This window comes from Pannus brasiliensis CCIBt3594 (assembly GCF_036688125.1).
Classification (GTDB): domain Bacteria; phylum Cyanobacteriota; class Cyanobacteriia; order Cyanobacteriales; family Microcystaceae; genus Pannus; species Pannus brasiliensis.
Window position 1 is genome coordinate 1 of sequence record NZ_JBAFSM010000024.1, and the last position, 56,517, is coordinate 56,517.

At 51.9% G+C, this 56,517-nt stretch carries 58 protein-coding genes and 1 pseudogene; 20 read left to right on the forward strand and 39 right to left on the reverse strand.

The features are described from left to right. The 3 genes from V0288_RS13345 to V0288_RS13355 form a co-directional block, all read left to right on the forward strand. Nucleotides 1-964, forward strand: a 964-nt coding sequence (locus tag V0288_RS13345; RefSeq protein ID WP_332865604.1) for a dihydrolipoamide acetyltransferase family protein, incomplete at its 5' end; no start/stop codon positions are given. Nucleotides 965-1,371: 407 nt separating this feature from the next. Next, a complete protein-coding gene (locus V0288_RS13350) occupies nt 1,372-2,310 on the forward strand; it encodes a PRC-barrel domain-containing protein (RefSeq protein WP_332865605.1) in 939 nt (312 codons plus the stop codon). Between the two features lie 233 nt (nt 2,311-2,543). Then, the gene (locus V0288_RS13355; RefSeq protein ID WP_332865606.1) at nt 2,544-3,395 is read left to right on the forward strand and encodes a hypothetical protein; all 852 of its coding nucleotides are present in this window, start codon (nt 2,544-2,546) and stop codon (nt 3,393-3,395) included. 517 nt (nt 3,396-3,912) lie between these two features. Here V0288_RS13355 and guaA read toward each other — a convergent pair. From guaA to V0288_RS13390, 7 genes are all read right to left on the reverse strand, one after another. Beyond that, complete coding sequence (gene guaA / locus V0288_RS13360) at nt 3,913-5,538, reverse strand: glutamine-hydrolyzing GMP synthase (RefSeq protein WP_422661971.1); 1,626 nt, start codon at nt 5,536-5,538, stop codon at nt 3,913-3,915. Nucleotides 5,539-5,698: 160 nt separating this feature from the next. Further along, entirely contained in the window at nt 5,699-6,826 is a 1,128-nt protein-coding gene (gene cbiD, locus V0288_RS13365; protein WP_332865608.1) for a cobalt-precorrin-5B (C(1))-methyltransferase CbiD, read from the reverse strand. Nucleotides 6,827-6,903: 77 nt separating this feature from the next. Continuing rightward, complete coding sequence (locus V0288_RS13370) at nt 6,904-7,281, reverse strand: hypothetical protein (RefSeq protein ID WP_332865609.1); 378 nt, start codon at nt 7,279-7,281, stop codon at nt 6,904-6,906. A 103-nt stretch (nt 7,282-7,384) separates the two neighbouring features. Beyond that, complete coding sequence (gene cofH, locus V0288_RS13375) at nt 7,385-8,536, reverse strand: 7,8-didemethyl-8-hydroxy-5-deazariboflavin synthase subunit CofH (RefSeq protein ID WP_332865610.1); 1,152 nt, start codon at nt 8,534-8,536, stop codon at nt 7,385-7,387. A gap of 120 nt (nt 8,537-8,656) precedes the next feature. Beyond that, on the reverse strand, nt 8,657-9,271 hold the full coding sequence (locus V0288_RS13380; protein WP_332865611.1) for a DUF3318 domain-containing protein: 615 nt from the start codon (nt 9,269-9,271) through the stop codon (nt 8,657-8,659). A 24-nt stretch (nt 9,272-9,295) separates the two neighbouring features. Further along, the gene (locus tag V0288_RS13385; protein WP_332865612.1) at nt 9,296-9,475 is read right to left on the reverse strand and encodes a hypothetical protein; all 180 of its coding nucleotides are present in this window, start codon (nt 9,473-9,475) and stop codon (nt 9,296-9,298) included. A 774-nt stretch (nt 9,476-10,249) separates the two neighbouring features. After that, a complete protein-coding gene (locus tag V0288_RS13390; protein ID WP_332865613.1) occupies nt 10,250-11,407 on the reverse strand; it encodes a histidine kinase in 1,158 nt (385 codons plus the stop codon). A gap of 112 nt (nt 11,408-11,519) precedes the next feature. Between V0288_RS13390 and V0288_RS13395 the strand changes: the two genes are divergently transcribed. Both V0288_RS13395 and V0288_RS13400 read left to right on the forward strand, forming a co-directional pair. Further along, nucleotides 11,520-11,669: a hypothetical protein gene (locus V0288_RS13395; RefSeq protein ID WP_332865614.1), complete on the forward strand. Its 150-nt coding sequence runs from the start codon at nt 11,520-11,522 to the stop codon at nt 11,667-11,669. A 186-nt stretch (nt 11,670-11,855) separates the two neighbouring features. Then, nucleotides 11,856-12,743, forward strand: a complete 888-nt coding sequence (locus V0288_RS13400) for a tetratricopeptide repeat protein (protein ID WP_332865615.1) — start codon at nt 11,856-11,858, stop codon at nt 12,741-12,743. Here the strand turns inward: V0288_RS13400 and V0288_RS13405 are convergent. The 9 genes and pseudogenes from V0288_RS13405 to V0288_RS13445 all read right to left on the reverse strand — a co-directional run bounded on the left by V0288_RS13405 (nt 12,740) and on the right by V0288_RS13445 (nt 17,142). Next, a complete protein-coding gene (locus tag V0288_RS13405) occupies nt 12,740-13,837 on the reverse strand; it encodes a patatin-like phospholipase family protein (protein ID WP_332865616.1) in 1,098 nt (365 codons plus the stop codon). The genes V0288_RS13400 and V0288_RS13405 overlap by 4 nt on opposite strands. 64 nt (nt 13,838-13,901) lie before the next feature. Then, nucleotides 13,902-14,201, reverse strand: coding sequence for a hypothetical protein (locus V0288_RS13410; RefSeq protein WP_332865617.1), 300 nt, complete (start codon nt 14,199-14,201; stop codon nt 13,902-13,904). Further along, nucleotides 14,194-14,445: a hypothetical protein gene (locus V0288_RS13415; RefSeq protein WP_332865618.1), complete on the reverse strand. Its 252-nt coding sequence runs from the start codon at nt 14,443-14,445 to the stop codon at nt 14,194-14,196. Before V0288_RS13415 ends, V0288_RS13410 begins: the two co-directional genes overlap by 8 nt. A 182-nt stretch (nt 14,446-14,627) precedes the next feature. Beyond that, nucleotides 14,628-14,834, reverse strand: a complete 207-nt coding sequence (locus V0288_RS13420) for a type II toxin-antitoxin system HicB family antitoxin (RefSeq protein WP_422661972.1) — start codon at nt 14,832-14,834, stop codon at nt 14,628-14,630. Nucleotides 14,835-14,839: 5 nt separating this feature from the next. Next, a complete protein-coding gene (locus V0288_RS13425; RefSeq protein WP_332865620.1) occupies nt 14,840-15,028 on the reverse strand; it encodes a DUF6887 family protein in 189 nt (62 codons plus the stop codon). Further along, a complete protein-coding gene (locus tag V0288_RS25130) occupies nt 15,021-15,281 on the reverse strand; it encodes a DUF4926 domain-containing protein (RefSeq protein WP_422661973.1) in 261 nt (86 codons plus the stop codon). Before V0288_RS25130 ends, V0288_RS13425 begins: the two co-directional genes overlap by 8 nt. A 6-nt stretch (nt 15,282-15,287) precedes the next feature. Beyond that, the gene (locus V0288_RS13430; RefSeq protein ID WP_332865621.1) at nt 15,288-15,494 is read right to left on the reverse strand and encodes a type II toxin-antitoxin system HicB family antitoxin; all 207 of its coding nucleotides are present in this window, start codon (nt 15,492-15,494) and stop codon (nt 15,288-15,290) included. Then, entirely contained in the window at nt 15,494-15,700 is a 207-nt protein-coding gene (locus V0288_RS13435; RefSeq protein ID WP_332865622.1) for a type II toxin-antitoxin system HicA family toxin, read from the reverse strand. The genes V0288_RS13430 and V0288_RS13435 overlap by 1 nt, the downstream gene beginning before the upstream one ends. Before the next feature lie 34 nt (nt 15,701-15,734). Further along, a pseudogene (locus tag V0288_RS13445) lies at nt 15,735-17,142 on the reverse strand (protein kinase domain-containing protein). A gap of 103 nt (nt 17,143-17,245) precedes the next feature. Between V0288_RS13445 and V0288_RS13450 the strand changes: the two are divergent. Beyond that, nucleotides 17,246-18,109 (forward strand): Rpn family recombination-promoting nuclease/putative transposase, encoded by an 864-nt coding sequence (locus V0288_RS13450; RefSeq protein WP_332865625.1) that lies wholly within the window; start codon nt 17,246-17,248, stop codon nt 18,107-18,109. A gap of 33 nt (nt 18,110-18,142) precedes the next feature. Here the strand turns inward: V0288_RS13450 and pta are convergent, their stop codons facing one another. Then, on the reverse strand, nt 18,143-20,242 hold the full coding sequence (pta, locus tag V0288_RS13455; protein ID WP_332865626.1) for a phosphate acetyltransferase: 2,100 nt from the start codon (nt 20,240-20,242) through the stop codon (nt 18,143-18,145). A gap of 47 nt (nt 20,243-20,289) precedes the next feature. Continuing rightward, entirely contained in the window at nt 20,290-20,631 is a 342-nt protein-coding gene (locus V0288_RS13460) for a hypothetical protein (protein WP_332865627.1), read from the reverse strand. Between the two features lie 207 nt (nt 20,632-20,838). Here V0288_RS13460 and pyk point away from each other — a divergent pair, with 207 nt between their 5' ends. Continuing rightward, nucleotides 20,839-22,260, forward strand: a complete 1,422-nt coding sequence (gene pyk, locus V0288_RS13465) for a pyruvate kinase (RefSeq protein ID WP_332865628.1) — start codon at nt 20,839-20,841, stop codon at nt 22,258-22,260. Nucleotides 22,261-22,385: 125 nt separating this feature from the next. On the opposite strand, the gene V0288_RS13470 is transcribed toward pyk, so the two are convergent. From V0288_RS13470 to V0288_RS13480, 3 genes are all read right to left on the reverse strand, one after another. Next, complete coding sequence (locus V0288_RS13470; RefSeq protein WP_332865629.1) at nt 22,386-22,595, reverse strand: type II toxin-antitoxin system HicA family toxin; 210 nt, start codon at nt 22,593-22,595, stop codon at nt 22,386-22,388. Then, nucleotides 22,592-22,795 (reverse strand): type II toxin-antitoxin system HicB family antitoxin, encoded by a 204-nt coding sequence (locus V0288_RS13475; RefSeq protein WP_332865630.1) that lies wholly within the window; start codon nt 22,793-22,795, stop codon nt 22,592-22,594. The genes V0288_RS13470 and V0288_RS13475 overlap by 4 nt, the downstream gene beginning before the upstream one ends. Nucleotides 22,796-23,017: 222 nt before the next feature. Then, complete coding sequence (locus V0288_RS13480; protein WP_332865631.1) at nt 23,018-23,512, reverse strand: tetratricopeptide repeat protein; 495 nt, start codon at nt 23,510-23,512, stop codon at nt 23,018-23,020. Nucleotides 23,513-24,189: 677 nt separating this feature from the next. Here V0288_RS13480 and V0288_RS13485 point away from each other — a divergent pair. Both V0288_RS13485 and V0288_RS13490 read left to right on the forward strand, forming a co-directional pair. Then, the gene (locus V0288_RS13485) at nt 24,190-25,494 is read left to right on the forward strand and encodes a cytochrome P450 (protein WP_332865632.1); all 1,305 of its coding nucleotides are present in this window, start codon (nt 24,190-24,192) and stop codon (nt 25,492-25,494) included. Then, nucleotides 25,491-26,771 carry a recombinase family protein gene (locus V0288_RS13490; protein WP_332865633.1) on the forward strand — a complete coding sequence of 427 codons (1,281 nt, stop codon included), beginning with the start codon at nt 25,491-25,493 and terminating at the stop codon, nt 26,769-26,771. Before V0288_RS13485 ends, V0288_RS13490 begins: the two co-directional genes overlap by 4 nt. A 100-nt stretch (nt 26,772-26,871) precedes the next feature. On the opposite strand, the gene V0288_RS13495 is transcribed toward V0288_RS13490, so the two are convergent. Beyond that, entirely contained in the window at nt 26,872-27,390 is a 519-nt protein-coding gene (locus V0288_RS13495) for a DUF1269 domain-containing protein (RefSeq protein ID WP_332865634.1), read from the reverse strand. Nucleotides 27,391-27,483: 93 nt separating this feature from the next. Then, nucleotides 27,484-28,095 carry a CP12 domain-containing protein gene (locus tag V0288_RS13500; protein ID WP_422661974.1) on the reverse strand — a complete coding sequence of 204 codons (612 nt, stop codon included), beginning with the start codon at nt 28,093-28,095 and terminating at the stop codon, nt 27,484-27,486. Between the two features lie 112 nt (nt 28,096-28,207). On the opposite strand from V0288_RS13500, the gene V0288_RS13505 reads away from it, so the two are divergent. Next, complete coding sequence (locus tag V0288_RS13505; RefSeq protein WP_332865636.1) at nt 28,208-29,446, forward strand: glycosyltransferase family 61 protein; 1,239 nt, start codon at nt 28,208-28,210, stop codon at nt 29,444-29,446. A 114-nt stretch (nt 29,447-29,560) separates the two neighbouring features. On the opposite strand, the gene V0288_RS13510 is transcribed toward V0288_RS13505, so the two are convergent. The 10 genes from V0288_RS13510 to V0288_RS13555 form a co-directional block, all read right to left on the reverse strand. Further along, nucleotides 29,561-30,445 carry a tetratricopeptide repeat protein gene (locus V0288_RS13510; RefSeq protein ID WP_332865637.1) on the reverse strand — a complete coding sequence of 295 codons (885 nt, stop codon included), beginning with the start codon at nt 30,443-30,445 and terminating at the stop codon, nt 29,561-29,563. 35 nt (nt 30,446-30,480) lie between these two features. Then, nucleotides 30,481-30,798, reverse strand: a complete 318-nt coding sequence (locus tag V0288_RS13515) for a 2Fe-2S iron-sulfur cluster-binding protein (RefSeq protein WP_332865638.1) — start codon at nt 30,796-30,798, stop codon at nt 30,481-30,483. 15 nt (nt 30,799-30,813) lie between these two features. Next, nucleotides 30,814-31,284, reverse strand: a complete 471-nt coding sequence (locus V0288_RS13520; RefSeq protein WP_332865639.1) for a globin family protein — start codon at nt 31,282-31,284, stop codon at nt 30,814-30,816. A gap of 15 nt (nt 31,285-31,299) precedes the next feature. Beyond that, complete coding sequence (locus V0288_RS13525; RefSeq protein ID WP_332865640.1) at nt 31,300-31,782, reverse strand: 2Fe-2S iron-sulfur cluster-binding protein; 483 nt, start codon at nt 31,780-31,782, stop codon at nt 31,300-31,302. 25 nt (nt 31,783-31,807) lie between these two features. Beyond that, entirely contained in the window at nt 31,808-32,470 is a 663-nt protein-coding gene (locus V0288_RS13530) for a V4R domain-containing protein (RefSeq protein ID WP_332865641.1), read from the reverse strand. Between the two features lie 10 nt (nt 32,471-32,480). Further along, nucleotides 32,481-32,966 (reverse strand): globin family protein, encoded by a 486-nt coding sequence (locus V0288_RS13535; RefSeq protein WP_332865642.1) that lies wholly within the window; start codon nt 32,964-32,966, stop codon nt 32,481-32,483. A gap of 15 nt (nt 32,967-32,981) precedes the next feature. Then, nucleotides 32,982-33,356 (reverse strand): hypothetical protein, encoded by a 375-nt coding sequence (locus V0288_RS13540; protein ID WP_332865643.1) that lies wholly within the window; start codon nt 33,354-33,356, stop codon nt 32,982-32,984. Continuing rightward, entirely contained in the window at nt 33,353-34,078 is a 726-nt protein-coding gene (locus V0288_RS13545; protein WP_332865644.1) for a V4R domain-containing protein, read from the reverse strand. Before V0288_RS13545 ends, V0288_RS13540 begins: the two co-directional genes overlap by 4 nt. Nucleotides 34,079-34,397: 319 nt before the next feature. Further along, a complete protein-coding gene (locus tag V0288_RS13550) occupies nt 34,398-34,886 on the reverse strand; it encodes a hypothetical protein (protein WP_332865645.1) in 489 nt (162 codons plus the stop codon). A 20-nt stretch (nt 34,887-34,906) separates the two neighbouring features. Beyond that, on the reverse strand, nt 34,907-37,624 hold the full coding sequence (locus V0288_RS13555; RefSeq protein ID WP_332865686.1) for a valine--tRNA ligase: 2,718 nt from the start codon (nt 37,622-37,624) through the stop codon (nt 34,907-34,909). 481 nt (nt 37,625-38,105) lie between these two features. Here V0288_RS13555 and V0288_RS13560 point away from each other — a divergent pair, with 481 nt between their 5' ends. The 5 genes from V0288_RS13560 (at nt 38,106) to V0288_RS13580 (ending at nt 45,024) form a co-directional block, all read left to right on the forward strand. Next, nucleotides 38,106-39,623 carry a hypothetical protein gene (locus V0288_RS13560; RefSeq protein WP_332865646.1) on the forward strand — a complete coding sequence of 506 codons (1,518 nt, stop codon included), beginning with the start codon at nt 38,106-38,108 and terminating at the stop codon, nt 39,621-39,623. A 210-nt stretch (nt 39,624-39,833) separates the two neighbouring features. Continuing rightward, the gene (locus V0288_RS13565) at nt 39,834-41,414 is read left to right on the forward strand and encodes a hypothetical protein (protein ID WP_332865647.1); all 1,581 of its coding nucleotides are present in this window, start codon (nt 39,834-39,836) and stop codon (nt 41,412-41,414) included. 226 nt (nt 41,415-41,640) lie between these two features. Next, on the forward strand, nt 41,641-42,465 hold the full coding sequence (pheA, locus tag V0288_RS13570) for a prephenate dehydratase (protein ID WP_332865648.1): 825 nt from the start codon (nt 41,641-41,643) through the stop codon (nt 42,463-42,465). A gap of 93 nt (nt 42,466-42,558) precedes the next feature. Beyond that, nucleotides 42,559-44,448 (forward strand): ATP-dependent zinc metalloprotease FtsH, encoded by a 1,890-nt coding sequence (gene ftsH, locus V0288_RS13575; RefSeq protein WP_422661975.1) that lies wholly within the window; start codon nt 42,559-42,561, stop codon nt 44,446-44,448. 99 nt (nt 44,449-44,547) lie between these two features. Then, nucleotides 44,548-45,024: a DUF29 domain-containing protein gene (locus V0288_RS13580; RefSeq protein ID WP_332865649.1), complete on the forward strand. Its 477-nt coding sequence runs from the start codon at nt 44,548-44,550 to the stop codon at nt 45,022-45,024. 1 nt (nt 45,025) lies between these two features. Here V0288_RS13580 and V0288_RS13585 read toward each other — a convergent pair whose 3' ends face one another. Next, nucleotides 45,026-46,582: an RluA family pseudouridine synthase gene (locus tag V0288_RS13585; protein WP_332865650.1), complete on the reverse strand. Its 1,557-nt coding sequence runs from the start codon at nt 46,580-46,582 to the stop codon at nt 45,026-45,028. A gap of 131 nt (nt 46,583-46,713) precedes the next feature. On the opposite strand from V0288_RS13585, the gene V0288_RS13590 reads away from it, so the two are divergent. Both V0288_RS13590 and V0288_RS13595 read left to right on the forward strand, forming a co-directional pair. Then, complete coding sequence (locus V0288_RS13590) at nt 46,714-48,126, forward strand: tetratricopeptide repeat protein (protein ID WP_332865651.1); 1,413 nt, start codon at nt 46,714-46,716, stop codon at nt 48,124-48,126. Continuing rightward, the gene (locus tag V0288_RS13595; protein WP_332865652.1) at nt 48,104-49,360 is read left to right on the forward strand and encodes an ATP-binding protein; all 1,257 of its coding nucleotides are present in this window, start codon (nt 48,104-48,106) and stop codon (nt 49,358-49,360) included. Before V0288_RS13590 ends, V0288_RS13595 begins: the two co-directional genes overlap by 23 nt. Nucleotides 49,361-49,427: 67 nt before the next feature. Here the strand turns inward: V0288_RS13595 and pdxH are convergent, their stop codons facing one another. Together pdxH and V0288_RS13605 are read right to left on the reverse strand one after the other, a co-directional pair. Further along, nucleotides 49,428-50,072 (reverse strand): pyridoxamine 5'-phosphate oxidase, encoded by a 645-nt coding sequence (gene pdxH, locus V0288_RS13600; protein WP_332865653.1) that lies wholly within the window; start codon nt 50,070-50,072, stop codon nt 49,428-49,430. 137 nt (nt 50,073-50,209) lie between these two features. Beyond that, nucleotides 50,210-50,344 (reverse strand): hypothetical protein, encoded by a 135-nt coding sequence (locus V0288_RS13605; RefSeq protein WP_332865654.1) that lies wholly within the window; start codon nt 50,342-50,344, stop codon nt 50,210-50,212. Between V0288_RS13605 and V0288_RS13610 the strand changes: the two genes are divergently transcribed. The 3 genes from V0288_RS13610 (at nt 50,343) to V0288_RS13620 (ending at nt 53,697) form a co-directional block, all read left to right on the forward strand. Then, nucleotides 50,343-51,131 carry a segregation/condensation protein A gene (locus V0288_RS13610; protein ID WP_332865655.1) on the forward strand — a complete coding sequence of 263 codons (789 nt, stop codon included), beginning with the start codon at nt 50,343-50,345 and terminating at the stop codon, nt 51,129-51,131. The two genes, V0288_RS13605 and V0288_RS13610, sit on opposite strands and share 2 nt — an antisense overlap. Nucleotides 51,132-51,284: 153 nt before the next feature. Further along, the gene (locus V0288_RS13615; RefSeq protein WP_332865656.1) at nt 51,285-52,451 is read left to right on the forward strand and encodes a nucleotidyltransferase family protein; all 1,167 of its coding nucleotides are present in this window, start codon (nt 51,285-51,287) and stop codon (nt 52,449-52,451) included. After that, nucleotides 52,444-53,697, forward strand: coding sequence for a glycosyltransferase family protein (locus tag V0288_RS13620; RefSeq protein WP_332865657.1), 1,254 nt, complete (start codon nt 52,444-52,446; stop codon nt 53,695-53,697). Before V0288_RS13615 ends, V0288_RS13620 begins: the two co-directional genes overlap by 8 nt. A gap of 141 nt (nt 53,698-53,838) precedes the next feature. Here V0288_RS13620 and V0288_RS13625 read toward each other — a convergent pair whose 3' ends face one another. The 3 genes from V0288_RS13625 to V0288_RS13635 form a co-directional block, all read right to left on the reverse strand. Further along, on the reverse strand, nt 53,839-54,438 hold the full coding sequence (locus V0288_RS13625) for a manganese efflux pump (protein ID WP_332865658.1): 600 nt from the start codon (nt 54,436-54,438) through the stop codon (nt 53,839-53,841). A gap of 236 nt (nt 54,439-54,674) precedes the next feature. After that, nucleotides 54,675-54,848 (reverse strand): hypothetical protein, encoded by a 174-nt coding sequence (locus V0288_RS13630; protein ID WP_332865659.1) that lies wholly within the window; start codon nt 54,846-54,848, stop codon nt 54,675-54,677. Nucleotides 54,849-55,036: 188 nt separating this feature from the next. After that, nucleotides 55,037-56,464, reverse strand: a complete 1,428-nt coding sequence (locus V0288_RS13635) for an MFS transporter (protein WP_332865660.1) — start codon at nt 56,462-56,464, stop codon at nt 55,037-55,039. Nucleotides 56,465-56,517: the final 53 nt, after the last annotated feature.

A 56,517-nucleotide genomic window follows, 5' to 3' on the forward strand; every position in this document is an offset into this window, starting at 1 on the left:
CGCCCCCGAACCCGTCGCGCCGGCTCCCGTTCCCGTGGCCGCTTCCGCCCCTACCGCCAAGGCTAACGGTCGCCTCGTCGCCTCCCCTAGAGCCAAAAAACTGGCCAAAGAATTAAAAGTCGATTTAACCACTCTCGTCGGTAGCGGACCCCACGGCAGAATTACCGCCGAGGACGTGGAAAGAGCCACCGGGAAAGTTACCGCGCCCCCCGCGCCGGTCGTAACGCCGGCCGCCACTCCCGCGCCGGCGAAACCCGCGGCCCCGGCCCCCGCGCCCGCGAGCGTCCCCGTCGGTCAAACCGTCCCCCTGACCACCCTACAGAAAGCGGTGGTACAGAATATGATGGTCAGCCTACAGGTTCCCACTTTCCACGTCGGCTACACCATCACCACCGACGGCCTCGATAAGCTCTACCAACAACTGAAATCGAAAGGCGTGACGATGACGGCGCTGTTAGCCAAAGCGATCGCCAACACCCTCGCCAAACACCCGATCGTTAACGCCAGTTACACCGACGCGGGCATTCAATATCACGGTTCGATTAATGTGGCCGTGGCCGTCGCCATGCCCGACGGGGGATTAATCACGCCGGTTCTGCGAAATGCCGACAAAACCGATATTTATTCCCTGTCGCGGAACTGGAAAGATCTGGTCGATCGATCCCGCGCCAAGCAACTGCAACCGGAAGAATACAATAGCGGCACCTTCACCGTCTCCAATCTCGGGATGTTCGGGGTCGATCGATTCGATGCCATCTTACCCCCCGGCCAGGGCGCGATCCTCGCCGTCGGAGCCTCCCGTCCCCAGGTCGCCGTCACTCCCGAAGGTTTATTCGGCATCCAACGTCAGATGAGCGTGAATATCACCTGCGATCACCGCGTTATCTACGGTGCCGACGCGGCCGCCTTCCTACAGGATCTCGCCAAATTGATCGAAACTGACGTTCAATCCCTAACGCTGTAATCGAGGGGAAGGCGGGAGTCAGGAGTCAGGAGGCAGGAGTCAGGAGTCAGGAGGCAGGAGATTAGTAATATTTATAATCTCCCCCATCTCCCCACCTCCCTCACCTTCCCCATCTCCCTATCTCCCTAGTCCCCCATCTCCTTACCTCCCCGCTCCCCAATTCTTCATGACGATTCCTTACAAAGAGGAAACGATTCGCTAAAATGGGTGTAATCGGGTTCCAAGCCCGAGGCCGTCAGGGTCACAACTGCCTCGATCGAGCGACACCGGGGAAAGCTTATCGAAAAATGTTACTCGGGAAACTTTAAAATCTAAGCGATTGTCGGTAGCTTAAAACTCGCTCTCGAAGTATATAGAATCCTAAACGTATTTCTAGCCGGAGCCTCCAGCTTCCACCATAGGACAAAATGATCACAGAACACAGTCGATTACGTTCCGAGTTTTTAAACACGCAGGTTATCACGCGAAATACCGGTAAGAAACTGGGCGTTGTCAAGGAGATCCTTGTCGATATCGACCAGCGCGAGGTTGTCGCTTTAGGATTGCGGGACAATATTCTGTCTCTCTCGGGAATGCCCCAATATATGTACCTGTCGAGCGTTAGCCAAACGGGAGACGTGATCCTCGTGGAAGATGATAACGTCATCGAGTCCGTGGATATCGACGCGTATACCCCGGTAATCGGCGCGGAAGTGATCACGGAAACCGGGGAACCGCTCGGCAAGGTTCGCGACTATCAATTCGACGCGCTCAGTGGCAAACTGGCCTCGATTATTATCGCCTCGATCGGTCTACCGCAGATTCCCGAACAACTGATCAGTACCTACGAACTGTCGATCGAGGAAGTGGTTAGCAGTGGCCCCAACCGTCTGATCGTTTTTGAAGGGGCCGAGGAAAGACTCACTCAGATGAGTGTCGGTGTTCTCGAACGCTTGGGCATCGGTCGTCCCCCGTGGGAAAGAGAGGAAGAAGAAGCTTACTATCCTCCCACCGCGCGCCCGGAAAATCAATTGGGAACCGGTATCCCCATCCGTACCCCCGTCGAGGCCGCGAAACCGGTCGAGGAACGCTGGAGCGAGGACGAGTGGGAAAGGGAACCCATTCGCGCCACCCCTTCCCCGCAACGTCGCGCGGAAGCCCTCCGCTACGAGGACGACTACGAGGAAGAGGATAACTGGGGAGAGTCCCGCGCCGAACGTACCGAAAGCCCCCGACGCGAGCGCGATTACGATTACGAGGAAAGCGCCCGCGAGGATGTCTGGGATGATGACGTGGAACCGGATTACAATCCCCCGCGGATTAATATCACCGAGAAGAAACGGATTCCCGAATACGAGGAAGGATAATTTTAGAAAATCCCTTGTAGTAACCTTACAAGGGATTTTTATTTTGTTTTCTTGCTGATGGCGACCCCTGCCCCGAAACCACCAAGAGCCGAAATAGCGGCAATAATTAACCCGAGTTCGGGATAAGCCGGAACCCTGATTCTGACGTGGGCTGAAACCCTGATTCTCTCGTCGGAGTCCTGACGAAATCCCCTTAACCCGAACTGACGTTACTTTAGTCTTTAGAAACCGCCATGTCGCGAAACGTTTTTCTTTCCCCCGTCTTTCTAGCCCTCGTCGCTTTTACCTTCCCCGCGCCCGCGGACGGAACGGAAACGACCCTCGCCCTCTGCCGAACACCGAGTCACGAGATCCGGATCTACCGTTCCGAAGGACAAACCGACCTTCGCGCCCTGAATCGTCGTGACGGGATCGTGTGGATGAACCAAACCCCGGTGAAAACCGAATCTACCCCCGATCGAACACGGTACACGAACCTACGGGGAGAGAAAACGGTGATCCTGGTCGTGAATCGGAAAGGAGGTGATTGCACGGTACAGATCGGCAAAGATCGCCCCGAATCGGGCGAACTTTTGAAAAATGATGCGGGGGAAACCCTCGATCGCTCGCGGGAACTGTATCCGGAACCAACGGCGAAAATAGAGGAAAACTGCCCACCTCCCGCCACCCTAGACGTTCAATCCTTTGAAAGCGATCGACAACCTCCCCGCGCGGGTTTTTTATGTTGGTCGGCCCCCGATCAGGAGGGAAGTCGATGGGGCCATTGGCTAGGCAATTTACCCTTAACCCGGAACGACCCGACTTTTATTAGACCTTTTACCTGCGCCCCCGGCGATTCCCTCTGCGCGACGCGTTTGGAACTTCTACGGGTTCGTTACCCGGATCGATTACAGAAAGCGGAATTTCAATGCTCGACGCTCAACGGAGACCTCTCTTTCTCGGCGACGGCCACAGAGATCAATATTCGTTGCGAGTTTTTCGATACCACTTTTCTCGATACAGATAACGATGGAAATCCCGATAATGAAGACCCAGTCGGCGTGGATATATCCGTGGGTTCGCTACCGGTAACGGAAGAAAAATGATCGATCAATCTTCAGACAAAATTCATTGATTAGTCGAAATAGGCAAGAGGGTTAAGCTGTTCGTAATCTAATTCGCGTTAACAGCATTACCCGATACGATAGTAGCGAAAATTTCCTTAAGCTCTCGTTCCCTTGTCGCGGCTGATTCTTGTTCGAGGTCTTTATTTTCTTCCTCGAACTCAATTTCGTCAAATTCGACGGTCGATCGATTGTCTAAAGCTTCTACGAGACATTTCCAAGAATTATAATCCAGTCTTTACAAGGCTTTGAGGTTTTTTAGAAAAGCAGACTCAAAAGCTAAAAACAGTTTATTTCCTTCGTAATCCAATTTCAACAAAAAACTACGCGATATCTAAAAGCAATTTTATTTCTCTATAATCTTTATAAATTAAGGGTGATAGGCTTTAGATTCTATTATGGAGATGTCTACGGGGAACCTAGCGATTACAACCCTATAAATAGTTGACTTTGAAGAAATCCCGCCCCTCTTCAGGACGGGATTCAGCTTACTTTAATTCTACTCCCACTCTATGGTTCCTGGCGGTTTCGAGGTGATATCGTAGACCACGCGGTTAACTCCCTTGACCTCGTTCACGATGCGGTTAGAAATCGTTTCTAAGAGGTCGTAGGGAACCCGCGACCAGTCCGCGGTCATGCCGTCCTCGCTACTCACTAAACGTAGTACGATCGGGTAGGCGTAGGTTCGTTGATCGCCCATTACCCCGACACTCCGGACGGGTAAAAGAACGGCGAACGCTTGCCAGAAATCATGATACATTCCCTGTTTACTGATCTCGTCGCGCACTACCCAATCGGCATCGCGGAGGATATTTAATTTATCCGCGGTGACTTCGCCGAGAATCCGGATGGCGAGACCGGGGCCGGGGAAGGGATGACGACGGACGATTTCCTCGGGAAGACCGATCGATCGACCCAATTTCCGCACCTCGTCTTTAAACAATTTCCGCAGGGGTTCGACTAATTTAAACCGTAAATTCTTCGGCAGTCCCCCGACGTTGTGATGGCTTTTAATTTTCACCGCCACCCGTTCCCCGGTTTTCGGATCGACGTTGCTATCCGCGGACTCGATCACGTCGGGATAAAGGGTTCCCTGCGCGAGATAATCGAAGGGGCCGAGTCGGTTCGATTCTTCCTCGAACACCTGGATAAATTCGTGGCCGATGCGACGGCGTTTTTCTTCCGGATCGGTAATTCCCTCGATCTGTTTTAAAAATCTCTCTCGGGCGTTGACGTACTCGACCCCGATATGGAATTGATCCTTGAAGATCTGCATCAATCGTTCGGGTTCGCCTTTTCGCATGAAACCCTGATCGATAAACATACAGGTGAGTCGATCTCCGATCGCCCGGTGGAGTAAAAAGGCGAGGGTAGAAGAATCTACACCCCCGGATAACGCCAGTAATACCCGTTTATCGCCCACTCTCGCCCGAATCTCGCGGATAGATTCCTCTACGAACGCCTCGGTCGTCCAGGTGGGTTCGCACCGGCAGATATGATAGACAAAATTGCGGATCAGCGCGATACCGCCGACGGAATGGACGACTTCCGGGTGAAACTGTACCCCGAAGAGTTTTTTCTCGTGGTGGGCGATCGCCGCGTGGGAGGTATTATCGGTGTGGGCGAGGATTTCAAAGCCCTCGGGCAGTTCGATACAGGAATCGGCGTGACTCATCCACGCGGTCGATCCGTCCTCGACGTTGGTAAGTAAATCGGTGGGATCGGTGATGCGTAAAGCCGCTTTCCCGTACTCGGCGCGTTTGGCGCGTTCTACCTTGCCGCCTAACTGCTGTACCATCAACTGCATCCCGTAGCAAACGCCTAACACGGGGATACCTAGTTTCCAGATGCCGGGATCGCAGTGGGGCGCGCCCTCGTCGTAGACGGAGTTGGGGCCGCCGGAGAGGATGATCCCTTTCGGGTTGAGGCTTTCTAGCTGTTCGGCGCTGGTGCGGTAGGAGAGAACTTCGGAGTAAACGTTCGTCTCGCGAATGCGGCGGGCGATTAACTCGGAATACTGGGAACCGAAGTCCAAAATCAGGATCATTTGGCGGTTGAGGTTTTCGGTAACGGACTCTGGCGGCAAAGTCTCGGAAGGGGTTGGGATTTGGGTCTGTGTGGTCACGGGTAAAAGACGATCGAAGGAAAATAGATTTCGACGGTCAAAGCTGAATCGGTTACGATTTGTAAATTAACTTTGTCCGTTACACGCTCGATACGCTAGAATTTAATAGGCTTACTAGCGTTTTTCTGTAGAATTAAATATTCCTATTATCATAACACGGTTATCGGGAAGTCTCTTGTAATTTTCGCGAAATTTTAATGCCGTTTTCGCTTCCGAATAGATTGGTTCGGGATCGATCGAAGAGAATCGAACCGACGGTAATCTCGCGTCCCGCGTGTTGGAAAATGTATTCTTGACAACGGCGATCGATGGTTTCGGCGATCGACTCCAGCACCCTTTCCCCGCGATTATCGCCCGTTTCTCGATCGAGGCTCTGTAAATATTGCCAACTTTTTTCGACGGTTTCCCCCGCGAGAATCGTTTGCAGGTGTTCCGTCGCGAGTCCCACCTTAGCGGCGTGAGCGGTGAGAATTTCCATCCGTCCGTCGGCGAGGTGATGGTGGGTGTGAAAGATGCCGCCGGCGAGTTTGAGTAGTTTACCGTGATAGCCGAAGAGAAGCAATTCGGAAACGCCCTGTAATGCCGCCTCTACCAGTAACGGGCCGATCCAATTGGCGGTTTTCACGGTTCTATCTCCCGGAATACCGATTTTTCGGGCGAGATCTAATCCGTTCTCACCGATGCAGAAAACCACGCTCTCGAAGCGGCCGGATATTCGCGCGAGTTCCTCGCGAAAGATTTCTAGTTGTCCCGGCGCGCTGAGGGGTTGTGAGATTCCGCTCGATCCCAGGAGCGATAAGCCCTCCACGACTCCAAACGCGGCGTTAGAGGTTCTTTCGGCGAGTTTCCGTCCTTCGGGGAGGATAATCGTCACGGTAACGCTCTCGTTCGGTTGGAGGAGCGATCGCAGGTTCTCCCGGAGCAGTCGATCTGCGTAGGCGTAAATCGCGGGTTTTCCGTCGTGATTAACCTGTATGCCGATTCCCTCGCCGCCTTTGATTACTATCTCCCCGTTTCCCGCTTTCGTTTCGACTAACGCCCAGATCGGTGTATTTCGGGTGAGATCGAGATTATCGCCGGGATCGCTACGGGTGATGGCGAGGGCGGAATCGGCGGAAATTCGGGCGAGTTGTTCAATTTCGATGTCTACCTGTCTCCTGGGTTCTAAAAGGTCTAGGGAGACGGTTTCTCTCACCGTTTCGCCGTGAAGGTAGCGGAGAGCGGCGATCGCGCTGGCACAGGCAAAAACGGGGAGGACGTATCCTTCACGGGGTTGGGAAAGAGTCATGGATCGATCGAATTGGGGGGATCTTTACTTTAGTCGATCGATTCCTTCCGGGAGTGGCAAAGCGATCGATCTTGAGGTTAAGGATTACCGATAAAACCGAATAGTTTGGCCGCGCCTCCTAAAATCGCCACCACCAACGCGATCAAGATCCCCCGATTCGTGAACTCCTGATACTTTACCCGATCGTTTAATCCTTCGATCTTGGTCGATAATCTTTCGTCTAACGTTTTAATCTCTCCCGATAGCCTTCCATCTAAAGCTTTAATCTCTCCCGATAGCCTTTCATCTAACGCTCTGATCTCTCCCGATAGCTTCTCGTCTAACGCTCTCATCTCTCCTTTGAGTTCGGTCTGCCCGATTTTTAAGTCGGTAACGTCTTTCTGTAGGGTATCGATTTTTCCCTCGATCCGCATCAGAATGGCTTCTAGGGAATAGGTAACGGTTTCTCCGGACATTTTCGCTATACTCCTGGTATGGTTTGAATTTTCTGGCTCTACCGATGTCCGTCGGCCGGGGGACTCTTTTTATTATGGAGCGGTCTAATATCGAGAGTTTTTTCTAGCTTTCCACCGTCGAATATAAAGTATCTCGCTGTCGCGCGGGTCGATCGATCGATCCGATAGCCGATCGCAATTCTTCCACCGTTAAACAGGTTCCCCCGCGCGCGCCGGCCATGGTCGTGATATGTTCTTCCATGAGGGTTCCCCCGATGTCGTTACAGCCCCATTTCAACGCTTCCGTCGCGCCGTCTAAACCCAATTTCACCCAACTCGGTTGATGGTTGGGAATCGAATTTCCCAGATAAATCCGGGCTACCGCGGTTAAGCGCAAAGTATCGGCTAAAACCGGCTGATCTCGTCCCACGCGATGACGGAGGGGTTTCGGCGCTTCCTGGCCGACGAAAGGTAGGAGGATAAATTCGGTGATCCGCGCGGGATAATCGTTTTCTAGGGCGATCGATTGCAATTGCCGAATTCGTTCTAAATGTTGGATCTGTTGCCACGGGGTCTCGATGTGACCGCATAACATCGTACTGGTGGTGGGCAATCCCAGACGGTGGGCGGTACTAACGATCTCCAACCAGGTCGCGGTATCGATTTTCTCCGGACAGATTACCCGTCGCACCTCATCGACTAACACCTCCGCGGCCGTCCCCGGTAATGAACCGACCCCGGCTTGCTGTAATTCGGCGATCGTTTTCTCGTAACTTAACCCGTCCTCGCGCGCGATAAATTGCACTTCCTGGGGCGAGAACGCGTGTAGATGAAGATTCGGAAACGCTTGTTTAATGTTCCGGACGATTTCTAAGTAATAATACAGGGAAGTCCCGTTTACCTTCGCGGCCGGGTTCAATCCTCCCTGCATACAGATTTCCGTCGCGCCCCGGTTCACCGCGTCGGCGACTTTTTCGAGAATTTTCGAGATATCTAGCCAGAATGCGCCTTCCTCGTTTCCGTCCCGTCGGAAAGCGCAAAAGCTACAATGTTGCTCGCAAATGTTAGTAAAATTAACATTGCGATTGACCACGTAGGTAACGGGTTCTCCCGCCTGTCGTTGACGGAGGGTGTCGGCGGTTTGCCGGAGATTTTCGAGTTCGATCGCCTCGTTTTCCTGTAATAACGGTAAAGCCTCCGCGGGGGAGAGATCCGCCCCGTCTATCGCTTTGGCTAAAATTGTCTCGATCGAGGGAACAGCGCTGGGGTAAGTCACGGCCGGATCGCGATAAGGTCTTTTCCTACTATAGCCGTCCGCTATTCGTAAAATAGCGATAACCGAAGATCTAAAACCTACCTCCTTCCTTCCGCCTCCTGCCTCCTGCCTCCTACCCCCTCACGATCCCTCGCGAACATTATCGGGGACACCGACAAAGGAGAGATTGGCCAGTTTCTTTAAATTCTGCGATCGGATTAACTCCGCGAACGTGAGACTCGATCGATTCTCGATCCGCGCCACCGCCTCGATCGCGCCGAGTAAATGTCTCGCGGCCTCGGTTTCCGTGTAGCCCCGTCTCGCGGCCACTTTAATCGCCGTCTCGTCCGCTTCTAATTCCCGTTGAATGGCACGTTTATCCCGCCAGAGACGTTGGACGGCTAGAGCGGTCAAGCCTCCCGCGACAACGATCCCCACCGCGTCCACCTGAACGAGTTCTACCGTAAAACCGATCGCCCCGGCCGCGATAATCGTCTGATAGAGATCCGGCTTGAACCATCTCACGCCCGTTAAAACACTGACGGCGCGCAGGAGGGTTACATCGCGTTGGGGCCGGGATAACTCGCGCCAGAGATCGAAATTGATCGAGATCGGCCGGGTGCCTCTGGTCCAGGGGAGGGGAAAATCAACCTCGATAACTTTCGCGCTCTGGGGCTTACTGACGATCCGGGTCATCATTCGCCCGGAAGCGGGCATTAGTTCCAGTAAATGGCTAATTTCGGTATCTTGGTTCATCGATCGAGCGGCGATAGACTTCGATCATTGAGTATAGTGGCTTTGCGAGCCAATGTCTTTCCTCAAACACTTCTCTAGCAGTTGAATTCGGTAATAATAGAGAAAACGCCGGGGTTTCCAAACAGCGGGACAAAGGGGATCGAAAAGAGGTTGATTGAGATACTGCCAGATAGGATGGCAAACGGGCTTGATTTTTCCGAACATAATCGTGAATTCTCCGTCCTATGGGTGGTCAAAGTAAATAATTCGGAATAGGATGATCGAGGCCGAGAATTCATCGGAGCGCTAGGGCGGTAGGCGATCGATATGCCATCGTCCCCGGTCTGTAGCGTTCGGTAGTCTCCTAACCTCTAGACACGGTGCCTCGTACACGAATCTTTCTACTCTTAATCTGGCAGATTTCGTTCGATCGATCTTTCCGTAAAATCACGGAAGATTGTCCCGACCGTTTTCCCCGATCCGTGATCGCGCGGAAGCGCGGGGCGAATTCGTACTCGCGATCGACGGGCGGGGTAATCTGAAAACTACCGCCCGGATTCGGGAACCGATCGACATCTATCCGGTCGGTCGATCGGGGAAACGGAGATACAGCCGATTAATCGTATAAAGGGTGTTTCTCGTTGAATTTTCGGATACTTTCGAGGATTCGCGCCTGTCGATCCTCCATTCTTTCCAAATAGCGATAAAAATCGGCTTGAGTCTCGTAACAATCCGATCGGGTGCCGGCGATTCGAGCGAGATCATCGTATCGTCTTTTTCTTTCCCGTTTCCGTTCCTCTCGATCGCTGGCGACGGCTGAGGCTAAGGCTTGTATCGCGCGCGCTCTCGATTCGACGATTCTCTCGATCCGATCGAATCTATCCTCCGATATTGACCGATCTCCTATTCGATGGACAGCCTTTTTCATCGAGATCGGGTATAGGTTTCCCAATTGTAGGCGAGAGAGTAATTTACCGCGGATTTTTGAGAAATGTTATTTTACCGATAGACCGGTAGGGTGAAATGAAAACTACTGCCCTGATTCGGGACACTATCGACCCAGATCTGACCGTAATGGGCGCGGATAATCTTTCTACACACCGATAGGCCGATCCCGTAACCTTCTTTCGCCTCGTCGCGGGTGAGACGGACGTGACCCTCGAAAATATGCTCCTGTTTCTCCTCCGGGATACCCGGCCCGGTATCGCTCACGCTCACCTGAACTTTCTGCGTGGTGCGGTGGAGGATGGAGACGGTAATTTTTCCGCCTTCCGGGGTGTATTTAATGGCGTTCTCGACGAGGTTAACGACTACCTGACGGATTAATTCCTCGTCCGCGTACACGGGGGGTAAATCCTGCGGTAAATCGGTGATCAGGGTTTGATTTTTCTCCCGGACGGGTTCGTTAAACTGTTCGAGTAGTTCCTCGCAGAGATCCTGGATCGAGAATTTTCCCTGCTGGAGATGGAATTGCGCCGCCATGCTCTTGGACGCTTGCAGGATATCGGTGATCAGGCGGTTCATCATGCGGAACTGTTTGCGCGCCTGTTGGTGCAGTTGTTCGCGCAGTTGGATGGCGCGTTCGCTTTCCGGTTGACTGTAGGCGAGTTCTAGGGTTTCTACGGCGATCGAGGCGGCGGTTAGCGGACTGCGGAGGTCATGGGCGAGCATGGCCAGAATTTGGTCTTTAAACCGCAATTGTTCGAGAAGTTCTTCTTTTTCCTGCTTCAAACGGAAGATTTCATCGGTCACGCGTAGTAATTCGGCCGATCGATCGACATCGTGGGGTCGTCGCGGTTCCCCGTTGGACGCTGGTTTCGTCTCTTCTTTAATCGCTTTCTGCCAGCGTCCCCACCATTTTTTTAACTGATCGACCAGATTACTTCCCGCCAGGGTGTGGCGCGGTCCGGGGGAGATTTTCACGAGCGCGGGGGTGGCCACGAGACGGAAATGCTCCACTAGATGCGGTTGTTGCCGGATCTCGACGACCTGTAAATCGATCGGGTACTCGCACTTTAACGATTGTAAATAGACCTGGATCTGCCGGATAATTTCTTGGGAACCCGGACGCTCATCGACGAACAGCAGGAGTTGGATCGAGAGAGGCCGCGCGGTCTCTCGGGCTGTAGCGGTGATCGGTTCGTTGGGTTGGAGCATCGGGGAGCGGGGTGAACCAGTAGATGAATAAGAATGATAGTCGATCGGCGGACGGTTTCCCTTACCTTATTATTTTAGAAGCTTAAGATAGTATAAAATCGTTTCCTCCTCAATGAAATCCCCGGAACCCGATCGCGATCCGAGCGAACGGTTGTCACTCGATGACAAGCCGAGATATGACCGCCCGCGGGATAACGATCGGGAAACGGATAACTCCGTGTTTACCCTGAAGCCGAACGACGGTAAGCGGCTGGAAGTTTAAGAGGTTAGGATGTAACGGTTAGCGGGAAAGGTACAGGGAAATGGTGTAGCCGTCGAGAATTCTGTCGGAATCAATCGAAAAAAAGAAACGAGATTCGATCGATCCCTCGGTTGTAGTAAAGTTTGAGAGGTTGTTTTTTCCTTTTCGCCGGTATTCTCTCGTTTTCTCGATAATTTTAATAGCTGGATGACTATGGTTTATTCGTGGGTTCACTCGTTTACCGTGTATCGATCGCTCGAATGTCGCCCCGATAGCTATCGGGACTGGTATCACCAGGGCAATATTTTACGAGAGAGAGGGGACTTGGACGGGGCGTTATCGAGCTACGAAAAAGCTCTAGAATACTATCCCGACGATTATTGGGCGTGGTACAAACGGGGGATGACACTGGAAGATCTAGGACGTTTCGAGGAGGCGGCCCGGAGTTACGCCAACGCGGCCGGCACCCGTCCGGATAACTATTGGGCGTGGTACGAGCGCGGCTGTATTTATCTGGAAGAGTTGCAAGAGTACGAGAGAGCGATCGCCTGTTTCGAGCGGGCCCTAACCGTTAATCCCCGCGATTATTGGGCGGCTTACCGTCTGGGAGAGGCTTACCGTCTTCTCGGCAACCCCGAGAAAGCGATCGGGGCTTACGATCGGGCCCTGATGGCGCGCCCGCGGGATTACTGGGCGTGGTATCGTCGGGGGGACGCGTTCCGCGCCCGCGGCAACCGCGAGGAATCGTTATTTAACTACCGCAACGCGCTGGACGCGAAACCGCGGGATTATTGGGCATGGTATCAACAAGGGGTAATTTTACAGGAATTGCAACGTTTCCCGGAAGCGATCGCCTGTTACGGCAAGGCGTTAGAAACGGAACCCGACGATCGCCACGCGTGGTACAATCTCGCGGGCTGTCACGCGACGCTGGGCAACTCGCGGGAGGCGCTGGACGCGTTGGAACGGGCGATCGATCTCGCGTCGGACATTTATCGGGAGTCAGCCCGTAATAACCCTGTTTTCGACGGTTTACGACAAGAAGAGCGGTTTATCGCGCTGTTGGACGGGGATTCTCGATCGGAAGCGGCCTAGAAGTCTTCCCGGAATCGGGTGTCGAGGAATTTTCTCGCCTGTTTCTCCCCGTCCCGGATCAGTTCGTCGATGTGTTCGGGAGAGCGATCGAGCTTACTTTCGTAGTTCAGCCCGTTTCGGATCTCCTCGGACATTTCGATGAGGGGAATATGGTAGGGTTTATCCGCGTCATCCTGAAACGCTTTGGGGATTTTGATCGGTTCCTTGATGGCGTACTGTTCGAGAAATTCCGCTTTAAACGCGCCGCGCAGGAAAAGATCGTTCAATCTCTCGACTTTTTTTAGGTCTTGGAACAGGGAGATATTGCCCTCTAGTTCGTTGCGTCGATCGAGAATATCGTCGGGTTGTTTCGGGATCGTGGCGCGTTCGGTGGGATTGATCTTGATCACCCAGATCTCGTCCGGCAGATTTTCCGCGCCGACAAAGAAGGGATCGATCAGTTCGTCGATTGGCGGATTATCGGAAAAAATCCCGTCCCAATACGCGTTTTCCCCGATTTCCACCGCGGGGAAAAGGTTGGGAATCGCGCAGGAGGCGAGAATTTTTTCGACCTCGATCGATTCAATACGGGAATTAAATTTCCACAGTTTCCCGGAGAGAATATTACACGCGCCGAGCAGAAGTACCGGGCGCTTCGGGCGCGCCCCCCAAGCTTTCATTTGGGCGAAATCGAGATGCTTTTCTAATAATGCCCGCAGATCGGTAAATTCATCGCGGAATCCCTTCGTAGCCATCTCCATCCATTGTTGAACGAAAGGGGAATAGGGACTCAGGGAAAATTGCGGTAGGAGTCCTTTCCCGGTGAGTTCGACGGATCGGATCACGAAGTTGTTAAAAAACTTTTCGCCGGGCGATCGGGCGGTGTTATCGTGCCAGAATTCTATCAATCGACGGGTGACGGGATTCTCGCCTTTCTGTAGCGCGTACCAAGTCAACGCCGCGCAGATCGCGCCCCCCGAAGTCCCGCTTAAACTGACGATATCGACTCGATCTTGAATATTTTCGTCGAAAAGGGCTTTTAGCGCGCCCGCGGTGAAGGCGGTTTGACTTCCCCCTCCCTGACAGGCGATCGCGACTTTGGGTTTAGCGGACATCGTTTTTTCCTCGCGGAATGGGTAGAGGCTAGTAGAGATATTATCCTGGAATTCGATCGATCTCTTATTGATAGGCTGAATCGTGATCGGGATGTAGAGAGAGTATTCGGAGATAGTCCCCTTCCCTAACGGCGATCGCCCGGCATTTTCGCGTAATTCTAAAACTGTAGAGATTTTCTCCTTTTTGGCCTTGTTTAGAATTAATTTTCTCCCATTTTAATCCCCGATCTCGGTATAATTCCTCCCACGTTATTCGAGAAATTTTTTGAAAGGTTTTTAACGCGGACAAGGCTTCATCCTTGGATAAATCGAATAAATCTCGCTGAAAGATCGGGTTATTGAGATCGAGTAAAATCTTACTCATGATTTTCGAGTTGAATCTTTAGGGATTCTAGATCGGATAATTGCGGGGGATGTTCGGCATTCCACGCGAGGGCTTTATCTAGTTTTTCTCGAAAGGGGGATTGATGTATCCAGTCCTCGCTTTCGGGAGAGCGATCGAGTAAATGTTGATAAAACTCGTCCCACAGTTGACCCCATTGTTGTAGATCGATAACCACCGCGGTTTTTTCTCCGGTGTCATCGATAATATACTGAATACCTTTCATGTTTGAACTGGTTGTGAGAGGAATGTTCGGCAATTTTAATTATAACATAAAAACGGAATTTCGGTGTTACTTTCTAGCGTGTTACCTTAATCATTTATAGAAATTCGCTACGCCTTCTAGGATAGGGCGATGTTTTTTGATCGGTGTAAGAGTTGAGAAAATATGGTAAAATGCGTGGATATTTAAGCTTCGATATACTCGCAATAGGTGGTAGGTTCTGGAATCGGTAGCCCCTCCTCTCGTAAACCATCGACATGGAATTGAATCGCTTCTTTCATATTTACCTCGATTTCCTCTAGAGTTTTTCCCGTGGTGACACAACTGGGTAAGTCGGGAACGTAAGCGGAATAGTTATTTTCAGCTGGTTCGATGATCATGGCGTAACGCATAATTTCTATGCCTCATTGATTCGATTTAATTTGTCCTTGAAAATCTTTTCTACCTCTTCATAAGACATCGTTTGAGGGGCGGGATATTTAAAACCGTCTTTTTTTCGACTTAACAGCACTTCTAAAGCTTGACTAAACGCCGCTTCCTCGTCGCGATGCGCGGAAAGATACTGGTGGAGTTCCGAGTTAGTCATTTCTGAGAGGAATTTTTTCATAGTTCAAAGTCCCGGTTTTTCTATCGTTTTGAATCGATTCGATCTCAGAAGCTTCGACAGTGATTACCGTAAAACCTTTCCCCTGATTATCTAAAACTTCCAAAACATAGCCATCCTCTTGGCCTTCCGGCCTGGGACAATAATCGACGATAATCGCGCGACTACCGCGAGATAGATGATATTCGGGGAAATCTTCGGTTAATTGTACCTCGAAAAACAGGGTAAAACGCATGAATTTCTAAGCTTCAATATACTCGCAATAGGTGATCGGTTCTGGAATCGGTAGCCCCTCCTCTCGTAAACCATCGAGATGGAATTGAATCGCTTCTTTCATATTTACCTCTATTTCCTCTAGAGTTTTTCCCGTAGTGACACAACCGGGTAAGTCAGGAACGTAAGCGGAATAGTTATTTTCGGCTTTTTCGATTATAATGGCGTAACGCATTAGTTATTATCTCCCAGATTTATATCGAATTGAGCTTGTTTGAAAATACTTCGTAAAGTCTTAATCGCTAAATCATCGGACGGCTTGCCCGGAACGGTGACTAAACCTGATTTCAGAGAATGCTTGAATTGTCGGTGGCTTCCCCTTGTTCTCGCTAAATACCATCCATCTTGTTCCAGTAGTTTGATCACATCTCTGACTTTCATGTTATCTGTAATTCTTAAAAATCGACTGTAACCCTTATAGGTTACATTTCACAAGTCTCGACGCGAGAGAATAAAATAATAGCCCAGTTCCGCCCCCAACTCCTCCCCAATTCCATAAATCAAAAATTCGGCATGGTAGATGTCCTTTAGGAGCTTTTATATCAAAAATAGCACTGTTATACAGGATATTTTTATTATGCTTGCGCCATCCTATCATCAATCCAAAATCATTCCATACTTTATCATTATAGTATTCTCCGTTATCAAACCGATCAAATATTTGCTTTTGAGTAGAAAAGCCAAATCTATCTTGGCTATAGTTTAACCATAGTTGGTCAATTATTCGCAAATCTTCACAAGGAAAAATATCCATATCTTCTCTCCTTAAACAACCATGTCTTTTAGCAATTTTCAACATAGTTTCAAAAGTTTTTATGTCCGCATCCTTCCATTTCTGCCGATTGAGTAAATCTTCCAATTTCCGATAATCCTCTCCCCTCGCACTTTGGAGAATTGGAGACGGGGAAGGAACGGGAGTCGCGGGAGTAGGAGACGGGGGAACGGGAGTCGCGGGAGGTTGAATAACCGTCGGTGTGACTCGCACTTGTAAATTCATCGCTTGCAGGACTTCCGACGCGGATTGATAGCGTCTTTTCGTCACTAACGGGATTATTGACTAAATACTGTCGCCATATCCATTCGTGTTCCCCCACATCGAACAAATCGAAGGGCGAAATTCCCGTCAGTAAATAAAGACAACTCACCCCCAAACTATACAAATCGCTCGCGTTAACCGCTTTCCCGTTACTCTGTTCCGACGCGACGTATTCCGCGGAGCCGATTACCGTCCCCGTCACCGATCGATTGAGAGGAGTCACCAACTTCGCCGCGCCGAAATTGACGAGAACCAGACTATTATCGGCTTTCCTTCGGATAATATTTTCGGGTTTAATATCGCGATGGATAACCTGTTTCCCGTGGATGAATTCCAGAATCGGTAATATCTCCGCCAATAACTGCCGGATTTTCGCCTCGGTAAAGGTTCCCCCTTCTTTTAATTCTCGCTCTAGATTCTGTCCCTCGATATATTCCTGTACTAGATACTGTCTCCCGTCCTTGCCGGTAAAATAGGCGTAGAGTTCGGGGATTCGCGGGTGTCTACCCAAACTATCCAGGCGAATCGCTTCCTCTTTAAATAATTCCGCCGTTTTCTGTAAAGTTCCTGTCCCCTGCGCGGACGGGAAAAATTGTTTGATGACGCAATAGGGTTTCGAGGGTTTATCCTCGTCTACCGCTTGAAAGGTTTTGCCGAATCCTCCCTGCCCGATTAATTTAATGGCGCGATAGCGTTCGCGAAGAACGAGTTTAGAACGGCATTTCTGACAGAATTTATCCGCGGGCGCGTTTTTGTGGGAGCAATCGGGATTGAGACAGAGACTCATGGGAGATTTTCGGAAAACACCTATTCATTGTTATTCTAAAGAATAGAGTCGAGTAAAATCAAGTAGGTTTCGTAAAAATTCACAACCATTATGATAAAAGCGAATGTATGACAATATCTGTAAATTTCTCGCCGAAACCTATAGCCGAGATTTCGCCGCTTGGTTACTGGGAGAACCCGTTACCCTCACCGTACTCAGTCCGTCGGAACTCTCCCTAGAACCCATTCGCGCCGATGCCTTGATTCTTTTGGAATCGGAAGACGTGGTATTACATCTCGAATTCCAAACGGAACCCGATGAAAATATGCCGTTTCGGATGTTGGATTACCGGACAAGGGTTTACCGTCATTTCCCGAATAAAACCATGCGTCAGGTAGTGATTTACCTCAAGGAAACCGGTTCCGAATTTGTCTATCAAACCTCGTTTAATCTTCCGAATACCCGTCACGAATTCGAGGTGATCCGTCTCTGGGAAATCCCCGCGCGGGAATTGCTCGAATTCCCCGGATTACTCCCCCTCGCCACTCTCGGAAAAACGGCGAATCGGGCGGGAATCCTGCGGGAAGTCGCGGAACGAGTGGAGAGGATAGAGAGACGGCGGGAGAAAAGCAACGTTGCCGCCGCCACGAGTATTCTCGCCGGTCTAGTATTGAGAAAAGATCTGATCCGACATCTATTTCGGGAGGAAATCATGCAAGAATCCGTGATCTATCAGGATATTCTCGCTAAAGGGGAAGCCAGAGGGGAAGCGCGAGGGGAAGCTAGAGGGGAAGCTAGAGGGAGACAACAAGGAGAGGCGACCGTGATTGTACGCCAGCTTGCCCGCCGTTTCGGGGGATTATCGCCCGATGTGGCCGATCGAATTCGATCGCTTCCCGTGGAGAGTTTGGAACAGTTAGGGGAGGATTTACTCGATTTTAACTCTGAGGAGGATCTGGTCGTTTGGTTGTCTCGCGAGGGAAACTAGCCCCGCATCGCCCGAATGTCCCGATCGATTCACTCATTGTCCCGACATCGATTGAATGGCCGTGATCACTACCGTATTAATAATGTCGGGAACGGTACATCCGCGACTGAGATCGTTAACCGGTTTCTTCAATCCCTGGAGAATCGGGCCGATCGCTAACGCCCCGGTCTCTCTCTGTACCGCTTTATAGGTGTTATTTCCCGTGTTGAGATCGGGGAAGATGAACACGGTGGCTTTTCCCGCCACTTCCGACCCCGGCATTTTCTGCGCCGCCACGGCCGCATCGACCGCCGCGTCGTATTGAATCGGCCCCTCGATCTTCAGATCCGGGCGTTTTGTTCGGGCTAGACGCGTCGCCTGACGGACTTTCTCCACGTCCGCGCCGGTTCCAGATTCTCCCGAAGAGTAGGACAGTAGGGCGACTCGGGGTTCGATGCCGAAACGTCGGGCGGTTTCGGCGGAGGAGATGGCGATCTCGGCCAGTTGTTCGGCGGTGGGATCGGGGTTCACCGCGCAGTCCCCGTAGACGAGAACGCGATCTTCGAGACACATGAAAAAGACCGAGGAAACGACCGAACAATCGGGAGTGGTTTTGATAATCTGTAGCGCGGGGCGAATCGTGTGTTGCGTGGTGTGAACCGCCCCGGATACCATACCGTCCGCCTCGCCCCGATAGACCATCAGCGTCCCGAAATAGGATACGTCTAGCGCGGAGTCCCGGGCCATATCGAGGTTCATCCCCTTGGTTTTGCGCGCCTCGTAGAGGGTTTCCGCGTAGCGTTCAAAGTTCGGATCGGTGGCGGGTTCGATCGTCCGCAGTCGATCGAGTTCTAGATTGATGCCGTGTTTTTTGATCGCGGTCTCGATGTCCTCCCGTTTTCCCAGTAGGGTGAGATCGACGATATCCTGGTGTAAGAGAACCGCGGCGGCCTGTAGGATACGGGGTTCGGTTCCCTCGGGAAGAACGATATGCCGTTTGTTCTCCCGCGCCACCCGGACGAGATTGTGGGTGAACATTTTCGGGGTGAGGCCCCGGACGGGGAGATCGCGAATTTTCGATTCCAGGCGATCGAGATTGACGTGATCGGCGAATATTTGCAGACTGAGCGCGATTTTATCCCGATCGCTGGCGGTGAGCGCCGCGCTCACGTTATGCACCCGATCGGCCGTGGTATAGGTATCGGTAGAGACGGAGAGAATGGGAACGGGATCGGGCAATCCATCGATCAGTCGGGCGATCGAGGGTTCCGGTTCCCCCCCGGCCGTGAGCAGGATGCCCGCGAGATTGGGATAGTTAGCCGATTGATGCGCTTGCAACATCCCGATAATCACGTCCCCGCGATCCCAGGGGGTAATCACCAGACTATCTTCTTTGAGCCATTGAAGCGCGTTCTGCATCTGCATGGCGACCACCAGAACGTGACTCGCCAAACCCTCTAGACGTTGATGCCCGTACAGTACCCGCGCGTCCAACTGTCGGACGATCTCTTTCACGCGGGGGCTGGCTAATTTCGCGTTGTAGGGAATCACCGCGAGGGAGTATTCTTCCGAGGGAAAAGTTTCGCTCAGGGTATCTTTTAACTCGGTAATTTCTTCGGGATCGGCCTGATTGAGAATGATACCGATCACGGGACATCCTTTATCTTTGTAGGTGTCTCGCGAGATGACGATCGGCCCGATCGCGTCTTCCGTTTGCCGGTGATAGGCGTTGCCCAAGATGATAATCGGGCAACCTAAATTCCGGGCGATTTCCGTGTTCAGTTCAAACTCGAAGGCGGAACTTTCCTGTAGATAATCGGAGCCTTCACAAACGATGAAATCGAATTTTTTTTCTAGATTTTGAAATTTATTGATAATCCGTTCGATAATTTCATCGAATTTTTGGCGAACCAATAGTTCGTTCACCTCGTCGTAACATAAACCGAACGCCTCTTCGTAGGTTTGTTGAAGATGGAAATAGTCGAGAATTAACTCGATATCTTCATCCTTGCTCGTGCCGTGGTTCTCTAAAATAATCGGCCGGAAAAAAGCGACCTTCGGGGTTTTCTGTAAGATCAGGTCGATGATGCCTAGCGCGACCAGGGCTTTCCCGCTACCGGTGGCCGTCGTGCTGATATATAGAGAATTCGTCATGGGTATCGCGGAAAGAGTCGGGTGGGTGAGATGCCCACCCATCGGGTTCAGGCGGTTTTATCGAGGCTATTTTTCCCGGACCAATTTAATTCGATCGGTTTAAAATTGAGTTTTTCGGTTAGATTCGGGTGAACTTTCGCGGGGGAGCGATCGCCCGCGAGGAATTGCATCTGTCGATCGAGGTCTTGGAATTCTTGACACACTTCACCGAGAATATTCTGGACGGTTTCGAGATTTCGGGATAAGGTCTCGCGTCCCTTTCCCGTCTCGATCGAGTTCTCCAAGAGGGAGAGCGCTTGCCGGATATCTTCGAGAGAGTCGTGAACGGCGCGCTGGCAGTTATCCATTAACTCGGAGACCCGCTGTTCGTCAGTAACGGTTTTTTCCATGATAGCGTTTGAAAACCTCGATATCAAAAAAGAATGCGTTGGGTAGAACGATACCACGGAAGTTTTCGGGAGGGCTTTTTCTTTCACAAAGATTTAACCTTGTGTCAGCGAATCCGGGATTTTTCCCGCCCGATCGCGTCGCTTCACCGCCCGTTAACCTAGACTGAATAGCATGAAATCATTCGGTTAGCGATCGCTCTCCCACTTATGCCCAGCATCACCCATCGGACAAAAATTGTCGCCACCATCGGCCCGGCGAGTAGTTCCCCGGAAGTCCTCGAACAGATGATCGCCGCGGGGATGAACGTGGCCCGTCTGAACTTCTCCCACGGCAGTTACGAGGATCATGCCAGAATGGTCTCGCTGTTGCGTCAGGTTTCCAAGAAACTCGACACCCCGATCACCCTTCTCCAAGATCTTCAGGGGCCGAAAATCCGCGTCGGCAATCTCCCGGACGGTTCGATCGAGATTGTCCCCGGCGAGTATCTGTATCTCGTTCCCCTGGACGAATACGCGGGCCAACCCTATACCGTCGGGATCGATTATCCCTATCTAGCGGAGGAAGCCACCGTAGGCGCGAGAATTCTGCTCGATGACGGTTTATTAGAACTGCGGATCGTCGATATTCAGGGAACGGCGGTAAAATCCGAGGTAATCGAGGGGGGAATCCTGAAAAGCAGAAAAGGGGTCAACCTACCCAGTCTCGATCTCCGACTCCCCTCGATGACGGAAAAAGACCAGCGGGATCTCGAATTCGGCCTATCGGTCGGTATCGATTGGGTTTCCCTCAGTTTCGTCCGCAAGGCGGAAGATATCCGGGCGATTAAAGCGTTTTTAGCCGAAAGAAACGCGGCGGACGTGCCGGTGATGGCCAAGATCGAGAAACCGCAGGCGATCGAGAATCTGGAGGCGATCGTCGAGGAATGCGACGGGGTAATGGTGGCCCGCGGCGACCTCGGCGTGGAGATCAGCCCGGAAAAAGTCCCCATGTTGCAGAAACGCATCATTAAACTCTGCAACCTGCGGACGATCCCCGCGATCACGGCCACGCAGATGCTCGATAGCATGATCCGCAATCCCCGGCCCACCCGCGCCGAGGCCAGCGACGTGGCCAACGCGATTATCGACGGAACCGACGCGGTAATGTTGTCGGGAGAGTCCGCGGTGGGCGAATATCCCGTGAAATCGGTGGAAATGCTCGCGAAAATCGCCCACGATGTCGAGGCGGACGTTACGTTCGATAATAATCCCCCCAGTCTGTCCGACGAAACCCACGCGCTCAGCGAGGCGCTCGTGGCGATCGATAAAGTCCTCGATCTGAAATATATCGTCACGTTTACCTCCTCCGGCTACACGTCCCTACTCGCTTCTAAGGAACGTCCCTCGGTTCCCGTCCTCGCGCTAACCCCTCACGAGAAGGTCTATCACCGTCTCAATCTGGTTTGGGGGGTGATCCCGATCCTCCTCGACCATCAGGTGGAAACCTTCGAGGACGTGCTGAAACAGACAGAATCGATCCTCATCGAACGGAATCTAGCTCGATCGGGCGATAAAATCCTGATCATGGCGGGAATTCCCATGCAGATAACCAGGGGAACTAATTTCCTCAAGATCCACACGATCGCCTAGAGAATTGCTGGAAACCCAACCCGAATCTCTCGGTGCTTGGGTTTCACTTCGTTTAAGCCAACCTATCGCCCCTCTGCCATCTATCCAGAGAAAGATTCAATCGATCTTATCCCCATTTTCTGGATTCAGAGAATATCTTCTTCGGAAAGTCCCGCTTGTTTCAAAAAATGCTTGAGCAATCCGATTTTTAAATCCCGATTGCCGTGAATCGGTACAGAGATACTGGTCGGGTTATTCGACCGACAGTAAATGTGATGGCTACCCTGAATTCTCAACAATTCCCAACCATGACGCTCTAAAATCTTGGCGAACTTTTTTCCGGAAATCGATTTCATACCGCTATCTCTAGAATCCGAGTTTTGGGATCGGCCGGCAAGGATTCCACCTCTACGGATAGACAGCCCTCGATCGCCTCGTATAAATTCTGTAGTAGTTCCTCGAAAGTTTCGCCTTGAGTGGCACAGCCGGGGATCGCCGGTACTTCCGCCCAGAAGCCGCCTTCCTCTGCCTCGTGAACGATAACTTTCAGTTTCATCGCTTATCTCCTAAAACGATTTCTAGACCTTCTAATTTTGCCATGCTATCGATCGCCGTCGTCGAGAGCGACTAGACGGGCTAATACTTCCGTAGACCTCTCACCCGATCGGTTGTTGGAGGGTCTAAAAAATGGAAAGGTGAGAATCCTCGACGATAAATCGGCTTTTTCTGGAATTTAGAGTTTTATTTTTCTATAAATATCGTTTTCAGCGTGAAAAATTCATAAATTGCCGATTTTACGTCGGAACTCGCGAGTATTTTTCGCGGAGTCTTTATCTCCCTGCCGCTCGAATAAACTCGCGGCCCGATCGAGATCGGCGATCGCTTCTTCGATTTTCCCGGAACCGGCGAACGCCAATGCCCGGTTAAAATAAGCCTCGGCGTACTCGCGATCGAGGGACAGCGCGCGGGTGAACTCGTCGATCGCCTCCCGATCCCGAGCGGAATTCAGATAGACCAAGCCCAGGTTATTCCGGGCGAAGGCATCATCCGGCGCGAGATGTAACGCTCGCTCGTAATCGGCTCCCGCCTTTGGAAAATCGCCGGTTTCTAGATAGATATTGCCCCGATTGACGAGAGCCGGAACGAAATCGGGATTCATCTCGATCGAGACCGAGAGATCGTCGATCGCCGCCTTCCAGTGATTTTCCCCGATCGAATTCAGGGCCCGATCGTAGAAAAAGAGATAATTCTGTTGAGTCTCGATCGTCGCCATCCTCGACGAGTTGGATACCGATCGCGAACCCATCGCGCATCCCCCGCTAACGAGAGCGGAAGAGAACGTCAGGACCAAGAGAAGAGTGATTTTTTTTAAGCTCCGACTCGCTAACAATCGAGATAACCCTCCCGGTGTGACCCTCCTTTCAAATTGTGCCGCGCCGGTCTCGAAATGTAGCGCCGATGTCGCGTTCTTAACAGGGGACGGAGAGGATTTTTTTCGTCCCGAACCCGTCCCCGATGTTCTCGAAAATCTCCTGGAAATCATTTACGCCGATAGACAAATTCTACAAGAGATGGGCGAAGATACTGTCTCACTTTCTAGATAATTTAGGTTATTTCTTCCGAAAATGTTAATATTTTATCGTATAAGCATTATCGAAGCTTTGGAAAAGCTCGGTTGTAGTGGATGAGATCGATGAAGCTCGAATCTTCGTTCTTCCGAGAGTCGATCCGGTCGGCGATCGGCACTAGCCCCGTAGGAAACTCGGATTCCCACCGAACCCTTTTCCGTCGGCCGGGGGAAACTCGTAAGCGATCGGCTCCGATCAACGCCGATACCGCTACCCAGACGGGATTCACCCGAGAAGGGTTCCCCGACTTTCCCGGCGAAAACCATCGGTTAGGGACAGTGTTACGATTTTAATCGTTACCGCGTTTTTCTCCGGCGATCTTATGAAAACAGCGATCGAAACCCCGTTACCTCCCGGAAGTTCCGGCCTACCCGTGATCGGAGAAACGATCGAATTTCTCACCGACGGCAAATTCTCCGCCAAGCGTCATGAAAAATACGGCCCCGTATTCCGGACGAACCTTTTCGGCCGTCCGACGGTGGTGATTTACGGCGCGGAGGCCAATCGTTTCCTGCTCACCAACGAGAATCAATATTTCGCCGCCACCTGGCCGAAAAGTACGAGAACCCTTCTCGGCCCCGCGTCGTTAGCCGTCCACACCGGGGAGTTTCACGCGTCCCGTCGCCGTTTGCTGTATCAGGCTTTTCAACCCCGCGCGCTGGCGAGTTATCTTCCCACCGTGGAAGCGATCGCGAGCGGGTATATCGATCGATGGCAGAAAACGCGAACCCTGATTTGGTATCCCGAATTAAGAAACTATACCCTCGATATCGCCTGTAAATTGTTCGTCGGGATCGACAACGGTTCGGCGAGCGAATTAGGGGAAGCGTTTGAAACCTGGTGCGCGGGGTTATTCTCCCTGCCGATTCCCCTACCCTGGACGGCTTTCGGTAAGGCGCTACGCGGTCGCGAGGCGTTACTCGCGGAAATCGAGTCGATCGTATCGCGAAGACAGAAAAGCGAGAACCCCGGCGAGGACGCGCTAGGAATTCTTCTACAGGCGCGCGATGAGGGGGGAAACGGCTTATCATTAGCGGAATTGAAGGATCAGGTGCTACTATTGCTGTTCGCCGGCCATGAAACCCTGACCTCGGCGATCGCTACTTTCTGTTTGAACGTGGCAAGAAATCCCGACGTTTTAGAAAAAATCCGTCAAGAACAGGACAATCTCGATTTATCCTCACCTCTTTCTAGCGAAACGCTCAAAAAGATGGTCTATCTCGATCGGGTGTTGAAAGAAACCCTCCGGTTTACGCCACCGGTGGGGGGAGGTTTCCGGGAGGTGATTCAAGAGTGCGAGTTCGACGGCTACCGATTGCCGGAAGGATGGATGGTACAGTATCAAATTAACGAGACGCACCAAGATCCGAACCTGTATACCGATCCCGACCGGTTCGATCCCGATCGATTCGAGACGGAGGAAAAAGTTTACGGTTACGTTCCTTTCGGGGGAGGAGTTCGCGAGTGTATCGGCAAAGAATTCGCCCGATTAGAGATGAAAATCTTCGCCGCGCGGCTGGTTCAACGGTGTGACTGGCGATTAATCCCGAATCAGGATCTCTCGTTAATCACGATCCCCACCCCGCGCCCTCGCGATGGACTGCGAGTGATCCTCACCCCGCGATGACGGTTATCGCCTATATCTATCGCGATCCCCTGCTAGAAACGCTCCCCGACGGGTTAATAGGGGGGATCGCGGTCGATCGGGTCTATCGGGATTCGGGAGAGAGAACCGCGTTACAACAACTCCTGCGCGACTGTCGGGAAAATCCCCCGCGCTCGCTGATCGTCCGTCGTCTGGCGGAATTCGGCGATACGGCGATCGAGGTCAGCGAGTGCCTACAACGGTTAGAAAGCCTCGGCATCGAGATCGTCGCCCTCGAAGAACCGAACTATCGAACGGAAATCGCCCGCATCCTCCACGAGATAGAGAAAAATCGCCAGATTTCCCGCCTCAAGGAAGGCCACGCCCGCAATCGCCTCAAAGCGCTCCCCCCACCGGGAAAAGCCCCCTACGGCTACCGTCGCGGTAAGGATCGCTACCTGCTCGATCGAACCACCGCGCCGGTCGTCAAGGACTTTTTCGATCGCTTTCTCCTGACCGGTTCCCTACGCGGTTCGGTGAAATATTTAGAAAAACGCTACGGGAAAAAGATCTCGGTTTCTAGCGCCCGCGATTGGCTTACCAACCCCGTTTATCGGGGCGATTTACTGTATTTAAACCGAGAGATTATCCCCGACACCCACGCGCCGATTCTATCGCGAGAGGAGGCCGCGGGGATCGATCGACTGCTCCGCAACCATCGTCTTTTCGCCCCCCGCAGTGCCAGCGCGCCCCGTTCCCTCGCGGGTTTGGTGGCGTGCGCGGAATGTGGCTCGCGGATGACGGTGACGCGGGTGAACCGCCGGGGGAGCGAGCGCGAGTATCTCTACCTCCGTTCCCGAGAATGTCCCCGACAACCGAAATGTCCGGCGATCGATTACGATCGATTTCTCAACAGCACAATCGAAAAAATCTGTCAAGATCTTCCCGTGGCGATCGCCCGCCTATCCTTACCGGATCTCGGCGGCATTAAAGGAGAGATCGAGGGAAATATTCAGAAAAATCGAGATATATTGCAAAAGTTAGCCGATTTACAGCGCGAGGGGATTCTCGACGAGGAAACCGCCAATTTACGCGCCTATAAACTTAACAACGAGATCGCGCGACTACAAGCCCGATTAGACCAACTACCGCCCGGAAATCTCCCGGTTATCGCCCGCGAGGTCGCTTTTCCCCAATTCTGGCGCGATCTCTCGGAAAGCGAGCGGCGATTTTATTTCCGCGAGTTCATCCGTCGCGTGGAGATCGATCGATCCGCGGAAAACGGGGAATGGGCGGTACGGTTAGTTTTCGTGTTCTAGAGTGGGGATTGGGGAATTTTTTGGGAAAAGGGGAAGGGAAAAGACTACTTTTCCGCCTTTTCCCCTTTTCCCTCACGATCCGGACTCCCGCCTCCTCCCCTTACGCTTCCGGCGCGGGGGTAGATCTCGGTAGGCCGTGTTTATCGAGAATCGCCTGTAGTTCCGCTTCTTCCGTCTTGGTGAGGGACGTGCGTAATACTTTACCTCCGTAGGGAGCGATTTCCGCGAGTACCTTATCGGGAGTCGCTTTTTTAAAGAGAACGAATAAAGCCGAGCCACCTTCCGGTAGCGTCGCGCCGAGTTCGCGCATGAAATTATCGTCCACGCCGATATCGCTTAACGCGCCGCCGAGCGCGCCACCCGCCGCGCCGAGAGCCGCGCCGAGTAAGGGAGAGAGAAATAACGTCCCGATGAGCAAACCCCAGAAACTCCCGCTCGCCGCGCCCGTGGCGGTTAAATTCACCGCTTGATTTAACTTCACCTTGCCATCTTTTCCTTTGACGACAATGGCGGCATCTTCGAGTTCGATGAGATATTCCCGTTGCAGTTTAGCGAGTGTCAAGCGCACTTCTTCCGCTTTAAACTCGTCCTCGTAAGCGATCACGATTAAATCAGCCATGATAATTCCTGGAATGGGTATTGAATAAGACCGTTATACAACATTTCGGATTTTTTCCCGATCGATCAAGTATCGGGAATTACCGAAGCGCGATTAAGTATCGTAAACCCTCGCCTCGAAAGCGTCGGGGTTTTCCTCGCAGTATTCCTCGAAGTAGGTTTTCTCGGGTTTCTTGGCGCGTTGGTGTGCCGCTTCCGCCTGTAATTCCTCGACAATATCCCAAGCGGCGGCACAATCGGGAGAAGTAGCCCCTTTTTCGGCACAGATCGCCCGCGCGCTATTTCTGGCTTTTTCTATCTCCGTTTCGAGATCGAGACTTCTGGGACGCTCGACGAAGTTTCCTTTATGAAGGATATCGCTCACCGAGATCACGCCTAATAATTCTCCCTTGATCACGGGGGCGAAACGAAGTCCGGTATTGGCGAACAAGCGCGCCACGTATTCCACGCCGAGATCGGGGTTAATCACGATGCAGGGTTTCGTCATGATCTCGTAGACGCGGATCTTGTTCGGATCTTCGCCGAAAGCGGCCACTTTATAGACGATATCGGTCTCCGTGACGATCCCGTAGGCATCTTCCCCGTGACGACGATCGACCACCAGGGAACGAATCCCGCGTTCTTTCATCAATTGTACGGCCCGCGCCACCGTCGCCGATCCTTTGATGGTGACGACATCGGTTGTCATAATCTCGCTCGCTTTCATAATTCTGTCTAGATTTGTCTATCTTAAGGGCGATGTTCGGTTATCGATCATACGATAGCTTGGGAGCAAGTTTTTTTTAGTAATATTTTTTTACAGAAACCTCGATCGAAGTATGTCCCAAGCCGAGCCTCGATCTTTTTTACCTCTTACGGTGAGAGCGCGGAATAAAATTCTCTTCTTCCTCTGTTATTGGTATAGTCGGTATCGGAAAAATCGATTCGTCAGCGCGAAAACACGGGTTATTTTCCGGCGTCGCGAGATCCGATCGAAAGTTTTCCGGGCGGACGCGATACAAGATCCCGACAATCTGTTAACGACTCCGGGGATCGAGATCGACAACCGGCGAATTTTCGCGTCGATCGCTTTTTCCGGCTACGATCGGGCGGCGATCGCTCCCTATCTCGCCCCGATCCGGGTTTTCGAGGGAAGCCCCCTCCGGGAGAGCGAAACCTGGAAAAACATTCTCTATCTGCCGAAATATCGATGCTTTTATCGAAGCGATGGGAGCCGGATCGATTATTCCTGTATTCCCGAATATAAAATCGCGCCGAAAAAAATCGAGCCGCCGAAAAACCCGCGGGAACTGAGCGGGAAATTGTTATACGGGGGGCATCTCCATCGCCATTACGGTCATTTTATCACCGAATGTATCGGGCGGTTGTGGTACGCGGCAAAAGATCGCGAGCGATCGATTCTCTACTCGGAAACGCCGAATAAAAATTTCCGCCGGGACGCGATCGATCGATTCATGTCCTTACTCGACCTCGATAAAAGTCGTTTTCTCCACGTTCAACAACCGGTAATGATCGACGAGATCGTGATTCCTTACCCGTCGTTTATTTTCGGCAAAGAAGCGTTTTCCGTGCATCGAGTCTTACCGGAATCGGTAGCGAGAGCGGTCTTGGATAAAATGCCCGAACCCACCGGCCAACCGCTGTATCTCTCGCGCTCGAAACTCGATCGAACCAATTCCTTTCGCTCGATCGAGCGAGAACTAGAATTAGAAGCGATCCTGCGGGAGAAAAATTTCTCGATCGTTCACCCGGAAACCCTGAGCCTAGAGGAACAAATTACCTTGATCAATAAACACGAGATAATTGTCGGGGTTTGGGGTTCGGCACTCCATAACGTTCTTTTCGATATTTCCCGAAAAAAGAAATTAGTTTGTTTAGGAGATATCGATATGCCCAACCGAAGTTTTTTCTTGGTTGACGGGATCAAGAAAATCGATTCGGTTTATATTTCGGCTTTAGAAGTCGGGGAAGATCCCGCGCTGGCCAAACTCAATCAAACGAGAAAGATCGACCTCGATCGGGCGATCGCCGGTTTACGATCGCTCGATTTAGTGTAGATCCGAACCGGCGATTTTCGAGCGTCACGCACGGGAAATTCGCGACGCTTCCTACCCGAAAAAATCCCGCCCCGTAGCGAGACGGGAGCGGGAATACCGGCAGAAAAAACGGGGTTATTCCTCGAACAGGCCGCCGACGAGAACCTGATCCGGGAAAGTCGGGTCGCTATTGACTTTGACCTCTTCCCCCTCTCTCGATCGAACGGGGATCTCGCCTTCGGTGAGGGAGTGATCGTACAATTCGAGCGCCAGATCTTTCGATCGTTGATAACTGTCGATCTCGCCTAGCTCGAAATAGTATTTCGCGGCGGCGCGGAGATCGTCCACCGCGCCCTGACGATCGCCCATTTCCGCGAGCAGTATCCCGCGGCCGTGGTAAGCGTCCGCGTACTGCGGGTCGAGATCGATCGCCCGGTTGAAATCGATGAGCGCGTCCTGTTTCTCGCCGAGTTTATGGAAATTCAAACCGCGTTGATAGTACATCCGGGCGGAATCGGGATCGGTTTGGAGGATGTGGGAGGCGTTCTCGATCTGCTGGATGCGCTCGACCACTCCCCGTAATTGTTGCTGTTTCGAGTCGATCGTTGCCGTGAATTGGGTTAATTCACCGGTAATATCCTGTAAAGCGACGATTTCCTGACCTTTATTCCGGATCTGTTCCCGAATATCTCCCGTTTCCCGTTCGATACGAACGTTCATCTCTTCTTGCCATGTTTGTAACCGCGCCGAGAGAGCGTTCAAACTTTCCTGGTGGTTGACGATATACAGGTTCTGCTGGCGGATCATCGTCTCGTAGTGGTCGGTCATCGCCGCTAGTAGTTGACGGCGGTTAAAAATATGCACGCCGATCGCGCCCGCGAGGGGAAAAGCGGCGAGGGCGACATTCTGGGTGGCGGCGGCGGCGATCGCCCCTCCCGCGGCGACGACCGCGGTAATACCGTCAAAAAGGTTCTGTTTTTCTAGAAAGGTCGGTCGGTTGGTCTCGTTTCTCGCGTCCATAATTTTTGAATTCCCTCGGTTGAAAATAGAGTTTGCTAATCGTCCCCGAATAAAACTTCCGCTTGGTGGGTCAGAATCTCGCAATCGCTGGCGGGGCGGGAGGCGCAGAGGAGAACGTACCCCTCTTTTAACTCCTCCGGTTTGAGGAATTCGATCGCCTTGGCGGTCTGTTCTACTTTGCCCTTGACCACTTTTCCCAGACAGTCGAAGCAGTTTCCGGCGCGACAGGAATAGGGTAATTCTAGACCTTCCTCGTCGGCGATATCGAGAATGAACTCGTCTTCCGCGACCGCTAGGGTGCGATGAATACCTTTCTCGTCGTTAATGACCGTAACCGCGTAAGTTTTCTTCATGATTGTTGTCTAAATTTATCCTCCTAACATCATATCTTCCAGTTGGAAGGCGGGTAGGATGATGGCGACTTCCTCGGGGGTGAGATAGTGGCGGATCACGTCTTGTACGATGCGGTAGTTGAGGCGGGCGTGAGCCTGCCAGCGGAAAGCCTTGGCGATCGTTTGGAACCAGATCAGGAAGCCGTCGCGGAGTCGATCGAGATCGTCGAATAACATCGTGTTCGCCGACAGACGGAGGACATTGGTGATATCGCGCCGGGTGATCGAGGTGACATCCCTTCCGTTGAGGTGAAAGAGATCTTCCGGGCGCGCGTGTTTGGTCTCTTCCCACTCCTCGACGATCCGATCGCTCTCGTCGCGGATCTTCTCGTAGGCCGAGAGACGGGTCTCGATCGAGTCGAGATAGGTTTTCACGAACTGTAGTTCTTCGGCCGTGGCGAAACGCCCGTCGGCGGCAATTCCTAAACGCTCTAATTGTTGTAACATCGGCGATTATCCTCTTTACGCGTCCGTGGTTTTCGAGAGATATTCCGTGACTTGTACCTTCGTGTCTTCGAGTTTCGTGATCATCGATCGGGTGATTAACTTCCCGGCCTCCACCAAGACCTGACCGGTCAGCGGGTGCAGGATATCCGCCTCGGCGCGACGACCGATCAGATCCTCGATGTTGTCGATCTCGCTCACGTACATCCCGGAAGGAACCTCGACCACCACACCCTGACCGACTACCCGCGCCTGACAGGCGAGACGGGAGTATTTATTGGCCGTGGTGATCACCTCCAGGGTGCGTTGTTCCCGACGGTTGAGCGGTGATAAACTCTCCATTCCCCCGGTGATGTAGACGTGGCAGGTGGAACACATTCCGCGACCGCCGCATTCTTTGAGGACGTTTAGCTCGTTTTTGAGCAAGGCCGAGAGGATATTGTCGTTGGTTTGAATGGAAACCTCTAGTTCGAGGGGGTCGAGTTTAACCGTTTTAGCCATCGTGATTGACTCCTAACACGATCTCTTATTGATTCCGACAGAGTAATTCCATAATAGTGGCTCGATCGTGGCCTTCTTCTAGCCAGGCGTTCACCGGTTTCAGGCGATCGGCGAGACCGACCACGAAATAATTCGCGTCCGCGCCGAGGGATTCGCAGGAGGTTTGCACGCAATGCAGGGTCATCCCCGTCAGCCGCGAGAAGAAACCGCTAAAAATTCCCGCCTCTAGGTGTCCCATCATCTGTTTACCCTTGGGAGCGGCTTCGATGAAGGGAGAATTCACGTTTTTCAAGAGGAGGAAACCCTGTTGATAGTATTTGAGATCGATGTCCAGGGTTCCCCATCCGTGGGTTTTCCAGCACTCTTTGAGCGATTGGAGAAACTCGATCATCTCCATGCGCGCCAGGGGTTGACCGTAGTAGTTTTCCAGTTCCTCGGCGAAACGACGGTAGAGATTTTTTCCCCACCATTGCCCGCAACCGAAAAGGACGATACCGGCGGAGGGGCCGAGTTCTTCTTCGAGTCCGATAAACAGTCCTTGGAGGAGGGTTTCGGGAAGGGCTAACAGACGCGAACCGCCCCGGTTTTCCAACAGTCCGAACTCGACATCCGATCGCACGTAAGCGTCGGGAGAAAAGTAATTCCCTTTTATCGGTTTATCCTGCAATAAGCTCGTTAGATCGATCATCGCCTTTCTCCTACAGAACTGCCGAGATTGAAGTGGATTGGCTGAATAGCGTGGTTTTCGCCTGTTCGAGGAACGGTTTGACGAGACTCATGCCCTCGGGGGAAATCACTTGACCGGCCGCGTTCGTATAATACTCGTCCAAACACCGGATGATCTGTTCGAGGCGGTACACTTTGACGATATCGGTCAGCCATTCGAGTAAACGGTGCTGTAAATACTCGGGATTATTTAACAGCATGGCCATGGCGCAGTAGCGCGTGACCGAGATCCAGTATTTCAGGGCGCGTTCGAGAAGTTTGGGGTTCTCGTCGGGAAATTCCGCCTCTAGACGGGTGACTACCGCTTGAAAAATGGTCGCTTCCTCGTCCCGGAGTGTCTCGTAGGTGGCTAATCTCTGCCGGAGGGAGTGGACGGTCTGCCGAAAATCTTGAATTTCCGCCTTGTTTAAAAATTGATTCTCGGCGCGTTGCCAGAAGTTTTCTAGATCGGTGTGCATAGAACTCTCGCGTACTTAAAATAAATTGGACAGATCGGTGGCGTTGAAGTCGTGTTCTTCGCGCTTCGGGGGTTGGACGGACGGGGAACGGGGCGCGGTCGGGGCGGGGAGGCTTCCGGGTTCCCCGCGCCAGGGCAGGGAGCGGAAATAATCTTCAACCGTCCAGGTGAGAACGGGCGCGTCGAGAACGGGAACCGGTCGGGGTTCGATCGATTTGCGTCCGGACCAGTTCGCGCGATCGAGAAATTCGGCCAGGTTGAATTCTAACCAGTTGGTCGGTTCTCGCTCTTTCCGTTCGGGTTCCGCTAATTTCGGCGGGCGACCGGACCAGTTAAAATCCTGCCAGAACCGTCCCACCGTCACGTCCGCGAGATCGCCGGTGGTCATCATGCCAGAACCTCCCCGTTAATCAAGCGTTTCTCGATATCTTTGGCGGTCGCGCCCTCGTTGTGCCAGAAGGTCGCCGCGTCGATCCGATCCTGCTTGCCGAGGAGGAATTTACAGTAGGTTTCCCCCATCGAGTAGCATTGAATCTCGATACAGTTCAGGGGTTTTTTGACTAAACTGCTGAAGAAGCCGGCGAGCAGTCCCGCGTAGATATGACAGACGGGTTTGCCCACGTCCCCGAGAGTACGGGCGACCGCGGAATCGTAAATGTTCACGAACATGAAACCGTTTTTCTGTTCGCTCATATCCACGTCCCAGTTTCCCCAGCCCTGCGAGGTGAAGGGCCACCACCAGGCCTCTAGGACGTAGGCGAGGTTAAGTTTGTGGAGTTCTTGTTTGTACTCGTACTCTTGATAGAACCAATGCCGGAAGAAATCCGCGTCTTTCAAGCCCCACTGTTTGCCGATCTGGTACATGACAACCCCGGAAGCGGAACCGACCTCCGCTTCTAATCCCTCGATCAGCCCGATGATAAAATCTTCGCTGGTCAGGACGTTCCGGCACTCGTTCCAATCGACGATCGAGCCGTGGCGGGTATCGAAGGCAAAGAAATCCTCTATACAGTAATGATGGTGTTTCTTGGGATATTGTTGTTTGAGGAGGTGTTCCCGTCTCGGAAAGGGTCTAGAGTCTTGAGAGGTCAACTGATCGGGGGTGAAAACCATTGTTTATACATCCTTTGATCGTTTGTCTTTACGGATTATTTTAAAAAGACCGCCCCGACCCAAGTGATGTTGAGATTACGGAAAAATTAAAATTATAACAAAACTTCACCTCTGTCTTCCGTGTATTTAACCAGAAGCGATTCTATCGACAGCGGCATTCGGTACATTTCGGGGGATGATCCCTTCATCGTTCTTAATAATTCGATCGCTTTCGTATCCCGACCAAAGTGGCGAGCGTCGGTTACAAACTAGGATTCTAAGATTCTATCAGTAAACCCCGTCCCGATCGGTGATCTCGATCACGAGAGGGACGGAAAAGTTATCGATGATTGTCGAGACGGTGATTGTCGAGACGGTTCAAGGATTCGATCTCTTTCTGTAATTCCTGAAGCTGGCCGGCGCGTCGGTCTAGAATCTCTTTCTCCCGTTTAAGGGCGGTTTCTAACTCTTGCAGTTGTTCGCGACGGGTCTCGATCTCCAGACTCCTACGGGTGAGTTCGAGACTGCCGACGGCGATTTCCTGTCGCCACTGTTCGATTCTCCGTTCCTCGCGAGCGACGAATTCGGGGGTGAGCGCGTCCGGGTCGAGATATTTCTCGATGATCTCTAAAATCCAGTCGATCGCCTCCCGGATCGCGCCGATATGGCCGTTATTTTCGAGATCGATCGAGACCAGAACCCCGTGCGCGTGGGGGAGATCCCGATCGAGCGCGAGGATCGAGGGTTCCCCGACACACCAAGTACCGTCCTCTTGTTGGCGCGCCAACAATTCTAGTCTCGCGGGTTCGGAATGCGGCTCTCGATTCACTCGCGCTAGGTATCGCATCACTATTGCAGGCGTTTCAAACGTTCTTGGAGGATATGGGCTTGTTTTACGGCTTCCTCTAGCGCGGCTCGCGTTTTTTCGATTAACGCGGCCGGCGCCTTCTCGACGAAGCTGGGATTGTTCAATCGATCGCCGAGACTCTTGATTTCTCCCTCTACTTTAGCCAAGTTTTTCGTGAGTTTCCCGTGTAATACCGAGATGTCAACCAATCCGGATAAAGGGATCAGGATTTCTACCGTACCGACTACGCCGGCGATCGCCTGACCGATTTCTCCGGCTAGATTATCCGTGAGGGTTAGATTCTCGATCTTGGCGAGATCTTGAAGGTAGGTTCGGCCCAGAGTTAGCGTTTCTAACTCGCGGGGATTATTCGATCGCAAAATCGCGACGATCATCGCCCCCGGTTTGATCCCCGCCTCCGCGCGCAGGTTCCGAAGCACGCGGATCGTCTCGATCAGTAGGTCGAAGGTTTCTTCCAACTCCTCGGAAATTCGCGCGGGATCGGCGACGGGATACGCTTGTAGGGCTAACACCGCGTCGGTTTCCCGCGTGAGATTGTGCCAGATCTCTTCGGTGATGTGGGGCATAAAAGGATGTAGGAGTTTTAAAATACCTTCCAAGACGATCGCGAGGGTTTGTTGTGCCACGATTCGCGAAGAAGATTCCTTATCCCATAACCGCGTTTTCACTAACTCGATATACCAATCGCAGAAATCGCGCCAGATAAACTCGTATAAACCCTTGGCCGCTTCCCCCATCCCGTAGGTTTCCAGATAATCCCGCGTCTGTTGAACGGTGCGATGGAAACGCGACAGAATCCACCGATCCGACAGTTCCAAGGCGTTTACATCCGGTTCGCCCAATTCCGACGGTGTTTTCCCGTCCAGGTTCATCATCACGAAGCGCGACGCGTTCCAGATTTTATTGGCGAAGTTGCGCGAGGCTTCCACCGATTCCGATTCGTCGGTTTTGCGGTTGTACTGGAGACTAATATCCTGTCCGGCGCCGGCCACTTCCCGGATCAGGGTGTAGCGTAAAGCGTCCGTACCGTATTTTTCGATGAGAATCAGGGGATCGATCCCGTTATTAGCGGATTTCGACATTTTTTTGCCGTTTTCATCGCGAACGAGTCCGTGAATATAGACATCGCGGAAGGGCATCTGTCCGGTGAAATAACCCGCCATCATCGTCATCCGGGCAACCCAGAAGAATATAATGTCGAACCCGGTCACGAGGACGGTATTGGGATAGTAGGTTTGTAAATCTAGGGTTTCTTCCGGCCAGCCCATTGTCGAGAACGGCCATAACCCGGAGGAAAACCACGTATCGAGAACATCGGGATCTTGTTCGAGTCGGATTGTTTCCCCGTATTTCTGCCTGGCTTTTTCTAGGGCTTGGCTTTCATCGAGCGCGACAATATAGGGCGTGTTCTCGGTAATCTCTCCCCCGGTCTCGCTGACGACGTACCACGCGGGTATCTGGTGTCCCCACCACAATTGTCGGGAAATACACCAGTCTCTGAGTTTTACCAACCAATCGCGGTAGACTTTCGCCCAACGTTCGGGAACGAAGCGGGGGGAGGTTTCTTCGTCGAGACAGGTGAGGGCTTTGGTGGCGAGGGGTTCGATTTTCACGAACCACTGGGTGGAGAGAAGGGGTTCGACGGGGACTTTCCCCCGATCGCTGTAGGGTACACTGTGACGATAGGGTTCGATTTTAACGAGAAATCCTAATTCTTCCAGTTTTTTGACGACATTTTTCCGCGCCACGAAGCGATCCTGACCGGCGAACTCTCCCGCGTTCTCGTTTAAACTACCGTCCAGATTCATGATATTGATAAAGGGCAGATCGTGGCGTTTGCCCATCTCGAAATCGTTGGGATCGTGTGCCGGCGTGACTTTGACGCATCCGGTTCCGAATTCGGGATCGACCAGTTCATCGGCGATAATCGGGATTTCCCGCCCCATTATCGGTAAAGTGAGCGTTTTGCCGATAAAGTGTTTGTAGCGATCGTCGTTCGGGTTGACAGCCACCGCGGTATCGCCTAGCATCGTTTCCGGTCGCGTGGTGGCCACTTCCAGATAGCCGCTACCGTCACCGAGGGGATAGCGGAAATGCCACAAATTGCCGTCTACCTCTTTATTTTCCACTTCCAGATCGGAAACCGCGGAACGGGACTCCGGACACCAGTTGACTAGGTATTTACCCCGATAGATCAGTCCGTCCTCGTACAGCTTCACGAAAGCGACCCGAACCGCGTGGGATAACCCCTCGTCCATCGTGAACCGTTCCCGCGTCCAGTCTACGGAAACACCCAAGCGACGCAGTTGGTTGACGATCGTACTGCCGGACTCTTCTTTCCATTTCCAGGCTCGATCGAGAAATTTCTCGCGTCCGAATTCGTATCGGTTGGTTTTCTCGGCTTTTAGCTGTCGATCGAGGATGGCCTGTACCGCTATACTCGCGTGGTCGGTTCCGGGTAGCCAGAGGGTATTTTTCCCCGTCATGCGATGGTACCGGATCAGGGTATCGATCAGGGCGCTCTCGAACGCGTGACCCATGTGGAGGCTTCCGGTCACGTTCGGCGGGGGGATCACGATACAATAGGTTTCTCCCCCTTTTTCGGGATCGGCTTTAAATACGTGCTGTTTTTCCCAGTATTCCTGCCATTTCGCTTCCGTGGTCTTGGGATCGTATTGGGTGGGTATGTCCGAGGTCATGATGTCAGGATCTTCCGTTTCGTGGTTCTTTACAAATTGTGCCACAGCCACGGACGCGGGGTTTAGGGAAGGCCGGACGTTTCCCGAGCGATCGTTTTTCTCTCTCGCTCGGCGGAAAAGTTAGAATTAAAATTCACGATCGGAATAAGAGGTCTTGGGTCGAGACCAGACCCGTAATCTAGGAGATCGGACAAGAAAAACACGCGTGAAACCGTGATGAGGCTCGATGTTTCTAGTTAGTTTCCCGATATAAATCGCTCCGTTTTCTTCTCGTCACTGTACGTCAATTCGTTACGGGTTCGCGCGGAAGTTCACGATTCGATCCCCGCTCGATCGATCGTCCTGGGAGAGCGATCGAACCGCCCCGAAAACGGTACGATCGAGACTTATCCCGCGGGGCTTCTGGCAGTTTTGTCCGCTCTACGAAACGCGCGCTACAATAACGGGATAAACCGCGACCGGGAAGGGGAGAAGTTAGATCATGCGATTGCTACGGGTTCGAGTGCCGGATTTTCGATCGCTCAAAAATATCGATATTAGTTTCGAGAAGGATTTTTCCCCGAGTATCTTTGCCGTCAGCGGTCAAAATCCGGGCGCGAACAGCGCGTTATTACAAACGATTTTTATTTTACTGTACTGTTCGCACGATCCGGAGAGAGCGGAATTCATTCAAAAATTACTCGATTCCTTCGAGTTTGAAGCGGACGAGAAAACCCTAGCGATTTTTGATATTTGGGATGGAAAAAAAACCGTTACCTTAGAGTTTTCCGCCTGTAAATATAGCGTTTTGACCAGAAACCTAAAGCTCGATCGATTGACGGACAAGCAGATCAAAGCGCTTCTAGATCCTCACTGGCCGTCTACCGTGGAAAAGATGGCGTTAGAAAAAAGAATCCAGTTATTGAACGCCGATCTCCTCGTTTTAGAGCGGATTGAAAAACGCGCGAGAAACCTCGTCCGAATCAGCGATCGGGACGCGAGAGAACGAATCATCGGACAGGAGATAAAAGCCTGCAATCGGCTTTTCTCTCGAAAAAATCAATGGATCAGCTTCCCCGATGATCCTTCTTATTTTGAAGAGTTCAAGCGGGATTTTCACGAGGAAATTGTCGCTCTATCTCAAAGAATAGAAGCTATTTTGCGCGATCTACGAACGACTCGAAATCAACATGAATATCGCTGGAAATCGATCACTGAAAATTTTAATCGTAAAAAACAATATTTGATCATCGATTATAAAGAGGTACCGGACAAATATCTGTTGTTCTGTAGCTCGGCCGAGCTAGAGTTTGATCGATTGGAAGATTTCTTACTCGAAATATCGAATCGAATATACTTCGCTTCGCCGTCGTCAAAAATCTTTCTCTTTATCAATAAAGAAACCCGAAAAAATGTCTTTTCCCGAGACTCCGGCGCGAACAACGACGATCAATACGCTTTAGCGTTTAAAAATGCCAAGGCGCATCTACCCCGTTTTTTTACCTACGATTTTTTCCCGCTGGATTTAGCGGACAAACCCTCGCGTTACCCGCATTCCGGGAATCGCGTACACTCGATCGAGATAGAATCCCGTCGAGAGAGTTTACTGGAATTAATCGATGAAATAGACTCTCTCATGAGCTATAAAAAAATGGATTTTCAACGGGATATGCCTCGAATAAACTCGATCTTGAATAATAAATTAAATTGGCAAGAACTCGCCGAATTCGATATAATTTACGGAGAATTAAAAAGATTAAATATTTATTTTTGGTTACAGTATCGTAAGATCGAGAGATCGATCGTGTTAATCGACGACATCGAGAGCGGTTTACCGATAGAGTGGCAGGCTAAAATTATCGAGGATCTACAGAAATGGGAACCGAGTAATCAATATATTTTAGCGACGTACTCCAACGAACTCCGTCAAGCATTACCTCCCGCGCATTCTAAACCGATCGAACCGAAACGCGATCTCGATGATTGGTCGAAACCGACGGAGGAAGCGATCGATTTTTGACCGGGTATTCTCGGGGAAGTGGGTCGATCGTTTTCTAACCGGGAGAGCGATCGGGAAGCCCCGAAAACGGTACGATAGAGACAGACCGCGAGAACGAAAAAAGAGGCGCTTTTCTAGATGATGCGGGGTTTTCAGCCGTTTTGTCCGCTCGCGAACAACCCGCGTTACAATAACGGGAGAAACCGCGACTTGGAAAGAAGGGAGGGTGGGATGATGCGATTGCTACGGGTTCGAGTTCCGGATTTTCGAGCGCTGAAAAATCTCGATATCGCTTTCGAGAGGAAGTTCGTTCCGAATATTTTCTCGATCGACGGTCAAAGCACTAGCGCGAAAAGCACTCTTTTACAAATCATTTTTATCTTGCTTCATTGTTCTGGCGACCCGGGGAAAGCGAAATTTTTCCAAAGATTATTGGAGCATTTCGATTTCGATTCGGAACAAAAAACCGTGGCGATTTTCGAGATTTGGGATGGGACTAAAATCGTCACGCTAGAGTTTTTCGTCCGTAAATATAATTCTTTCCAGCGCTCGATCGATCTCGCGAGGCTGAATAAAAAACAGAGCGAGGCCCTGCAATCCTATCAATGGTTAACGATCGAGGAAAAAGAGGAGTTAGATAAAAAAGTCCAGTTACTGAACGCGGATCTGAAAGCGTTAAACTCGATCGAGGCGCGAGCGAGAGCGATCGCGGGAATTCCCGACCAGACGGAGAGGCAGAAATGGATCGAGCGGGAAATCGAAGTTTGTCAACGATTACACTCCCGGCAAAAACAATGGATCGGTTTTTCCGATCGAGCTTCGTCTTTTATGACTCACCCTGAAGATTTCCATCAAGCGGTCATCGATCTGGCGAAGAGAATACAGGAGATACTATTCGACCTGAGTGTTAGAAAGGATCGCTATGATTACCTCTTAAAAGCCATTGCCGAACAGTTACGACCGAAAAATCAGTATTTGATTACCGATTATTTACAGCATCAAGAGAAGTGTTTGTTGCTCTGTAGCGCCACCTCGATCGAGTTCGATCGGATCGAAGGATTTTTACGGGAACTGTCCGATCGAGTTTACTTCGCTTCCCCCTCGACCAATTTTTTCCTGTTTATCAATCAACCGACTAGAGATAGTGGCTCGGATCTCGGTAGGAATCTTGCGCTAGATTACGAGGAAAAGCTGAAAGAGATTAAAGAGAAAATGCCGAGTTTTTTCACCTATGATTTCTTCACGCTCGATGTCTTAAATAACTATGCTCCATACACGGGCTATCTACCCGATCGAGAGGAAACGGCGGTAGAAACAACTCAAAAGAAATTTTGGAGGTTGATGGAAGAAGTGGAAAAGATGTTCGGGTATCGAAAAAAAATGGTTGAGAAGCGCTTGCCAGAAGCGACATCCCAGCGAGAGGGAAGCGGCAACGATCGAGGCTACGATCCGTCGAATCTAACCTATAGCGAGTTCAAAAGATTGAATATTTATCTATGGTTAAAATATCGGAAAATCGAAAACTCGATCGTGTTGATGGATGACATCGAGGGCGGCTTTCCCACCGATTGGCAAGGTCAACTGATCGGGGATTTACAAGCGTGGGAACCGACCAATCAATATATTTTAACCACCCGTTCCCCCGAGATCCGGCGAGCGCTACCCGCGGCGCATCACAAGACGATCGAGTTCAAAGGGTATTTCAAAGGGCGATTGAAATCGATGGAGAAGATACCGATCGAGGAAACCGATAAAAAATCGACCGATAAAAAGTTGACCGATAAAAAATCGATCGATCGAAAGAAAATCTAGATTTTGATTACCGATCGTCTATTCGCTTCTCCTGTACGGGCGAGCTTGGAAATCCGCCCCCACTGTAACCACCGCGTAATTCTGCAATTCTGCCGGAGGGATTGTCTTCCCGTCCCGGCCGTGCCGGAGAGTTCCCGGAATTCGATCCGCGAGATCGATCGACCGCTCGGAGATCGCCCGAAAACGGTACGATGGGGAAATCACTAGCTTTCGAGGGATGTGAAATATGGGCCGGACGATCGCTTATCTGGGGCCGACGGGAACCTATTCCGAAACGGCGGCCTTAACCTACGCCGAAAGTCTAGAACCGGACACCGGCCGATTGATCCCCTATCCCAGTATCGCCCTCGCCCTGCGATCGCTCGTCAACCGGGAAACCGATCTCGCGGTCGTTCCCGTCGAGAACTCCACCGAGGGAAGTGTCGTCATGACCCTCGACGCTCTCTGGCAGTTGGACGGGTTACAGATCCAACAGGAACTGGTCATGCCCATCGTCAACGCGTTACTATCGCGGGGAACCTCTCTCCCGGAAATTACCGAGATCTATTCCCATCCCCAACCCCTCGGCCAGTGCCAGAAATGGCTAGAAACCCATCTACCCAACGCCACGCTGATCCCCACCAACTCCACCACCGAAGCCATCCAACGCGTCGAAAACCGACCGACCGCGGGCGCGATCGCCTCCCACCGGGCCTCGCAACTGTACAACGTTCCCATCCTCGTCGAACCGATCAACGATTACGCCAATAACTGTACCCGTTTCTGGGTGATGGGATGGACTCCCAGCACCGAGGGAAATCGACTCTCCCTCGCCTTTCAAATTAAAGATATGCCCGGCGCGTTGATGAAACCCCTAGAAGTGTTCGCCCAACGACAGTTAAACCTATCGCGCATCGAATCGCGACCGACGAAACGATCGCTCGGAGAGTACGTTTTCTTTATCGACGTGGAAATCGAACCGGAACAAAAACCCCTCGCCGCGTCCGCGTTAGCCGAACTCGCCGAATATACCGACGAACTCAAGGTTTTTGGCTATTATCCGGTCGCGTGATCGTCCCGGAACGCGAGCCGACTCCCGATCGGATCTGCCACAATCGATCGGATCTGCCACAATGAATACAGGGTAACTAGACACAACGAAACTATGCACAGAAAATCTCCCCTCACCGTAGGACGCGGACAATCGAAACATCAGGGTCGTCAAAGAGCGCTGAAAGGCATCGTTTCCGGGTGGATGATCCTGCAAACCGTTTTCACCATCGCTCCCGCCTGGAGTCAAAAAGCGAAAAATACCCTCACCTACGGCGAATTGTTGGAGAAAATCGACAACGGGCAGGTAAAACGGGTCGAGATCGATCCCTCCCTCCAACAGGCCAAAGTTACCCTCGTGGGGCAAACGGAAAAAGACCCGACCCTGAAAGTCACTCTCCTCGAACAGAATCCCGAATTAATCTCCCGACTCGACGCGAAAAAAGTCGAGTACGGTATTCTCCCCAGCACCGATCACTCGACCCTCGTGAGCGTTTTAACCAATCTCCTCGTAGTAATTCTCCTGCTCGGTTTAGTAGTATTTATTATCCGTCGTTCCGCGAACGCGTCCGGCCAGGCCATGAACTTCGGCAAATCCCGCGCGCGTTTCCAAATGGAGGCGAAAACGGGCATTCAATTTAATGATGTGGCGGGAGTCGATGAAGCGAAGGAAGAACTGCAAGAAGTCGTCGTCTTTCTCAAACAACCGGAGAAATTCACCGCCATCGGCGCGAAAATTCCCAAGGGCGTTTTATTAATCGGGCCGCCGGGGACGGGAAAAACCCTCCTGGCTAAAGCGATCGCCGGGGAAGCCGGGGTTCCTTTTTTCAGTATCTCGGGGTCGGAATTCGTCGAGATGTTCGTCGGGGTCGGCGCGTCGCGGGTGCGGGATCTGTTTAAAAAAGCCAAGGAAAACGCGCCCTGCTTGATCTTTATCGACGAGATCGACGCGGTAGGCCGTCAGCGCGGGGTCGGTTACGGGGGCGGTAACGACGAGCGCGAGCAAACCCTCAACCAGTTATTAACAGAAATGGACGGTTTCGAGGGGAATACGGGAATAATCGTCATCGCCGCCACCAACCGCCCCGACGTGTTAGATACCGCCCTCCTGCGTCCCGGACGGTTCGATCGCCAGGTGGTGGTCGATTACCCCGATTTGAAAGGCCGCCTCGGAATCCTGGAAGTACACGCGAAAAACAAGAAAATCGCGCCGGATGTGTCTCTAGAAGCGATCGCCCGCCGCACCCCCGGCTTTACCGGCGCGGATCTGGCTAACACGCTCAACGAGGCCGCGATTTTTACCGCGCGACGGCGCAAAGAAGCGATCACGATGGTGGAAATCAACGACGCGATCGATCGTATCGTCGCCGGGATGGAAGGCCGCGCGTTAGTCGATAGTAAGGCCAAACGCCTGATCGCCTATCACGAGGTCGGTCACGCCATCGTCGGCACCCTCTGCCCCGGCCACGATAAAGTCGAGAAAGTCACCCTCATCCCGCGCGGACAAGCGCAGGGGTTAACCTGGTTCACTCCCGACGAGGAACAGGGGCTAGTTAGTCGCTCTCAACTATTAGCCCGGATTACCGGCTTACTGGGGGGACGCGTGGCGGAAGAATGTATCTTCGGCGAGGACGAGGTGACGACCGGCGCGGGCAACGATATCGAGAAAATCACCTATTTAGCCCGTCAGATGGTCACTCGCCTGGGAATGTCGGAACTCGGCCCCGTCGCGCTCGAAGAAGAGCGCGATTCCTACCTCGGCGGCGGATTCGCGGGCAATTCGGAACTGTCGCTAGAAATGATGGCGAAGATCGACGCGCAAGTTCGTTCACTTGTCAAGCAATGTCACGATCTGGCCACGAAAATCGTCCGGGAAAATCGCGTGGCGGTCGATCGACTGGTAGATATCCTCATCGAACAGGAAACGATCGACGGCGATCGCTTCCGGCAATTACTGGAGGAATTCCGCCAAACCAGCGAGAAAACCGTAACCACGACGGTTTAAAAATCTCCATTCCCGTCGATCGTTATTTCCCGATAGCGATCGACGTTCTTTCTCCGGATGATTTCTAGACAGGAAATTGTGAATTTAGAGGGAGGTTTTATGACCGCGCGAATCGATTCTCCCCCGCGAACGCTCTACGAACAGGATTACGCTCTCTGGTTAAAAACCACCGTGGAACAATTGCGTTCCGGTCGGTTAGCGGAACTAGATATCGAAAACTTGATCGAGGAATTAGAGGGAATGTCTAGGAGCGATAAACGGAGTCTCGAAAGTTTATTAATCCGACTTCTAGAACATCTTCTAAAATTAGCTTACTGGGAATCGGAACGCGAGCGAAACGGTAATCACTGGAGCGCGGAAATCACCAATTTTCGCTATCAAATCTCGAAGTTACTAGCGGATAGTCCTAGCTTAAAACCTTATCTAGAGCAGATTTTCGAGGAAGCTCACGCGGTAGCCCGACGCAGTGTTTCCCGATCGATGAAAGTAAACATCGACACGTTACCGGAAAATCCGATCGCTCCGATCGAACAGATCCTCGATGATAATTGGCTCCCCGTCGAGAAGGAATTGTAAACTAAAAAGGAGTCGGAACGTGGAGATGGATTTTCTCTCTCGAAACCGGGTGACGGAACGCGAGATCGCGCGCGTGGAGATACAATCGATCGCCCTCCTTTCCCCCGTACAATCGATCGCCCAGAATCGGCACTTTTAATCCCCGTTGACAGTGAACGCGGATTTGATGGGTTCTTCCCGTCAGCGGCAGAAACTCCCCGCGCGAATCGCCAATCACTCGAAATTTCGTGATACTCGGCTTTCCCCGTTCCGTATCGACGATCTGATAGGGACGACGATCGAGATCGGGACGCAGGGGCAGATCGATCGATCCCTCTTTTTTCGTTATATTGTCCGACAATAAGGCTTCATAGACTTTATATACCTCTCTATTTTCAAATTGACGGGATAGTTCCCGATAACTTTCTCTATCTTTCGCCAATAATAAAATACCCGACGTTTCTCGATCGAGTCGATGGACGGCTATTGCGTCTTTTCCCCGCGCGCGGAGACGGGTAATCACCGAGTCTCCCGTTTCCCGATAGCGTCCTGGGACGGAAAGCAGATCGATCGGCTTATTAACCGCCAGAATCGATTCGTCCTCGTAAATAATCTCCAAAGATGGCTGTAATCCCGACAATAAAAAGCCCATCAAAGGCTGACACCGCTCGACACAAGCCCCGTAAAACTCCCCCGCGACTTTATCCCGATTAGAATTCCCCCACCAGAATTCCGCCATCGCGACCGGAATAAATCCCTGAATAGCGGCATAATGAAGCAATTTCGGCGCGCAACATTCCCCCGTTCCCGTGGGGAGTAAATTATCGCCCATTAGCAGTTGTAGGGAGAGAGAATCGCCGGCGAAATTGGTGAGACAGTACGATCGATATAACAATTCCTGTAACTGTTTCGAGAGGTTTTTCCGTTGTTGTTTTAACTCCCGTATCCGTCGATCGCTTTCCGCGATCCGTTCCCGTAATGGTTGCAAAACCCGATCGCGTTCGCGTTTGAGATTCCGGCGATCGATTCCCTCCCGACGGCTGATCTCGTTCAATTTTTCCAATTCTTCCGCGCTTAACTTGCCCGTTTCCCTTCTTTCCTGCCGTTCCCGTTTATTCTCTCGATGGAGATCGGTGAGGGATTGTAACCGTCGATCGAAATCCGCTTCTAACTCCCGATAGGAGGTTCGATCGGGAATCGCCTGTAACCGTATTATTTCGCTCTTTAAAGCATCCAAACGAGCTAAAACCTCATTTTCATCCCAAACCAGCTTTTCCCGCCCCGGTATCGGCGGAACCCATCCCGTGACTTCCTGCCGTCCGTCGAGAAGTCCGGAGAAAGCTTTCAGATAACCCGTTTCCCCCGCGGGAGTTTTCACCAACAAAACCCCGTACATTTTCCCCTCGCGTTCGCCCGGAAGTTCCGCCATTAAACCGCGCGCGATTTTCTCCGCGAAACGGGTACGGGGTAAGGTGATTAACTCTCCCGTCCGCGGACAGATTCCCTCGTACTGATACGTTACCCGATCATCCTCGGATTCGAGGATAAAATGTTCGATCGAGTGAAAAGTCTCCCTCACCTCCTGCCTCCTATCACTCTGTTCCCATACTCAAGCATCTCAACGGGATTTCTCGATACAATATCAACACGGAAGGTTAAGCGCGAGCGTTTCGATTTCTGTAGTTCCTTTCCTTAACTCCCGCCAATCCCATGAACGAAGAACGTCTACAATCCTATCTCACCCTCACCCAACAACTCCTTAACTTTACCACCGAGGAAGAATTGAGCGCGACCCTCGATAAAAATCGGGACTTACTAGACGCGGGATTTCTCGACTTTCTCAACCAACACGCGACCCTTCTAGCCGAACAGGGAGAGGAAGAAACCGCGTGCGGGGTAACGAACCTAGCGGAAAGATTAGCGGGGGCATCGGGAATGACAGAAAGCGAACTAGATCTACAGGGCTATCTCGATTTTTTGGAAACAGTATTACAAGCAGAATACGAAAGTAACGAGCCGAACGCGATCTACCCGATCCTAGAAAAGAATCTCGATAAACTGAATCTAACTTTTGCGGAACTTCTACAGAAATGGGCGAGAAAGGTTTTTGCGAACAGTAGCCAAGAAGAAACCGAAACTATCGCTGGGGTAATCGGAAATTTCTGTATCGATATTCAAGAATTTCCCCTCGGCAATCGTTCCTACAACCGAGAAATTGCCATCGCGGGCTATGAGGTGGTATTAGAAATCTACACCCGCGAGGCATTCCCCGTCGAACACGCGATGACCCTCTATAACCTTGCCCTCGTTTATATTGACCGCATCCAGGGAGATCGAGCGGAAAATCTAGAAAAAGTGATCGAACTCTACACCGAAGCGCTAAAAATTCGCACCCGCGAGGCATTCCCCATCGAACACGCGCGAACCCTCAATAACCTCGCCAACGCTTACAAGAACCGCCTCCGGGAAGATCGCGCCGAGAATCTCGAAAAAGCGATTACCGATTATCGATCGGCGTTAGCAGTTTTCACCTATGAATCTTTCCCTTATCAATGGGGAAGTACAACCTATAATCTAGGAGTCGCTCTTAACGAGAGATTCGATCGATTAGGCGAGAGAGAAGACTTAGAAGAAGCGATCGATGCTTTCGAGAAGATTATGAAATTTTATGAAAAACATCCCGATGAGAAATTCAATCTCGCTCGAACTCGCTCCGCTCTAGGACACGCTCTCTTTCAACAGGGAAACTATACACGAGCGATCGAAATATTAGAACGAGCGCGTCTGGAATGGCAAGACCTGAAAGATATCGCGAATCTAGCGGCCACTCTATTCGATCTCGGTAGACTCTATCACTTACAGGGATTTCTAGAACAAGCGCGGCTCTACTATAAAGATTCCTCGCGCCTGTTCCGTCGAACGGGCGATAAAACGAAAGAATTTGCTATCATGGTCGCGTTAGGGAACTTGTCCATGCAAACCGGTCGGATTTCCGATGCCGAAAACTATTTAACCCGAGCCAAACAATACTACGAAGAGGAAAAGAATGTCGTTCGGTTACAAGAAATCCAGAAACTATTAGATTTCATCCCTAAAGACTATGCAGGATTTACAAAAATATAAAAACACCCTCCGAACCTGGGGACTAAGCGACAATCCTTTTCGCGCGGTTCCTCCCGATACCGCGGAAGATCTAGAGAAAATTTTTTACGGGCGCGCCAAAGAAGTTGAAATCGCTCTACCTACGCTGTACGAGGGGCGTAATATTTTAATTCGGGGAGCATGGGGAATCGGCAAAACCTCCTTGATCCAACATTTACTATATCAGCTACAAAAACAGGTCGCGACCCTAGACGAACCGATGGCGGTTCTATATCTGAGCGGGATTCCTGGCGATAGTGCCAATGATTTTTATCGCGCCCTGGCGTTAATGCTGGCGGATAGTTTATCGGAAGTGGATGAGCAGGCAAAAAATATCGCCGATACCCTGCGAGGATTTTCGATCCAACGTCCGAAACAAACCATCGAAGGTAGGGTAAGTTTTTTCGGTTTCACGTTAGGAACCAGAGTAGAAAAGCCCTCCTCCGAACGCACCCCGATGGCGAATGCCGATCCGTACACCCTCTTAATTCCCCTGTTACATCAAGCGGAAGAACATTACTCGCGTTTAGTGATAGCGATCGACGATCTAGACAAGAAAAACCCCACGACCGTCCAAGACATTTTAGAAAAAAGTCTCGATTTATTTCGGATGGGTAAAAAGCGTTCTTTCGTGATGACGGGGCGAAGTTTTACCACCTTACAAGAAACCTCGATTAAAGCGTTAGGAATTTTTTCCGAAGATTTCAATCTAGCGGCCATGAGTGCCGAGGAACTCCATCATATTGTTATTCGCTATCTAAACTCGGTTCGAGAAAATCCCCGCGACTCGGTTTATCCTTTTACCGAAGAAGTTATCGAGAGAATTATCGAATATTCTAGAGGGATTCCGCGACAACTCAATACGATCTGTGAAAAGATCCTACGTCAAGCGGCCATGAAGGGAGCCACCGAAATTAATAACGAAATTTTTAGCCTTTTATGGACGGACTTACAACAACAATTCACGGCGGAACTCGATCCCCATATTCGCCGTTTACTGTACGAAGCTTATCAAGCGGAAGGAATTCACGAGGACATCGAAGATAGTGTTCTCGCCCGTCTAGGAGTTTCTACCTTTATCGAACTCCTACCCACCCTAAAAAATTTAGAAGAACAAGGAAGTTTAATCCGTCAGGATACCGCTAAAGGTACTCGCTTTCTCCCCTCAGAATTGTTCAAACCAGAAACCCTAGATCCCGGTTTTTCAACCCCGTAGGGTGGATTAGCGAAGCGTAATCCACCGCCCCTCTTTATCATAAACAACAAAAAATGTCAAGCAAAATTCACGGCGATAATCTCTCCCGTTTCCAGGTTCCATCTTCCTGGCGGGAATAAGAGAGTCGATCGTGTAAACGGCTCGGTCTGCCCTGCCAGAACTCGATCGAATCCGGCAGAACCCGAAAACCGCCCCAGTGGGGAGGACGGGGAACCTCGCGATCTTTATATTCCTCTTTTAACTCTTCTAGGCGTTTTTCTAGCACATCCCGGCTATCCACCACCTCGCTTTGTTCCGATGCCCAGGCACCCAAACGCGACTCCCACGGACGGACGAAGAAATAATTATCCGATTCCCCCTCGCTAATTTTCTCCACCCGTCCCTCGATGCGGATCTGTCGTTCCAGGTTTCCCCACCAGAAAACGAGACAGGCATAGGGAGTCGCCGCTAATTCCCGTCCTTTCGCGCTGTTGTAGTTGGTAAAGAGAACAAAACCGGCGGGATCGAAGTCTTTGAGAAGAACCATCCTCGCGCGGGGTTTCCCGTCCGGGGTAACGGTAGCCAACGTCATCGCGTTCGGTTCGCGGGTTTCCTCGCTGACCGCCCGATCGAACCACTGTTTAAATAAAATGAAAGGATCGGCGGGCGCTGACGATTCTAGCAGTTCTTCCAGCCCGTAGTTCAAACGTAGGTCGGCGATCGATAAATCCATTGTCTCTCTCGAAATGATGTCCAATCCTTCTCGATCCTACAATAGACCCTCTCTAGCGATCGGCCGTCAGCCGTCAGCCTTTTAGCCAACAGCCGCTTACCAAATAACGAATCCTTTTAAATTCACCCCTAAAAAAACTAAAAGCCTTCTCCTGTCTCCTGCCTCCTGTCTCCTGTCTCCTGTCTCCTGTCTCCTGTCTCCTGTCTCCTGTCTCCTGCCTTCTGCCTCCCGCCTTCTGCCTCCTCCTGCCCCCTGCCTCCCGAGATAACCATGACTATCACATCCGCCAGTGAAGCGATCGCCTCTTTATTAGAGATGGCCGAAACCGGAGAGATCGATCCGTGGGATGTTCAAGTAATTGACGTGATCGATCGCTTTCTCGCGGAATTAGGACTCGCGGACGATCTCGACCTCACCCTCGCGCGCGCGAACCTGCCCCGATCGGGCCAGGCTTTTCTATGGGCTTCGATGTTAGTTTTATTTAAAGCCGATACCCTCGAAAGATTCTCGATCGAGGAAGCGGAAGAAATCATCCTAGAGGAAGAACTTCTCGATCTCGACGAGGAATTGCGATCGCTCCCGCGCTATCTCGAAAATCATATCCGCCGACGAACCGCCGCGCCCCCTCCCCGTAAACGTCGCGTCACCCTCGCGGAATTAATCGCCCAACTCGAACAGATCGCCGCCGAGATCGAATCCCTACCCGCGGTTCCCACCCTCAACACCAAACCGCGCCCCCAATCGCGACGGGAAGCCAGAGAGATCATCACCCACCTAGCCCATCAGGAAAATTTAACCGAACTCGCCGAAGAGTTAGATGTTTTTTTAAGCGGAAAATTCGCTATCTTCGGTCATAATAGCCTAGATTTCGAGCGATTATTGCAACTGTGGAAAGAGGAGAAATCCCCGCTCGCTCCTGAATCGGCGGACAAAGAAAAAGTCGCGCTCTTTTGGGCGTTACTTCTCCTCGCCTCCCAATCGAAAGTGGAACTCTTTCAAGCGGATTTCTATCAAGATCTGACGATCTGCCCGATCGGGCGATCGCTTTTGAGCGCCTAAAAAAAGGCCGGTAACGCTCGTTACGAAGCCCCCCCGATCGGGTCCCCGCGGCGCGTGTCCTATGGGTATAACGAGTTTCCGGATTCCGAGCCGATAGTGATACACTAGGCATGACTCATCCACTCTCCGATAGCGATAAGGAAGTAAGCATTCATGAAAGCCATGATTCTGGCGGCCGGAAAAGGAACTCGCGTGCGGCCGATCACCCACACGATTCCCAAACCCCTGATCCCGATCTTGCAGAAGCCGGTGATGGAATTCCTGTTAGAACTGCTCCGTCAGCATGGTTTCGATCAGATCATGGTCAATGTTAGCCATCTCGCCGAAGAGATCGAGAGTTATTTTCGCGACGGGCAGAGATTCGGGGTACAGATCGGCTATTCTTTCGAGGGACGGATCGAGGATGGCGAATTAATCGGCGACGCGATGGGATCGGCGGGCGGATTACGCAGAATTCAGGACTTTAACCCGTTTTTCGACGATACGTTCGTGGTTCTCTGCGGCGACGCGCTCATCGATCTCGATCTAACTTCCGCCGTCCGTTGGCATCGGGAAAAAGGGGCGATCGCTACCGTGATCACCAAAAGTGTCCCCCGAGAAGAGGTATCGAGTTACGGGGTGGTTGTCAGCGACGGGGAAGGACGGATTCAAAGTTTCCAGGAAAAACCCTCGGTAGAAGAAGCGTTAAGTACCTGTATCAACACGGGGATTTATATTTTCGAGCCGGAAATCCTCGATTATATTCCCCCCAATCAAAAATACGACATCGGGGGCGAACTTTTCCCGAAATTGGTCGAGAAAGGCGCGCCTTTCTACGCGCTGAATATGGAATTTGAATGGGTGGATATCGGGAAAGTCCCCGATTACTGGCACGCCATCCGCGGTGTCCTCTCGCGGGAGATTAAAAACGTGGATATCCCCGGCATCGAGGTGAAACCGGGCATCTACACGGGGTTAAACGTGGGCGTGAACTGGGATAAGGTGGACATTACCGGGCCGGTTTATATCGGCGCGATGACGAAAATCGAGGACGGGGCGAAAATTGTCGGCCCCAGCATGATCGGCCCGAACTGTTGGATCTGCGCCGGCGCGACGGTGGATAATAGCGTCATTTTCGAGTATTCGCGTTTGGGGCCGAAGGTGCGTTTGGTCGATAAGTTAGTGTTCGGACGCTACTGCGTGGATAAAACGGGCGCCGCGATCGACGTGGAAGCGGCCGCGCTCGATTGGCTGATCACCGATAGCCGGAAAGTTCTCATCGAGCGGGATAATCCGAAGATCAAGGCGATCGAATCGTTATTCCAGACCGAGAATGTTTGAAGAACCGATCGATATTCTCATTCTCTCCAACGGGCCGGGCGAGATCTCTACATGGGTGCGTCCCGTTGTCAAGTCCTTGCGACAAAAATTAGGAAACGATCGCTCCCTCGTCCGGATCTCGGTGGTTCTCTCCCCCTGCACCCACGCGATGGGCGCGGAAACGGAGGTAGTAAAACGCTATCCGGAGGTCGATCGGGTTCAATCGCCCGATCGCTTTTTTCCTTTTTTGTTATGGGGGAAAACGGCGGAAAATTGGGATTGGCGATCGAAAGGAATCGTTCTCTTCCTCGGGGGCGATCAGTTTTTCACGCTGGTGATCGGTAAACGGTTGGGCTATCGGACGGCGATCTACGCGGAGTGGGAGGCGCGCTGGTATCGGGGGATCGATCGCTTCGGCGTGATGAACGAGCGGGTTTTACAGGCGATCCCGGAGAAATACCGCCATAAATTGAGCGTTATCGGCGATTTAATGGTGGATCTGCCCACCGCGAGCGATCGGGCCGAAACACCGACGATCGCCCTCCTCCCCGGCTCGAAACCGGGGAAACTCGCTCAGGGTGTACCGTTGACGTTATCGATCGCTGAAGAGATCCACGCGCGCGATCCCCGGACGAAATTCCTCATTCCCGTCGCCCCGACGATCGATCTAAAAACGTTAGCCCGCTTCGCCGATCCGGAATGTAATGAAATGATTCCGAAAACGGGCTGGACTAGCGCGAAAATCGTCGAGGGAGAGACTTCCTATTTAGAAACGTCCGGAGGGTTAAAAGTCGAGCTATTTACCGATTTTCCCGCCCATAACCATCTGGCGCGCTGTCATTTCGCGTTAACCACCGTGGGCGCGAATACCGCGGAGTTAGGCGCGTTGGGTATCCCGATGATCGTGTTACTGCCGACGCAACAACTGGACGCGATGCGGACGTGGGACGGTTTGCCCGGACTTCTGGCCAATTTACCGGGGGTGGGATCGACTTTCGCCAAGTTGATTAATGTAGTGATGCTCCGGAAGAATCGTCTGTACGCGTGGCCGAATATCTGGGCCGGGGAAGCGATCGTCCCCGAACTATTAGGACAGTTAACACCGGCGGAGGTGGCGGATCTCGCGCTGTCTTGGTTAGAAAACCCGGAAAAATTAGAGGCGATCCGTCAACGTTTGCGTTCCGTCCGGGGCGAATCCGGCGCGGTGGATAAATTGGCGAGTATCGTCGCGGAATTGGCGCTAGAACGGGAATCGGTTCGATCGTGATCTTGTTAGACCGTCTCGTTACTCGTTAGCCGCGACATCGATTCTATCAACGCCCTTAGCGCTTCATTCACGGATTCGGGAATAGTAACCCCGCGATTTTTGGGGAGAGAGCGCTAACCCGGCGGGTGTTTAACCGAGAGGCTATATTATATTCTGGCCGACGGCGATCGTCACGTAACTGAATACCGCGATGGCGAGCGGAATCGTCATCCGATCGATCGGGTGATCGTGGCCGGCCAAACTCGCGCCGAATCCCCCGGCGATCGCGTTGAGAGATAAGGCCAAACCCAGTAATGTAATCTGTCGCCAACGCTCGACACGGCCGGAACGACGCGGCGAGCGTTCTGTTTCTGTTTTTCTCGATTCCCGTTTCACCGGGAATTTTACCGTCAAGATTCCCGCTCTCTGTAAGACTCGCTGGAAGCGATCGAGAAAAAGTTCTTTCCACCGCGCCGCGGTCGTTTCCCGACCGACCCAAAAACCGATAACAACGAGAGTGAGCGCTCCGAGATCGTTCGCGAGACCGCGGGATAATATTTCTCTGGTGAAAGAACCGAAAACCATCGCTAGATAGGTCACGAGACCCGACAGAATCGCGATAATCGCGTTCGGCAGAGGGGGGAGCGGGATGCGAGCGATACCGTAAGCGAGTCCGATTCCGAGATTATCTAAATTCGAGGCGATCGCTATCGCTAGTAGATAGGGAAGTTCGCGTTCGAGGAGAAGAAAATTGATAGACACCTTGCTAATTTTTGAAATCGCCCGTTAAATTTAGGTGAAAGTTTACTCTATAAAAGTGTCAGGCTGATGACATTGAAAAAAAATCGAAAATTGAAAAAACGGTCTAATCGATCGCCGGGCGGTCTCGGTACAGCCTTTCTCCTAAACGCTAAAATACAGACACTCGGATCTGCCGCCGGGGATCGTCCATCTGAAAACCCGTTTACGAGCCTAGAAAACTTGTATAGAATAAGCGCTCACGGGGCGTTTTCTAAACGTTTACAGACCTCGGAAGCTTTATCCTGTGGATTCGCGAAGGGTCCGGTGCAGGTAAACCACCGCGCGAAGTCGATATCGAGAATTAGGACGATTCCCGTGAACAGGACGAGGACGAAAAGTATAGAAAAGATAATCGTTTTTGAATTCATCATCAAAGATAGTCGCGAGAGCGATCGAGTTGATTTTTTTCTAGTGTTTATTTCGCCGGTGGGAGTTGTTGTCGTTGAGCTTCACTAACCGCGGGATAGTGTAGATCCCTCGATTCTAACGCGTGACAGAGATCGATTCCCCGTATTGAACATCGTCACTCCTAGTTTTCTCTAAAATATAGCGGGAAAGTTCAAGCGATCGAGGACGGGCGTTTCGGTCGGAAAATAAACGTGATTAGCCAACCGAAACCGGAGACGATCGCCATTAAAATCAGCACCCCGGAAATACCGAAAGAGGCTTTAAGACCGGGCAGGAAAAAAATTCCTAACGTCGCTCCCACTTTGCCACAGGCGGCCGCTAGACCGCTTCCGGAGGCTCTGATCCGGGTGGGGAATAATTGCGCCGGTAGGGTAAAGGTGGTCGTGTTCGGCCCCGCGTTCATGCAGAGATTAAAAACGATAAATCCCAGATAGATTAACCCCAATCGGGAACCGGCGGTGTCCGGCAAACTGGAGGCGAGGGCCAGCACCAGCATCCCCGCCACCATCCCCGCGAATCCTAGCAGTTGCAGACGGAACGGGCCGAAGGAGCGGATTAACCGGATACCGAGGAGAAAGCCGAGCAGGAGAAAAATATCGACGATACCGCTCCCCTTATCGGTGGCGAACTCGCGGGCGATGAGATTCATTCCCGCAACGTCGGGGAGCGAACCGAGGGTTAACGAACCGAGGATAATCGGCGTGAATAGACCGACCCCGTAAGTGGCGATATCCATGAAAAACCAAGCGCCGGCGGTTAACATGGTTATTTTCCGGTATCGGGGCGAGAATAACAGACTGTAATCCGCTTTTTTCTCCGTCGTTTTTCCCGTTACCCGTTCGGTTAGCTCACCCGCGGCCTGTCCTAGCTGTTCTAACCGCGATTTTTCTTCGGGTAGAATTCTGGCGATCGCCTCGGCGGCCTCGCGGTTACGTCCTTTTTCCATCAACCAGTGGGGACTTTCGGGAACGGACCATCTCGCGACGAACGTAACCACCGCGGGAATTGCCGTCGCCCCCGCGAGATAACGCCACGCTCCTAGAGAATCGACGCGGGCGAGAATGAGCCAGGCGAGCAGGGCGGCGGTAATCTCGCCGATCGCCTGAAAGGTAATGGTTGCCGCCAGCATCTGCCGTTGTCGGCTTTTCGGGATTAACTCGGAAATGTAGGAACTACTCACGGGAAAATCCATACCGATGCCGATCCCGATGAGAAACTGACAGAGAATCATGAACGGGAAATTCGGGGCGAGAGCGAACAGCAAAGCCGCCACACCCAGCAGGGACATATCGGCGAGATAGATGATCTTGCGTCCGAGGCGATCGCTCAACGCGCCCCCGGCCGACGCTCCCAGTACGGCCCCTAAAACGAGCGACGCTCCCAACAACCCGATCAGCGTCGGATCGGGATCGAACCTAGCTTTGAGTAAGGGGATCGCGATCCCCGTCATGAAAGTGGCGAACCCATCGATAAAGGTTCCGCCGGTGGAAACCAACCAGAGTCGATAGTGGATAGGACGCGCGCGCGTCCTATCTACCATCTGTTCCATCATCTCTTGGGGGGAACTCGCGGTCGTCACCTAGGGGCCTCCTGAATCTTGTATCCCCGCGTTTCGAGCCGGTATCCCGCGAG

Excerpts from the sequence above, each read along its gene's own strand:
- V0288_RS13350 (WP_332865605.1), top strand. The coding sequence starts at position 1,372 with ATGATCACAGAACACAGTCGATTACGTTCCGAGTTTTTAAACACGCAG.
- V0288_RS13355 (WP_332865606.1), top strand. The coding sequence starts at position 2,544 with ATGTCGCGAAACGTTTTTCTTTCCCCCGTCTTTCTAGCCCTCGTCGCT.
- cbiD (WP_332865608.1), bottom strand. The coding sequence starts at position 6,826 with ATGACTCTTTCCCAACCCCGTGAAGGATACGTCCTCCCCGTTTTTGCC.
- V0288_RS13370 (WP_332865609.1), bottom strand. The coding sequence starts at position 7,281 with ATGTCCGGAGAAACCGTTACCTATTCCCTAGAAGCCATTCTGATGCGG.
- V0288_RS13380 (WP_332865611.1), bottom strand. The coding sequence starts at position 9,271 with ATGAACCAAGATACCGAAATTAGCCATTTACTGGAACTAATGCCCGCT.
- V0288_RS13385 (WP_332865612.1), bottom strand. The coding sequence starts at position 9,475 with ATGTTCGGAAAAATCAAGCCCGTTTGCCATCCTATCTGGCAGTATCTC.
- V0288_RS13390 (WP_332865613.1), bottom strand. The coding sequence starts at position 11,407 with ATGCTCCAACCCAACGAACCGATCACCGCTACAGCCCGAGAGACCGCG.
- V0288_RS13395 (WP_332865614.1), top strand. The coding sequence starts at position 11,520 with ATGAAATCCCCGGAACCCGATCGCGATCCGAGCGAACGGTTGTCACTC.
- V0288_RS13400 (WP_332865615.1), top strand. The coding sequence starts at position 11,856 with ATGACTATGGTTTATTCGTGGGTTCACTCGTTTACCGTGTATCGATCG.
- V0288_RS13405 (WP_332865616.1), bottom strand. The coding sequence starts at position 13,837 with ATGTCCGCTAAACCCAAAGTCGCGATCGCCTGTCAGGGAGGGGGAAGT.
- V0288_RS13410 (WP_332865617.1), bottom strand. The coding sequence starts at position 14,201 with ATGAGTAAGATTTTACTCGATCTCAATAACCCGATCTTTCAGCGAGAT.
- V0288_RS13415 (WP_332865618.1), bottom strand. The coding sequence starts at position 14,445 with ATGAAAGGTATTCAGTATATTATCGATGACACCGGAGAAAAAACCGCG.
- V0288_RS13420 (WP_422661972.1), bottom strand. The coding sequence starts at position 14,834 with ATGCGTTACGCCATGATCATCGAACCAGCTGAAAATAACTATTCCGCT.
- V0288_RS13425 (WP_332865620.1), bottom strand. The coding sequence starts at position 15,028 with ATGACTAACTCGGAACTCCACCAGTATCTTTCCGCGCATCGCGACGAG.
- V0288_RS25130 (WP_422661973.1), bottom strand. The coding sequence starts at position 15,281 with ATGCGTTTTACCCTGTTTTTCGAGGTACAATTAACCGAAGATTTCCCC.
- V0288_RS13430 (WP_332865621.1), bottom strand. The coding sequence starts at position 15,494 with ATGCGTTACGCCATTATAATCGAAAAAGCCGAAAATAACTATTCCGCT.
- V0288_RS13435 (WP_332865622.1), bottom strand. The coding sequence starts at position 15,700 with ATGAAAGTCAGAGATGTGATCAAACTACTGGAACAAGATGGATGGTAT.
- V0288_RS13450 (WP_332865625.1), top strand. The coding sequence starts at position 17,246 with ATGTATGACAATATCTGTAAATTTCTCGCCGAAACCTATAGCCGAGAT.
- pta (WP_332865626.1), bottom strand. The coding sequence starts at position 20,242 with ATGACGAATTCTCTATATATCAGCACGACGGCCACCGGTAGCGGGAAA.
- V0288_RS13460 (WP_332865627.1), bottom strand. The coding sequence starts at position 20,631 with ATGGAAAAAACCGTTACTGACGAACAGCGGGTCTCCGAGTTAATGGAT.
- pyk (WP_332865628.1), top strand. The coding sequence starts at position 20,839 with ATGCCCAGCATCACCCATCGGACAAAAATTGTCGCCACCATCGGCCCG.
- V0288_RS13470 (WP_332865629.1), bottom strand. The coding sequence starts at position 22,595 with ATGAAATCGATTTCCGGAAAAAAGTTCGCCAAGATTTTAGAGCGTCAT.
- V0288_RS13475 (WP_332865630.1), bottom strand. The coding sequence starts at position 22,795 with ATGAAACTGAAAGTTATCGTTCACGAGGCAGAGGAAGGCGGCTTCTGG.
- V0288_RS13480 (WP_332865631.1), bottom strand. The coding sequence starts at position 23,512 with ATGGCGACGATCGAGACTCAACAGAATTATCTCTTTTTCTACGATCGG.
- V0288_RS13485 (WP_332865632.1), top strand. The coding sequence starts at position 24,190 with ATGAAAACAGCGATCGAAACCCCGTTACCTCCCGGAAGTTCCGGCCTA.
- V0288_RS13490 (WP_332865633.1), top strand. The coding sequence starts at position 25,491 with ATGACGGTTATCGCCTATATCTATCGCGATCCCCTGCTAGAAACGCTC.
- V0288_RS13495 (WP_332865634.1), bottom strand. The coding sequence starts at position 27,390 with ATGGCTGATTTAATCGTGATCGCTTACGAGGACGAGTTTAAAGCGGAA.
- V0288_RS13500 (WP_422661974.1), bottom strand. The coding sequence starts at position 28,095 with ATGAAAGCGAGCGAGATTATGACAACCGATGTCGTCACCATCAAAGGA.
- V0288_RS13505 (WP_332865636.1), top strand. The coding sequence starts at position 28,208 with ATGTCCCAAGCCGAGCCTCGATCTTTTTTACCTCTTACGGTGAGAGCG.
- V0288_RS13510 (WP_332865637.1), bottom strand. The coding sequence starts at position 30,445 with ATGGACGCGAGAAACGAGACCAACCGACCGACCTTTCTAGAAAAACAG.
- V0288_RS13515 (WP_332865638.1), bottom strand. The coding sequence starts at position 30,798 with ATGAAGAAAACTTACGCGGTTACGGTCATTAACGACGAGAAAGGTATT.
- V0288_RS13520 (WP_332865639.1), bottom strand. The coding sequence starts at position 31,284 with ATGTTACAACAATTAGAGCGTTTAGGAATTGCCGCCGACGGGCGTTTC.
- V0288_RS13525 (WP_332865640.1), bottom strand. The coding sequence starts at position 31,782 with ATGGCTAAAACGGTTAAACTCGACCCCCTCGAACTAGAGGTTTCCATT.
- V0288_RS13530 (WP_332865641.1), bottom strand. The coding sequence starts at position 32,470 with ATGATCGATCTAACGAGCTTATTGCAGGATAAACCGATAAAAGGGAAT.
- V0288_RS13535 (WP_332865642.1), bottom strand. The coding sequence starts at position 32,966 with ATGCACACCGATCTAGAAAACTTCTGGCAACGCGCCGAGAATCAATTT.
- V0288_RS13540 (WP_332865643.1), bottom strand. The coding sequence starts at position 33,356 with ATGATGACCACCGGCGATCTCGCGGACGTGACGGTGGGACGGTTCTGG.
- V0288_RS13545 (WP_332865644.1), bottom strand. The coding sequence starts at position 34,078 with ATGGTTTTCACCCCCGATCAGTTGACCTCTCAAGACTCTAGACCCTTT.
- V0288_RS13555 (WP_332865686.1), bottom strand. The coding sequence starts at position 37,624 with ATGACCTCGGACATACCCACCCAATACGATCCCAAGACCACGGAAGCG.
- V0288_RS13560 (WP_332865646.1), top strand. The coding sequence starts at position 38,106 with ATGCGATTGCTACGGGTTCGAGTGCCGGATTTTCGATCGCTCAAAAAT.
- V0288_RS13565 (WP_332865647.1), top strand. The coding sequence starts at position 39,834 with ATGATGCGATTGCTACGGGTTCGAGTTCCGGATTTTCGAGCGCTGAAA.
- pheA (WP_332865648.1), top strand. The coding sequence starts at position 41,641 with ATGGGCCGGACGATCGCTTATCTGGGGCCGACGGGAACCTATTCCGAA.
- ftsH (WP_422661975.1), top strand. The coding sequence starts at position 42,559 with ATGCACAGAAAATCTCCCCTCACCGTAGGACGCGGACAATCGAAACAT.
- V0288_RS13580 (WP_332865649.1), top strand. The coding sequence starts at position 44,548 with ATGACCGCGCGAATCGATTCTCCCCCGCGAACGCTCTACGAACAGGAT.
- V0288_RS13590 (WP_332865651.1), top strand. The coding sequence starts at position 46,714 with ATGAACGAAGAACGTCTACAATCCTATCTCACCCTCACCCAACAACTC.
- V0288_RS13595 (WP_332865652.1), top strand. The coding sequence starts at position 48,104 with ATGCAGGATTTACAAAAATATAAAAACACCCTCCGAACCTGGGGACTA.
- pdxH (WP_332865653.1), bottom strand. The coding sequence starts at position 50,072 with ATGGATTTATCGATCGCCGACCTACGTTTGAACTACGGGCTGGAAGAA.
- V0288_RS13610 (WP_332865655.1), top strand. The coding sequence starts at position 50,343 with ATGACTATCACATCCGCCAGTGAAGCGATCGCCTCTTTATTAGAGATG.
- V0288_RS13605 (WP_332865654.1), bottom strand. The coding sequence starts at position 50,344 with ATGGTTATCTCGGGAGGCAGGGGGCAGGAGGAGGCAGAAGGCGGGAGG.
- V0288_RS13615 (WP_332865656.1), top strand. The coding sequence starts at position 51,285 with ATGAAAGCCATGATTCTGGCGGCCGGAAAAGGAACTCGCGTGCGGCCG.
- V0288_RS13620 (WP_332865657.1), top strand. The coding sequence starts at position 52,444 with ATGTTTGAAGAACCGATCGATATTCTCATTCTCTCCAACGGGCCGGGC.
- V0288_RS13630 (WP_332865659.1), bottom strand. The coding sequence starts at position 54,848 with ATGATGAATTCAAAAACGATTATCTTTTCTATACTTTTCGTCCTCGTC.